The organism is Algibacter sp., from assembly GCF_039977455.1.
Classification (GTDB): domain Bacteria; phylum Bacteroidota; class Bacteroidia; order Flavobacteriales; family Flavobacteriaceae; genus Algibacter_B.
The window spans coordinates 173,015-230,685 of sequence record NZ_JBDWDG010000012.1; the positions used below are offsets into that span (position 1 = coordinate 173,015).

Here is a 57,671-nt window from a genome sequence, read left to right on the forward strand (position 1 = left end):
AGGCATTTGGTTAGACAAAGAAAAGGCGTACATAGTTACGATTGACAATACAATGGAAACATTTGAAACCATACCATCTAACGTAGAACATTATAATATCCATGGCGGTTCTGGTACACCATCTAAAGGTGGTCCTCAAGATGTCGTGCAGGATAGCAGATATTTAGAGCGTGAGAACCATCAGATTAAAAAGTATTTTAATAACATTATTGACAAAATAACCGACTCTAGTGCTATAGTCATTTTTGGTCCTGCGCAAACAAACAAGCGATTTGCAAAAACAATACATGAAAACTATGGTGCTTTAGCAAAGAAAATTGAAGCAGTAAAAAAAGCGGATAGTATGACCGACAACCAAGTTAAGGCATGGGTAAAAGATTTCTTTGCTTCTAGTTAATAACGATTTTATTATTTAAAGAAGTTAAACTCACAATTCTTTTTTGACTGTTTTTAATACAATGATATGAATGCTCTAAACATAGATATTATCAAATCTTCTGGTGAAAAAGTAAAATTTTCACTAGAAAAATTACACGCATCACTTAAGAGAACTGGGGCAGACGAACACGTTGTCAATCAGATATTGGATAAAGTTCGTGATGAACTTTACCAAGGTATATCAACCAAAGAGATTTACAATAGAGCATTTGCTTTATTAAAAAAAAACAAGAGTTATTTCGCTTCAAAATATAAACTTAAAAAAGCAATTTACGAGTTAGGACCAACCGGTTTCCCCTTTGAGCGTTTTGTTAGTGCTATTTTAATGCATTCGGGCTATAAAACCGAAGTTGGTACTATATTACAAGGTAAATGTGTAACTCATGAAATTGACGTTATAGCGCGTAAAAATTCTGAAGCAACAATCATAGAATGTAAATTTCATAGTGACGAAGGCCTTAACTGTAATGTTAAAATCCCTTTGTATATCAATTCAAGATATCAAGACTTAAAAGATAATTGGCATAAGCTAAAAAAAAAGGATGAATCACTCAACCCAGGTTGGGTAGTCACCAACACAAGATTCACAAAAGATGCCATACAATATGGCAATTGCTGTGGGTTGTATTTATTAAGTTGGGATTACCCAATAAACAATGGTTTAAAAGATAAAATTGATCGGTTAGGATTATATCCCATAACGGTATCAACATTACTTTCGCAACGTGAAAAACAGTTTCTTTTAAGTAGATCTGTGGTGCTTTGTCGAGATTTAATTAACGATAAATTTTACTTAGATCATCTCGGTGTTTCAGAAACCCGAAAAAAGAAAATCCTTGATGAAATTTCTAAATTGTGTAACTAATCAACTATTAAAATGGAAAAATTTGTAAAAATTAATTTTCTAGGTGCAGCCGGCGTTGTTACAGGTTCAAAATTTTTAATTGAAACTTCAGAAAAAAACATCCTCATAGATTGTGGAATGTTTCAAGGTTTAAAAGAACTTCGGGAACTTAATTGGAAAAACTTACCTGTAGAGGTAGCTACTATTGATGTGGTATTATTAACTCATGGCCACTTAGATCATGTTGGTTATTTGCCTCGTTTGCTAAAACAAGGTTTTACAGGAAAAATTATTAGTACAGCTCCAACCTTGGCAATAGCAGAAATAATATTAAAAGATAGTGCCAAAATCCATGAAGAAGAGGCCTATAAAGCAAATAAAGAAAAATTTAGCAAACACAATCCTGCACTACCTTTTTATACATTAAAGGATGCTGAAAAAACTATAAAACAATTTGAGGTAGAAATAGAAAATAGATGGATTGCACTTTCTGAGCACATTTCCTTTCGTTTTCAATACAATGGACACATAATAGGTGCAACCTTTATAGAAATAGATATTAATGGAAAGCGATTTGTTTTTTCAGGTGATATAGGTAGGACTAATGATTATTTATTAAACGACCCTAAAAGACCTGAATGGGCAGATTTTTTATTCATTGAAAGTACCTATGGTAACAAATTACATCCAGAAGAAAATATTGAAGATGTACTTTCGGAAATCATATCAGAAACCATACATAAAAAAGGCAATCTCATTATACCAAGCTTTGCTGTTGAGCGATTACAAACCTTGATGTTTATTCTCTGGAATTTATATAAAAAAAATAAGATTCCAAACATCCCTATATTTGTTGATAGCCCGATGGGCAATAATGTATTGGACGTCTTTAAACGTTTTCCTAAATGGCACAAACTACCTATGGAAGACTATAATGCCATGTGTAACCATGTTAATATAATTCAATCTTATAAAGAAACTTGGGAAACTATTGATGATAAACGCTCTAAAATTATCATTGCTGGAAGTGGTATGGTTACAGGCGGAAGAGTATTAACCTATTTACAACAACTTATTGATGAGCCAGCAACTACAGTTTTATTAGTTGGTTATCAAGCCGAAGGTACGCGTGGCAGACAATTACAAAATGGTGCACACGAGCTTCGTTTCTTTGGAAAATACTATCCTGTTAAAGCTACCATAAAAAGTATTGAAAGCTTATCGGCTCACGCAGACCAACAAGATTTATTAAATTGGGTTAGTAATATCAAAAACGTACCGGAAAATGTATACCTAGTCCATGGCGAACCAACTTCATTAAACGCTTTTAAAGTGAAATTAAAAGACACATACCATTGGAATGCTACCATACCAAAGCTTACTGATGTAAGCAAAGTATTGCTTTAAAACTAAATTACTTAACCTGCCGTTTATCGTTTTATTCCCCAACCATAGATTCAGTGATTGAAATAAGGTTTAATTTAAACATATAATTTATACATCTCATAAAATTCAACAATAATCACGGACTATTTTCTTCTTGGAATAACGAAAACTTAATACATTTATTTAAGTTGATGTCTCCCATCAATCAAGTACAAATGCGCTTAAACAAATTATGCTTTTTTTTAACGAAACCTCATCCGACCATAAAAACGCCAAATTAAAATCCAAGAATAATATCTGATAATTAATTAAAAGATGTACTATTTATTAAGCAAATAAAAAAAATTATGAATTCCTTTTAAAAGAAAGGGGTAATGATTAAGGTTCATTTTAATTTTTTGATTATTTTTTGATTATTTTTAGTAATATATTTTCTTTTAAAATTTTTACTTGGAACATTCTATCATATTAGTATTTATAATTATTGGCTGTACGGTTGTTCTTTTCGTAACAGAATATTTTCCTGTAGATAAAATTGGCTTTTTTATTATAATTGCTTCGGTATTATTACAACTAACCACCCCTGAAGAAGCCATTAGTGGCTTCTCTAACCCTGCCGTAATTACTATCCTTTCACTCATGGTTATAGCAGCTGGTCTGGAAGACAATGGCGTTATTGATTGGCTTACTGAGCTTATTAAAAAACTAAAAGTGCTCCCTCTAGTATTATTGACTCCCGTATTTATGCTAGTTTCGGCTGGAATCTCTTCTTTTATAAGTACAACAGCTGTTGTTATTATATTTCTTAAAATAATTAGCCAATTAGCAGAAAGGTATAATTTTTCTGCAGCAAAATTGTTAATGCCAATTTCATTTGCCGGAATATTAGGTGGTAGTTGTACACTTATGGGAACCTCTACAAACCTTATTGTAAACTCCATGGCTCAAAATGCTGGAGTAGAACCATTTTCTTTCTTTGAATTTAGCACTTACGGCTTGGTCTTTTTGTCTGTTGGTGTAATTTTTATGACCATTGCTTCAAAATTCCTTCCTAAAGACACACAAGATGATTTACAAAACACTTATGATATTGAAAGCTTTATTTTTACAGTAAAAGTGCCAAAAACCTCAGATTTAATAGGAAAAAATATTTCTGAAATAGAATTTATTTCTGAAGAACTAGTAACCCCTTTGAAACTTATTAGAGATAAAAAAGTAATAAATGCCCCTAGTAAAAACATAGATATAAAAGTTAACGATAATCTTGTGCTTATGAGCTCCTTTGATTACATTAATAAAATAGTTTTAAATCACGATTTAATTATAAATGATAAAAAAAGTGAACTTAAAAAAGCGGAATTTAGAGGCAACGATAGCTCTAAAAATAATGACATGACCTATGTAGAACTTCTTATTTTACCGGGTTCTAGTCTAATTGGAAAAACATTAAAAAACATAAGAACAATGTCTCTTAATGGAGCCTACCCAATTGCAATAAAAAAAAGAAAAAATATTAGAAACACCACAGAAAGATTAATACATAAAAGCATTAAAGAGATAAAACTAAAGCCTGGAGACCGATTATTAATAGAGTTGCAAGAGCAACAAATTGACAATCTTAGAGCATTAGATAATGTAGTAATTTTAAATCAGCACGAATACAGACAGCAAATTACTACTAAGCGTAAAGTTACAGCATTACTCATCTTACTCATGGCTGTAAGCTTAGCTGCAAGCGGTATTTTATCGATTTTAAGTGCTTCTTTAACAGGTGTAGCAGGCATGTTACTTTTTGGGCTTATTTCATTAGAGAATATTTACCACAGAATTAATTGGCAAATTATATTTTTATTGGCTGGTATGATTCCTCTTGGTATTGCTATGAATAATTCTGGAGCAGACCTTTGGTTAAGCAATCAATTACAAACTATGCTCATGAACCAGCCCTCTTATATTGTAATTGGTCTTTTACTCGCTATTACAATGATACTCTCGGGTTTTATAAGTAATAATGCCACTGCCATAATATTAACACCAGTTGCTATAGCACTAGCCTCAGGACTTAACCTCGATGTAAAACCTTTTATTCTTGCTGTACTATTTGGTGCAAACTTTAGTTTTTTTACACCCGTGGGCTATCAAACCAATACGTTAATTTACGGTACTGGACTCTATAAATTTAAACACTTTCTTATTATCGGCGGATTATTATCTGTAATACTTTGGGTAGTAGGTACCATTATACTAACTAGTACTTTACAATAAAAAAACAATTATTTTCTACTATTTTCATTTTTACAAAGAAGTGGACAGAACAAAATGACGCTCTACCCAAAAGAGTGCAAGTTAAAGTCTCACCCTAAAAATTAATTTGAGTTTTTATAATCTTAATAAGATTTAAGAGTTGTGACAATACGCTGTACAATAATAACACCCGTTAGATTTTGAATAGTGTTTTTTAGCCTCCTTAACTGCATCCGGACAATTGTTATATAAACCTAAATACATCTGGCTTTCCTCATTTGGATTAAATGAACACCCTTTTTTATGAACTTCATGATCCCCGTTTGGCTGCGCTTTTTTATTTACATAATATCTAGTCATATTTTTTGTTTTTCTTTTTAAACTTCAAACATAATAAGGCTAAACAAAAAAACCTTACGGAATTCCGCAAGGCTATTTTTTAAATTTTAAATACACAAAACTTCTAGTTTGTAAACTCAATAATTTGAGCGGAAACAATCACTTTATATTTACTAATAAACGGAAGTCCCGATTTTTTAATTTCTACAGTTTCATTGATAATAGTCCTAGAATTACCTTCCATATTTGCAGATGCTAACATATCTGATTTTGCCTGGGCAATTAATCCATTTTTAGACAATCCACCTATACCAAAAACGTATTTAGCTTCTGCTTCGCCCTTTACTATTTTGACAATTTTAAAATTGTTGTGCGATAAAACAACTTCGGTTGTGTGCTGGTTAAAATTTTTAGTTAATCCATGATGCGTTGCGCAACTTGATAAAACAATTGATGCTAAAACCACTAAGGTTAATTTCTTCATTATACTGTATTTATTTTTAACTGCCTACTTCCATATTTAAAGTCCTTTTTCGGCTTATTTAGACTATTATTTTCCAAAACTAAACTTGTAGAAATTGATATCATTATGGGATTCCGTAATTGGGGCAAAAAAAAACCCTGTATAAAATTTATACAGAGTTTCTACTTAATCCCCCTTATGCTGATAATGCATATTAATAGCAATGCAATATTATTAATGAATAGAATAACTACTTTACTGTTTCCCGTAATGAGTGAAAATATTTTTAAATTAGACCTAAATCTTTTACTATAGCTACTAAATGTATGGCGTTATTTGCTTTAAATTGAATACGAAGTTTATTTAATCGTTTTTCTATAGAGCTTAAACTACTTGGAGAGATGTTATTTTCTTTAAAATGATTACTAATTTCCTCTTGAGATAAGCCTAATGATAATTGTTTTAACAACTTAATATCAAAATCTTCAATCTCTAAGTTGCTTTTTGGCTTTAAGGCATTATTAACCTCTGGAGATAAATAAATACTATTACTTAAAATGGCTTGAATAGCATTAGTTAATTCTACCAACCCCCTTCTGCTTTTACACACATAAGCATTTACTTTAAAGTCTTGGATAAGGGCTCTAACTTTTGGAAGTCGATCTTCCACTGAATATACAATAGCTTTTAAATCTGGGTACTCTTTTTTTATAGATTTTAACAGCATGTCACCAGAAGTAAAACGCTGTTCTCTATGATCCGATTTAAAAGATAAGTCGGTAATAAACAATTCGTAAGGAGCCTCGTCTAATATTGCTTTTTTTATTTTTAAGTAAGCATCATCGCAATACTGAACCTGATCAATTTGTTTTACACCCAAATCATGCAGTGTATTATAGATGCCCTTATTAATGTCATCCATATCCTCGGAAACCAAAACTTTTTTAAACATATCCTAAATTGTGATTTTTACTTTAAATCCTCTATTAATCTCAGAATCAAAGGTAATAGTTCCATTTAGCGATACAATACGGTTTTCCACATTCTGTAAACCATTATGTTTTTTCAAGTTACTCCCTATACCATTATCGTTATAATTTATCTCTAAATCTGCATTGTTTTTCTGGAATTTAAGCACCGTTATGGAAGCCTTGCTATGTTTTTTCATATTGGTTAACAACTCCTGTAGCACTCTAAAAATAGCTGTCTTTTTTAGATCGGAAATTGTATTCCAATCAATACTATTTACCCCCTTTGTAACAATGGATAATTCATTTGTTTGAAAGGCTAAGAATAAATCTTCTAAGGTTTCTTTAAAGTCATTATTAAAATCTATAATGCTACTTTCCTTTGAAATATCTCTGGTTTTAAAATAGATATGTTCTAGATCATCTAATACAGTTTCTTCAATAGTATGGTGACCTTGAATCTTAGTCATTAGGTGATAAATATCGTTTGCAACCTCATCGTGAACCTTTTTGGAGATTCTAGTTTCAGTATTGTAAACCTGCAATAACTTCTCTTTTTTATGTTTTGATTTTAAGATGAAATATGTAGCACCAGATAATACCATGATGAAACCAACTATAGACATATATAGCAGCTTTAAACGTTCCTCTTTTTCCTTTTCTAATTGACTGGTTTTAAACTTTATCTCACTTTCTTGAGCTTTTCTTATATTTTCGGATGACTCATATTTAACCGATGCAAATTTATTTTCTCCAATTCGTCTTGACCAATTAAGACTATCTGACAACCTTTTATATTCAACAACCTTGGGGTTTTTATCTAAATCGATTATTTGTGATAAAGCATCATTAATAAAATTAGCACTGTTAATCAATTTTGCAACCTTATAGGCTTTATTGGCATATTTTAAAGCGATTATTGTATTGCTGTGTTGCTGATAATATTTAGATAAATGTTTGTAGCTAGAATATTTACCAATATTGTCGTTTATACGTTCTCGAATTCGTAATGCCTCTGTTATATTAGATAATGCATCTGGTGCATTAATCTTAGCTTTTGCCGTTCCTAAATTATTTAATGCACGTGCTATTTGCTTTTTATTATTAAACCTTAAACTGTTTTCATAAACGGTACTTAGCGTTACAATTGCTTGATTAAACTTTTTCTGATCCAAGTATATATTTGCAATGTTATTAAGTATAGTAATACTGTCTGAAGGTTTCAATGCAAATTCTAGAGATTTATTATAGAATTTAAGGGCCTCATTGTAATTATTATATTCACGCTGAATCATACCAAATTGATTGTATACACCATGTTTTGATAATTTCACTTTATCATTATTTTCCATGCTGTTTAATAGCTCTAAGGCCTCAACTGAAGTAGATTCACTATCATACAAAAAACCGAGCTTTTTTTGTATGCTTGCCATATATCTTAAATCGTTAACAACCTGTAAGGTATCATGCTTTAATTCATGCAGTTTCTTGCTTTTTTCATAAAAAGTAAATGCTAAAGCGAGGTCGGTACTTTTCCTAGGGTTTACAACAAGGTTATAATAGTATCCAGAACTATCTGCCACCTTTTGTGCAAATAATTTATAATTAAAAGCGTTTGTAAACCAAGCTAAGTACAAGCAAAAAAAAAGGAATGACTTTTTTATTTTCATTTCTCAAAAATACTAACTAAATTTTATTAGTAAGTAACTTCGCCTTGTTTATATGATATTTTCCATCATAGCTTGTAGACTTTTAAACTGAATGAACCCTTAACCTTATATCAAGAATTAGTAAAACATGAAGAATGTTTACAGATTTCATACCTAAAAAATTAAAACCATTTTACCTATCAATACATAAAACCCATCGGCGATTAATAAACAAAACCTGATAAATTATTCTTAAATTAGTATAAATCATACTATTATATCTAAACATGAAAACGCACTATAATATTATTATTGCTGGCGCTGGTGGTATTGCAGAGGCTGCTGGACTAATTTTAACAGAGTGGAGCCAAGTACCACCAACCATTTATATAGGAAACCGTACGCTAAAAAAAGCAGAAAAGGTTGCCCAATGGATTATGGAAGGCACCACCAAACCTTGTAAAGTAATTGCATTTCATTTAGATTCTGTAAACATTTCGGATGCCACAAAAACCATTTTTAAAAACGGTGATGCCCTCCTAGATTGTTTACCCGGTAGTTTAGCGCCAACTATGGCTAAACTTGCCAATGATAATAACCTCCATTATGCCAACCTTACCGAATATGTTGCCGAGACCAACCAAATTATAGATTTAGCAAAAAATGCTAAAACAGGATTTGTTTTGCAAACAGGTTTAGCGCCCGGTTATATTGATGTATTGGCGCATTATATGTTTCAAGAATTTTGCAAGCAACACCAAGTGGATCGGGTTGATAAACTAGAATTAAAAGTAGGCGCACTAACCCATCACGCCATTGCTCCACATTTTTATGGATTTACTTGGAGCCCCATTGGAGTGGCAACCGAATATTTAAAAGATTGTATTGTTATTCGAGATTATAAAAAAAAGTCACGTCCTGCCCTTTCGGAAAGGAGCCGTATAATTATTAACGGGATTACCTATGAAGACGACATTACTTCTGGTGGTGCCGCCGACCTCCCTGATGCCTTAAGTGATAAAGTGAAGCATTTAGATTATAAAACCTTACGCCACCCAGGACATTACGCTTGGATTGAAAACCAATTAAAAGGATTAAAAGCCACCAATAATCCTATTGCTAAACTTCAAGAAATTATGCTAAATAACATCCCTAATATTGAAGACGATCAAATAATAATTTACGCTGCTGTTGAAGGTAAAGATACCAAAGGTATATTACGCAGACAGGAAATTGCAAACCACATTAAACCTCAACAAATAGGTAAACACACATTAAGAGCCATACAAACAACTACCGCAGCTCCATTAGTTCAAGCCATACAATGGTTATTGGAAACAAAACCTAAAGGCGTTATTCTACAAAGCCAACTAGATACTAAACGTTTTTTAAACGGCACATTTATTACGCCTGTTTACGGAAAAATTAATTAAGTTTTGAACTTATGTATCTAGGAAGCTTTACAAACAGACTTAAAATTAACTTCGTTTTGTATTTTTTTTAATCTGTTGTGCAGTTTATTAAAGGCTAGGAAAAATAGGTGAAGTAATAATTCCTTAAACTTGTTATCTCAAGAAAAAACGAACCCTTTACGTATCTTTACCTAAACAAATACTATTTACGAATTTGTAGTTAACAAGTGAAGTTTTACTAATTACAGTTAATTTCATAAATAATCCTACCGTTTATTGATGTATAAATAATTCGCTGTTAAAACGTTTATAATTTAATTAAACAACTTCACAAACAATCTATAATAAGTTTAATAACTTACACGCTTAATAAAGCGCACAAAAATTATGTACACCATTATAGATGTTGAGACTACGGGTCAAGGCAACAAACTTACCGAAATATCTATTTTTAAATTTGATGGGGTTCAAATTATTGACGAATTCACATCCTTAATAAATCCAGAATCCCATATTCCAGATTATATAACTGCATTAACAGGTATTGATAATGCCATGGTTGCCCATGCTCCTACTTTTCCTGAACTTGCCGAAGCCATTTTAAAAATTACCGAGAGCACCATTTTTGTAGCGCATAACGTAAATTTTGATTATAACGCCATTCGAAATGAGTTTAAAGCAATTGGTATGGATTTTAATCGAAAAAAATTGTGTACGGTAAGGCTTTCTCGGAAGTTGATTCCGGGACATAAATCGTATAGTTTAGGTAAAATTTGTACTGCTTTGGGTATTAATATAAATGGTAGACACCGTGCTCGCGGTGATGCTGAAGCCACCGTTATCCTTTTTGAAAAACTATTAAATGCTGAAAATGCCAATACCGTTTTTAATAGTTTTCTAAAAAAATCGTCTAAAGAAGGTACGTTACCTCCACATTTACCAAGTGCCGTATTTAACGCTATACCTAGTGGTCCAGGAATTTATTATTTTAAAAACAAAAAAGGAAAAATTATTTATGTTGGTAAAGCTAAAGATTTAAAAAAACGCGTTTTAGGCCATTTTTATAACAAATCTGACAAAGAGCTAAATCTTTGCCGAGAAACTGCAGATATTGATTTTGAATTATCTGGTAGCGAACTTATTGCGCTTTTAATGGAAGACGCTGCTATTAAACACTATTACCCCGAATATAACCAAGCCTCGAAAAGAAAACCTAAAGCCTACGCTGTTTTTAGTTATGAAGACCGTAAAGGTATTACCCATTTAGCATACAATACTTTAAAAGCAACACCTAGCCCTTTGCTTATTTTTTATAATATTACGGAGTGTAGACAGTTTTTAGAGCGTTTATGCATGCAGTTTGAGTTATGCCCTAAATACTGCCACTTACAAGAAGGTGTGAGCCAATGCTCGCATTTTGCTATTAAAACCTGTAAAGGTATTTGTTTTGATAATGAACCTGTTAACGTATACAACCAAAGAGTTAAAAACGCGATACAACACGCTATAGAAGCATCTCAAAACAAAGTGATTAAAGAAAAAGGGCGTCATCCAGAAGAAGATGCCTTTATACTCATTAAAAACGGTGTGTATTTGGGCTACGGCTTTATTGAAAACACAGTACAAATAACTAACGAAACAGAACTTGAACCTTATTTAATTCCGCAACAGGATAATGCAGACGTTTGGCGCGTGTTAAGAAAGCGATTGATGCAATAACGGTTCTTTTTTTTAATTCTCACCTCTAGGGTCTGGTAATAACGATAGTTTTTTTGTCCATTGGATATCCAAACTACAAAAACCAAACTCTTCTGATATTTTACCACAGCAGGCGTACACACCCAAACCGTTTATAGGATATTTTTCTACTACGTTATGAAAATGTACCGTATCAAAATAATTACCTTCCTGATCGACAAACGTACAAAAACGCATTCGCTTGCCGTTAGACCCTTTATGAAACCTCGTATTTACAAGCACACCATATAGCAATACTATTTTATTAACATACAGGTTCATGGTTTTGGCTTTAATATGATCATACAAAATATCGCTTACTAAATCGAAATAATTACAAAGCGAAAAACCAAGCAGCTCCATTTGGTCATAAGCATCTTCAATCCATGTGGTTTTTAAACTTGGTAAATGAAACTGTTTATGCTTAGGTCTAAATAATTTTGATTGTGTTGTTTTAGCTTTATTTGCATTTAATTTAAAAATAGCTTGCCATAACAATTCGGTTTTAGGTTGTTTTGTAAACCTAAAGGCATTAATCCTAATAAGTATAGTTAACTGCTCTATGCTAATAGATACTCTGTCTATAAAATCGTCTAACGATTTAAAACGGCCATTAAATTGCCGTTCTGTTAATAACCGTTTTATGGTTAGTATTTCTAGGCTTTTTAAGTAGCCAAACCCCAAATAAATAGTTTTGCCGCTTATTGTATTAGGATGTTCACTATTATTAACACAAGGTGCTTCAATAATACCACCACACATTCTTGCTTCGTGTATATAATGCTCGGGACTATAAAAGCCGCCTCCATTATTTAAAACAGCCACCATAAACTCTAAAGGAAAATAACATTTAAGGTATAAACTTTGATAACTTTCTACAGCGTAAGATGCCGAATGCCCTTTAGCAAAGGCATAACCCGCAAAACTTTTTATTTGATTCCAAACCTCGAACGTAAGCGCATCTGGATACCCTCTAGCTTTACAATTATTAATAAATTTATCTTCTACCGCTGTAAATTCTGCTCTCGACCTAAATTTACCACTCATACCACGCCTTAATACATCGGCTTCTCCCAAATCTAACCCTGCAAATTTATTAGCTACTTTTAGTACATCTTCTTGATACACCATAATACCATAAGTTTCGGGCATAATTTCTAAAAGTATAGGATTTGCTTCTTTGCGTTTTTCAGGATAACGTTGCCTAATTATAAACTCCTTTTTCATTCCAGAACTAGAAACACCTGGTCGTATTATAGAACTAGCTGCCACCAAACCAATATAATCTTGGGTTTGTAATTTTTGCATTAAACCACGCATTGCCGGAGATTCTACATAATATGCGCCAATAGCTTTTCCTTGTTTTAAAAGCGCATTAATATTGGGGTCGTTTTTAAATTTTTCTACTTGAGTAATATCAATAGGTGGTAATTCTGGTCTATTATATCTTACAATATCGATAGTGTCTTTAATTTTTGCTAAACCACGTTGCCCTAAAATATCAAACTTAAAAACGCCAACATCTTCGGCTATAATCATATCAAACTGTACCGTTGGAAAACCTTTTGGAGGTAAATTGGTAGCCGAATAATAATGTATGGGTTTATCTAAAATTAACACACCACAAGAATGCACACTCAAATGATTAGGAAAACCTTTTATTAAGTCGCCATATTTTAAAACAAGTTGAGAAATTTCATCTAATTTTTTATGTCCGTGTTTATCTGCACTTAGCTTATCAATTTCTTCTTTTGGTAACCCAAATACTTTTCCTAACTCTCTAACTACCGCCCTATATTTAAACGTGTTATAGGTTGCTAATAGCGATACATTTTTAAACCGCTTAAAAATATAATTAGTAACATCTTCACGCTCTTTCCAGGAAAAATCAATATCAAAATCTGGCGGCGACGCTCTAAACGGGTTAATAAACCGCTCAAAATATAAGTCTAATTCTATAGGATCGACATCGGTTATTCCAATAATATAAGCTACAATACTATTGGCGCCACTACCCCTCCCTACATGCACATACCCTTTATTTTTTGAGTAGCTAACAATATCGTAATTGATTAAAAAGTAAGACACAAAATCCATTTGTCTTATCGTTTTTAATTCTGTTTCTAACCTAGATTTTACCTTAGCATCTGGTTTGCTATAGCGTTTATACAAATTATCGTTACAGAGCTTTACTAAAAACTGATAATCTTCCTCTTTCGAATTAAGGTATATACTTTGGTTTTGAGATACTCGGTTTTTCCCAAAGACAAAATTAATATGACACCTATCTAATAGTTTTTCTGTATTTGAAATGATATGTGGATATTCGGCATACAGGTTTTGTAAATCGCCTAAACTGAGCATAATATCGTGTTCGTCACATTCTTCGGTTTTTTGTAACTTACTTAAAAGTGTATTATTATCTATGGCACGCAATAAGCGATGTGCATTAAAATCGCGTTTATTTCTTATAGTAACTTGCTGCTGAATGACTAATTTATTGGTGTACGATTTATAATTTGAAAAAGGCAATTTTTTAAGTTCGGCTATAGAAACACCTATAAACTCATTATCATGAAACACCTTTTTTTCGAGTTGCATAACGCGCTCTAAAGGATAAATAAAACAGGTCTCCTTTAAAACAGGTGCTATTTCTGGGAGTTCTGTTTTACTGTGGGCGTGCTGCGACAAAAAGTCATTTAACTCCTGAAACCCTAAATTATTACTAGCTAAACCTACATACAATTGTTTAGCGCCATTTCTAAAATCGATACCAATTACAGGTTTTATATTAAACACTTGAGACTTTCTAACAAAATTTAAACATGCCGATGTGTTATTAATATCTGTTAATGCCAATGTGGTTACACCGTTTTCTTTAGCGAGTTTTAATAAATCCACTTCAGAGAATGTACCATATCGCAACGAATAATATGAATGACAATTAGTATACATTATTGTTTTCGGTGTGCTAATATTATAGGAGGATCGCCATTAAACGGGTTTTGAGAACTTGCAACCGATTTGGCGCCAATAGACGCCGCTTTTTGAATACTTAAAGCGCCATAACGACTACGAATAGCATCTAGAGCATTATAAAGGTTAAGCATCTCTTCAGTGTCATCAAATAAATTAATTTGATAATTACCACTAACTAAATTGCTGATTTTTACGCCAACAAGACGAATTAACAAACGCCGCTGGTATAGTTTATTAAACAACTCTAACACTCTAGGAATAATAACATGGTCGGCACTAGTGTAAGGAATATTAACTTGCTTAGAATAGGTATTAAAATCTGAATATCTAATTTTAACACTAATACATGCAGCCAACTTATTGCCTTGTCGTAATTGATATGCTAGGTTTTCGGCCATGGCAAAAATGGTGGTGCGTAGCTTAACCATATCAATAGTATCTTTAGTAAAGGTGCGTTCTATAGATATCGATTTTCGCTCATGGTAAGGTATTAATGGCGGGTTATCAATGCCATGAGCACGTTTCCAGATGGTAACACCATTTACACCTAATACACTGCGTAACATCTCTACAGGCATTTGCTGTATAACACGCACTTTATCAATACCCAAGTTTCGTAGAATTTGATACGTTTTATCGCCTACCGATGGTATTTTTTTTATGGATAATGGTGCTAAAAACGATTTTTCAAACCCATGATCTATTCGTAATTGGTTATTTGGTTTAGCTTCTCCTGTGGCCACTTTCGATACTATTTTATTAGCAGATAAACCAAATGAAATAGGCAAACCTGTTTCTTTAATAATGGTATGTCTTAATTCTGAAGCATATTTATAACTACCAAAAAACTTATCCATACCACTTAAATCGGCATAAAACTCATCAATACTCGCTTTTTCAAAAACAGGTGCTTTTTCCTTGATTATTTCTGTAACCAAATGCGAATGCTTTGTATAAATTGATGAGTTACCTCGTATTACAACCGCCTCAGGACACAAGCGTTTTGCCATACGCATAGGCATACCAGAATGCACACCAAAACGCCTAGTTTCGTAACTGCATGCTGCCACCACACCTCTATCGCCTGTGCCACCAACTAATAATGGGCGCTTTTGTAACCGGCTATCAATTAGGCGTTCGCATGACACAAAAAACGTATCTAAATCCAGATGTAAAATATTTTTTTTCACATCACAAAATTAACTACAAATACAAGTAATTATTGCTTATATTTGTAGTATTATGAATTTTATATCAAAAAACATTAAACATTTAAGAGGGCTTAAAAAGCTATCTCAAGAAGGCCTTTCGGAAGAACTAAAGGTTAGTCGTTCGCGCATAGGATCTTACGAAGAAAGTCGTTCTGCTCCAACTATAGAATTTCTAATTAAACTATCCGATTATTTTAAAATACCTATTGATATTTTATTAAGAAATGATTTAACTAAAGCTAAAGACTTTTCGTTTATAGAATTAAATAACCAGCGTGTTTTATTCCCGATAGCTGTTGATAGCGACAATGAAAACCTAATAGAAGTTGTTCCTATAAAAGCGTCGGCAGGATATTTATCAGGCTATGATGATCCTGAGTATATTGAACAACTTCAAAAAATAAAACTGCCTTTTTTACCTACAGGAAAACATCGTGCATTTCCTATTAAAGGTGACTCTATGTTACCCATGAAAGATGGCTCTTTTGTTATTGGCCGATTTGTTGAAAACAGAAGCGAAATACAAAGCGGAAAAACCTATGTGCTTATTACTTTAAATGACGGTATGGTTTACAAACGCGTTATAAATAATATTGACTTTAACGGGGAGTTATTTTTAGTATCGGACAATAAAACCTATAATGGCTATAGTGTACCCATTGATGAAGTACTAGAACTTTGGGAGTTTACTTGTAGTATTAACACGCAAGAATATACAGAAGAAGAATTAAAAATAAGCAGTATTTTAGGTATGTTTAATGAGTTGGGTGTCGAACTAAAAGCGCTTGAGAAAACTTTAAAACAATAGGATTAATTAAAGAATCCAGATTACTACGTTTTTAAAATTAAGCACCAAGACTTGGTTGTATTATAATTTTTTTTAACAAACAACATGGGTTTTAAACCTAATCTTTTGTTAACCTATACACATTGGTTTCTCTTTTTACAAAACCTATTTTTTGGTACAACCTATTAGCAGCTACGCGCTCTGGACTAGATGTTAAATTAATACTATTTATATTTTTATCGAACGTATAATCTATAGCAAATTCGGTTAAAGCTTTACCAACACCCTTTCCTCTTGCTGCATTATCTACAACAACATCTTCAATCCAAACCTTATTTCCTGTTGGGATTTTAGTAAACACTAAGGTTAATGTACCTAATATTTTAGCGTCTTCTTCGGCAACAAAAAGCACCGTATTTTCAGATTTAATAATAGCCTCTAAATCTTCTTTTTCTGGTAAAACACAACTTGAAGAAAGCTGTGGTATTAAGTTTTTAAAGGCATTAAGAATAGTATCGGTTACAGTTACAAGCTCATAAATTTCCATAGCTATAAATTTAGGTTTATTTGATTACTAAAGAACGGATTTAAAACTACAAAACTAAATTATTCTACTTTTTAAAATTAGAAATACCTGTTTCTAACCATTTATTATACACCTCTGCATCTGGAGTATATGCCACAGGATCTATTAAATTATTTTCAGAATGATCCATTAACACATAAAATGGTTGTGAATTCGTTTTATATTTAATGGTTTGTAATTCGCTCCATTTTTGACCAATATATTTTAGTTTTTTTCCTGGTTTTAGCTTAGAATCGACTACATCATCAGCATCCAACTTTCGCTTATCATCCACATATAACGAGATAAGAACCACATCATTTTTCAACTTTTTTAAAATATTAGGTTTTATCCAAACATTCTGTTCCATTTTTCGACAATTTACACAAGCATGCCCCGTAAAATCAATCATAACCGGCTTTCCTACTTTTTTAGCATAAGCCAAGCCTTTATCGTAATCGTTAAATGCTAAAATATTATGTGGTGGCATAACATGAGCACCATCAGGAATATCGCCGTGAGCATCAAGATACGAAGCTCCCGAACCTAATTGCGTATAGCCCACACCGTAAGGTGACTCGCTATAATGCTGTGGTGGCGGAAATGCACTTATTAAATTAAGTGGTGCTCCCCAAAGTCCTGGAATCATATAAATTGTAAACGCTAAAACAACTAGCCCTAAACTTAAACGCCCTACCGAAATATGTGTTAATGGCGAATCGTGAGGTAACTGTATTTTCCCAAAAAGGTAAAATGCCAAGGCACCAAATATGGCTATCCAAATGGATATAAACACTTCGCGCTCCAACCAATGTAATTGTAAAACTAAATCGGCATTCGATAAAAATTTAAACGCTAATGCCAATTCTAAAAACCCTAAAACAACTTTTACTGTATTTAACCAACCACCAGATTTTGGTAACGAATTTAACCAACCCGGAAACGCTGCAAATAACGCAAAAGGTAATGCAATAGCTAACGAAAAACCAAGCATGCCTACAATTGGTCCTATTTGACTTCCTCCAGAAGCCGCCTCTACAAGTAAGGTACCTACAATTGGCCCTGTGCACGAAAAAGATACTATAGCAAGTGCCAATGCCATAAAAAAGATGCCAATTAACCCGCCTCTATCTGCTTGAGAATCAACTTTATTAGCCCAAGAATTAGGTAACATAATTTCGAAAGCTCCTAAAAACGACACAGCGAATACGATTAATAAAACAAAGAAAATAATATTAAACCACACGTTGGTAGATAGGGCATTTAGTGCATCGGCACCAAAAATTAAACTTACCAATATACCTAGTAACACATAAATTGTTATAATTGAAATACCGTAAATAATAGCGTTTCTAATCCCGACTGCTTTATTTTTACTTTGTTTTGTAAAAAAGCTTACCGTCATAGGAATCATTGGGAAAACACATGGTGTTAATAAGGCTGCAAATCCCGAAAGAAAAGCAATAAAAAAGATTGACCAAATGCCTTTTTCTGAACTCGAATCGATTGCTTGAGACACCGTTTCTTGAACCTTTTGAGTCGTATCGGCCTCATTAGTATCTACTACAGCCGAAGATGCAGAAAGTTTAAATACTAAATCGACTTCGGTTGGTGGTAAACAACGTGCATCATCACAAACCATAAACTCAACAAATGCTTGCACTGCTGAAACATCTCCCTTTACATTAATTTTTTGTTTGAAGATTGCCATGTTTTCGAAAAACTTAATAGTCATTTCGAAAACAGGATCATTAACCGTATGCCCTTGGCCTTCTGAAGTATTACCTACTAACTGAATTTGCCCTCCGTTATCATCAAAAGTAAACGTTGTTGGTATCGGACCATCTTGTGGTACGTTTTGAGAATATAAATGCCAACCAGAATCTATAGTTGCTTTTGTTATTAACACATATTCTGTATCTGATATTTTTTCGACTGAAGTTGACCATTTTACGGGATCTAAAACTTGCGAACTACCTACAAAGACCGTTAAAAGTGTAAAAAATAAAAATAGGTTCTTCATTATTTAATTTATCATTATTTAACTTAGGAATTGAATTTTACTTCAAAGGCATAAAATTACAAATTGTAAATGTACCAATTGTAACATTGTTTACACTTCTTTTCGATTCAATTTGAAAACAATAGTCTCGACAAACGCATTATACTAACACTAAAACAGAGTTTTTTTTTATTGACTATAAAATACACCTTGAATTTTGAGCTAAAATTAGAGCCCATTTGCATTTAAAATTATTAAAAAACAAAACACCCAAGAGCAAACATCTTGGGTGCTTTCTTGAAACACAACATAAGTATTAAGTTTCAAATCAACTAAACTACAATAACTAATATTTAATATCACATATTTCCCTCCAAGCCCATATTCATATTATTGATGGATGGCTAAAACAGGGTTTTTATTTATTTTTTCTAAAACCGAAATCGCTTTAGATTGTGTTAACCCAATTTTACGTAGTAAACCAGGTTTTTTATCTGTAATGCACATAATACTATTAAGATGTGTTATGGCATAATCTTTTAAGCTTCTAGACCCTTTCATATATTCTACCTGAACTAAGCTGTTTGGAAATTTCTCTAAGTGATTAACAAACAATTTTAAATTGTTTTTCACTTCGGGGGTTACGCTTTCTTCTTCCTCTAAAACCAAAATATTGATGGCGCAATTCGTGTTGCTTAAAATATTTAAAAACGCATCTACCTCCACAGTCCTAACAGGATGTCTAAAAGTAGAAGTAATGGTTAGCTTTAATTTTTTGTGAATTGATGCAAACGATGGCACTATTAATATAGGACATGTTCTTACTTTATCAATTATTATTTTAACTTTTTTACTAACTACAATTCCACCTTTAAGTACAATTAAGTCAATACCAATTTCTTTAACTTGTTTTTCAATACCTTCGACCAAAGTAGCACACTCTGAAATGACATGATACCTATGCTTTGAGTTACTATTAGCCCCAGTAAACCGTTCTAACAATTCACCTAAATGCTGCAATGATTCTTCTTTAGGTTTCTCAAACCATTCATCGTCTGCCTGAAGCATTTCAATAGCACTTAAACCATGTGCATTGTATGAATAGGTATTTAGAAAATAAAAAGCGCATGTTTCGTTTTTAAAAAGTTTCATCGTATAATCAATGGCTTGATAACTATTTTGCGAGAAATCTGTTGGAATTAAAATCTTTTTCATGGCTTTAAATTATTTACGTTGATATCGCATCAACAATTTATAAATGTGTTTTTTAAACGCGTTATACTCTTCCATTAAAAGGACGTATTGTTCTCGCTTCTTTTCATGTAGTTTAGCCCGAGTTACATCATAGTCTATTTTTCCATATTCCCACTCGTCTTTTAATTCCTGATTATATTTACAGAACAAAGCCATACTTAAAACATTTTTACGCCGTAGTCCTTTTATTAAATTGGATACCGAAGCACTGTGTATAAGCTGCTTTTCTATTATATGACAACTATCTAGTTCATTATTAAATTCCTCTAATGTATAAATCCATTGATTTAATTCTTTCAAATCTTTTTGGATACAAAGTCGCCTTTGATTATCTATTTTATGTAATAAAGCGGAATTCAAAACTTTGCCCTAAACGGGTTTTAAAAGTGAAAACTCCTCGTGTACTTCTTTAAAAAATTCATCTTTTATCCTTCTATATTTATCTAAATGATAGAGGTAACTTCGTCGGTAACTTTCATGCTCTGTAATATACACCATATCGCATTGCATATCATCGCACTCTATTATTTTAGTACGTTTTACAGCATATCCATTAAGAGCAGCAAGTAACGTTTTATTTTCTGATTGCTTTTTTACTAATCGATTTAAAATACGATCGCCATCAAGCTTTTCGTTTAACTTTACAGCATAAATTCCTATAAGGGTATTAAGCTCCTTTTCTATGTAAGTTAAATGATTTATCCAGTTATCCAACTCCATAGTATTGATTTTGTGCGCTATATCCACATCAGAATCATGTTTAAATATTTTATCATTTTCTGTTTTCATAACACGGAATTAAATAACTGGATTTACATCTTTAAAAGTCTCTTCTTGCTGTACTTTTACTATTTTTAGTTGCTGCTTTCCGCTAGGAAAATCCCATAAAATGGTATCACCTTCGGAATAGCCAAGTAAAGCAGCACCCATGGTTGATAAAACAGATATTTTATTTTTACTTACATCTTTATCTTTTGGTGCCACAACTTGAAATGTTTTTTCCAAGCCATTATCAAAAATTACGGTAACTTTACTGTTTAGGCGAATAACATCTTGAGGCATTTCAGCATTATCAATAATATGTGCTTCCTTAAGTTCTTCACTAAGTTTTCGTAATGATTTTTTTGTTTCAAAATCGCATGAATACCTCGTGATATTAAGAATCTGTTTTACGTAAACAAACTCTTTTTTTTCTAATATTAAACTGCCGTATCTCATCTTTTTTAAATGTTATTAAACTCACACTTATTAAGTAAAAGCACCATTAAACAAGATTAACTTTTATTATAGAGCTTATTTCTAAGGGAGCATTACAATTTAATTTCGTTTGCCGCCAAGGCATCTTCGAAATTTATTGAAACCGTACTTACTGTATTAAAAAAACGTTTACCATCTTTACGTTTTACATCCACTTTGGTTACTCCATTTTTAGTAGCATCAACATTAGTTACAACAACTTCATCGCCTAAGGCCGCCTTATAGTTGGCAATCCCGCCTCTTTTAATTATAAAGTTTGCCCGTGGAAACTTTATGTGTTTATACTTAAACGTTGAAGGTTTACCAATTTCAATAACATCTCCTTTTTCTACTGCTATAGATTTACTATTAAAATCTTGGGCATTCATAGTTAAAACACCTAAACCAATAACTGTTGCTAAAACATACTTTCTCATAAATGATTTTGTTTTTATTATTACACTTTGTTTTAATTGATGATAGTTTTAAATGACCTTTAACTATTAAAAATAAAATCATTTAAACCCTATCAAACTCCATATACCATAAGCAATTGATATGCCTAAAAGCTATTAAAAAAAGAAAAAAAACAAACACCCCCTTTATTTAAAAGGGTTTATAAGGTGTAAAATGTATAACTGTAAAAACAATAGTGGTTCAAAAATTCCCAGTTGAAGAAAAACGAACCACCATTAAACCACTAATTAGATAACTTTTGGCGCAGTGTTTTTCTATCTATTTGAAGAATTTTGGCCGCCTTAGTTTTATTGTTTCCGGAGACACGAAGAACTTTTTCTATATACTTTTTTTCAATAACTTTTAAAGGCTGTAAAGTTACTTCTGAAAACTCTAAGGTATATTTTACATGTTCTGGTAAATGCTCGACACCAATAATCTTATCGCACATAATTACGGCTCGCTGTATAATATTTTCCAATTCTCTTATATTTCCTGGCCAATTATAACGTTTTAAAACCGCTAAAGCCTCCGGTGTTATTTTAACAAATCGGTCTTTATACTCTACGCCGTATTTAAACAAGAACTTATCTACTAGTAAAGGGATATCTTCCTTACGCTCATGTAAAGGCGCAATATCAATTTCTATTACTGTTAATCTGTAAAATAAATCTTCTCTGAAGGTTTGATTATCAATCATATCCCGCAAATTACTGTTGGTTGCTGCGATAATTCTAATATCAATTTTATCAGGCTTTTGAGCCCCCACTTTAACCACTTCTTTTTCCTGTAACACACGCAAAAGTCTTGCTTGTACGGCTAAGGAAGCATTTCCTATTTCATCTAAAAAAATGGTTCCGCCATTGGCAGCTTGAAAAAACCCTTTTCTATTGGCATCTGCCCCTGTAAACGCCCCTTTTAAATACCCAAACAATTCAGCTTCTAGTAAATTTTCTGGTATCGCTCCACAGTTTACAGCAATAAAAGGAGCTCTAGCAAATTTACCTTGATAATGAATAGCACGAGCCACAAGTTCTTTACCTGTTCCACTTTCACCTTTAATTAATACAGTGGCTTTATTATCTTTTATCCGCTCGATAATTTGAATAACATCATTTATTTTTTCTGAATTACCAATAATTTCTCCATATGCTTTATTTTTTTCTTCAGAAAGCACATTTGTTTTCTCTTCTTTCTTTTCATTGTAGGACATAGATTTATCTATAGCCTCCTTTAACTCATTTTTTGTAAATGGTTTTGTTAAATAATCGACAGCTCCCGATTTAATTGCCGAAAGAGAATCCTGAACCGATGGATATCCTGTAACCACCAATTTTGGCAACCTTGGATAATGTTCTGAGACAAATTTTATAAGTTCAAACCCATCAATTTCCGGCATTTTCAAGTCGGTAATAAGTAAATCTATTTTAGTATCACGTAAAATAGTAACTGCTTCTTTTACCGAAACCGCTTTATAAGAATGATAATTCCATGATTGTAAATGACGTTGTAATAATTCTAATATATCGATATCATCATCTACAATAAGTATGTTTTCTTTACGTAACTGCATGTTTTAATTTTTTGGTAAAGTCACCGTAAATACAGCGCCTTTGTCAGGGTTATTTTCTGCTATAATTGAGCCTTTATGCGATGCTACAATACCATGAACAACACTTAAACCTAATCCCGAACCATCCTCCATAGGTTTTGTAGTAAAAAAAGGTTGAAATATTTTTTCTAAATCATTAGGCGTAAGTCCTTTGCCTTCATCACTGATTTTTAAAATAATACTATCTTTTTTTTGTAAAGCTTGAATAGTTACTAGTCCTTCCTTTGGTGAAAAATAAATAGCGTTAATTAACAAATTAAAAATTATTTGGGTTAACTGAATAGGATCTGCCTTTAACCATAACTCTTCCTCGTTAATTTTAGTACTATACTTAACCTTTTCCTTTCTGAAGGTGGCATCAAGTAAATTAATGGCACTTTTTATAATTGGAACAAGGTTAACCTGCTTTTTTTCTTGAGGCATTTTACAAGAAAAGAATAATAATTTTTTTAAAACTTCCCTTGAAAAAATAGCATTATCAATAATTTTATTTAAATCTGAAGCTATTTTTTTATCTCCTTCTAAATCAGATTTTAACAACTCTGCAAAGCCCAATATATTAGCTAAAGGCGTATTAAGTTCATGAGCAATTCCGGCCGTAATTTCACCTAAAATACTTAAGCGGTCTGCATGTTCCATTTGCCTTTTTAAAGAGGTCTCACTTTTTTGAATTTCAATACGCTCTAATAAATTGCCCACCTTTAAGGCAACATTATCCAGCAATTGCTGCTCTTCTTTTAAAAAATCGTCCTGTGTTAATTTAGGACCATTCAAACTGGCTATAATTTTACCTTTTGGCTCATTAAATATTCGAATACTAGATTCGATTTTAGGGTTATCTACAGATAACCGATTGGTACTAATTTCTAATTCTTCACTACTAAACTTAATATCTGTAAAATCGGGAAATAAAAAGGCTTTTTTTAAGCTAAAAACACAGGCCTTTAAAACATTTTCTATGGATTCTATATCTACGCTTTCAATGATAGAAGATATTTCGTAAAGGCAAGTTAGCTCCTTTATACGTTCTTTTAATGCATCTTCAGTTTCTTTACTCATTTCTTTTATTGGTTCTAAAAACCCGTGTCAATCTGCTATTTGTTGGGTAGCTTCTATATTTTGTTAAATTATTAAAAATAAGCGCTACTACAAATAATATTATTGTTCCGCTTAAAACAGGAGCCAAAACATACATATACCCTAAAGATGTAATTTTTTCTGTACCTATAACAGCAATAAGTGCTGTGGCACCACCTGGAGGATGTAAGGTACGGGTAATTTGCATGGCTATTATAGATAAAGCTACAGCCAATGGAGCAGATAGCCAAACTACATTAGGTAAATATTGAAAAACTGTTACTCCTATTATGGCTGATATTACTTGGCCACCAATAAGATTTCTAGGTTGTGCTAACGGGCTTTGAATGGCGCCAAATACAAGAACACTTGTAGCCCCAAAGGAGCCAATTAACAGTATATTTTCTAATCGTGTAAATTGCTGAGATTGAATATAAGCAATAAAGCCTATACCAATAAAAGCACCTAAAAATGACCAAAATTGCTCGCGTGCATCAAGAGCTGTTTCCTTATAGACTATATATCTAGTGAGTCTAAAATTTCGATTTGCCTTTTCTACAATTGCCTTTCTTTTACCCATCGTCTTTCTGAAAGAATTATTTCTAAATTGTTATTATATTTAAAAACCTAAATTTGGTTACCTGTAATTTCAAAGGTTATGCCTATTTATATCCTATTCCTAAATAAAATTAGAACTCATAGTTTTAAATACTTGACAGATAAAATTAAATTTAGCCTAAAACCACTACTGGGTAATATTTACCCTGCCGAGTATTTATAACTCAATTCAACAAAGGAAATTGGTTAGTTATATGTCATTTAAAAGCGAAACCCAAGATTTTAGTCTTGGGTTTCGCTTTTAATTAGTAGGTACAGCCTCATTTTTAAAATCGCTTATACCTTTTATACAACTTGTGTTTAAATTAAATGATTTGGTAGGTCCTCCACCTTTTCACAACATACTTGCTCCATAACTTGTTGAAATTCTCTTTTCATTAGAGAAATAGTATGATCGCCACCTTGTTTTCCTAAGGCACCCACACCATACATAAAAGTACGTCCCATAAAAGTAAATTCAGCACCACTAGCCATGGCTCTAGCGATATCTGGACCACCACGTAAACCAGAATCTACCATGATTTTTATTTGACCTTTATATTTTTTTGCTAAGTGCGTCATAGGTACAATGGTAGATTGTCCTGCATCTAATTGACGCCCACCATGATTGGATACTATTAAACCGTCAACACCTAATTGAATAGCTTTTTGAGTATCTTCTTCACTAACAACACCCTTAATAACCAATTTACCTTTCCATTGGTCTCTAATAGACGCTATACGATCCTGACTAAGTCGACCAGAAAATGTAACATCCATAAACTCCCCTAATCTCTTTAAATTTAACCCTTTAGGCATATAAGGTTCCAAAGTTTTAAAAGCAGGCTGCCCATGAATTAAGGTTTGAAGAGCCCAATCTGGTTTTTTAAAAACTTCAAGAATATTTTTAACGCTCATTGTAGGAGGCATTGCCAATCCATTTCTAACATCACGAGGTCGGTATCCAAAAGTTGGTACATCGGCCAAGATAACCAACACATCTGTTCCTGCTGCGGCAGATCGATCTAACAAATCTCTTTTTACTTTTTCTTCTGCAGGATGATATAATTGAAACCAAGATTTACCTTCAGTAATTTCTGCAATACGCTCTATACTAGATGTCGTTACCGTACTTAAAATAAAAGGCACATTATGCTCTTTGGCAGCTTTGGCTAAAATTTCTGGTGCATTAGGCCACATTAAACCTTGTAAGCCTACTGGTGCAATTCCAAAGGGTGCATCATAAGTATGACCAAATAATTCGGTTTTTAAATTCGATTTATCAAACTTTGATAAATATTGTGGCATCAATTCAATTTTCTGAATATCAGACCGGTTTTTATCTAAATTAATGTCCTCATTACAACCTCCATCCAAATACTCAAAAGCAAACTTTGGCATTTTAACCATGGCTCTTTTTCTTAAATCCGTTACAGAAGGATATTTAGGGTTTATTGTTAATTTCATGAGATAATAGTTAATTGATTATAGTTAATTTTAGTTATGTTTTAACTTTTATAAAGCAAAGTCTTTTTTAAGGTACTTATACCATTGTATTTTCTAAAAAATATTATGATTCTAATTGATATATTTTATCCATTAGCAACCATTTTTCGCCTTTTTTAGCCATAGGCAGTGCTTGCTGGTAGTTCCACATTAAGGTTTCCCATTCTTGCACTTTTGGATTGTTTTCGTCCATAGTATTTTTCTTTTCAAATGAAAATTCACTATTAACTTCCATTATCATAAACAAACGATTACCGATACAATAAATTTCAAGATTTTCGATACCAGAATCTATAATGCTTTTTGTTATTTCCGGCCAAATACTTTCATGATAAGCTTTATACTCCTCAATTAATTTCGGATCATCCACTAAATCTAAAGCAAAACAATACTTTTTCATAATCTTGTTTTATAAATTTTTAAACTGCTTTGCCTTCATGTTTGCTAAATACATGAAATCCGTACCACGCGATATAAGCAAAACACATTAATGGTAATACAAATGAGAAATTAACTTCGGCTACACCCATTATTTTAGTATCTGCAACACCGCTACCGCCCGCATCAATAATCATTCCTTGTAACATAGGTAAAAGCGCACCACCAACAATGGCCATTACTAAACCTGCAGAACCTACTTTAGATTGCTCTTCGGTTAAATCACCTAAAGCAATACCATAAATAGTTGGGAACATTAAAGACATACAAAATGAAATCCCTACAACGCTATATAGACCAACTATACCTTCAATAAACATGGCGCTAGCAACACAAGCCCCTGCTAAAACTGCGAAAAACATTAATAGCTTACCAGAGCTCATAAAACGCAACATGGCAGTTCCTACAATACGTCCAAATGTAAATAAAATGAATGCTATAAATTGGTAAGCAAAAACATCAATCTTCTCATACCCTACAACATCGGCATTAGCTAAATCAATAGCTTCCGCATATTGATAAATATAAGTCCAAGTCATAATTTGAGCCCCAACGTATAATATTTGAGCTACAACACCTAAAACATATTTACTGTTTCCTAATAATTTACCAAAGGTGTCACCTAAGCTAGGCATAACCCCTTCTTCTTTAGATTGCGGCATTTTATTAACCAAAAACAATACAAAAACTGCAAGTATAACTAACCCAAGAACCACATAAGGATCTCTAATAACAGCTAAATCTGCTACTTTAATCATAGTTCTTTTAGCGTCATCTAAAGCGCTAAAATCTGCAATATCATCAGATTGTAACTTATCGTATACAAAATATTTAGCAACTAGCAACCCTGCAATTAACCCAACAGGGTTAACAGACTGTGCTAAATTTAAACGTTGTGTTGCCGTTTCTTTTGCTCCCATTGCCAAAATATATGGGTTAGCCGCCGTTTCAAGAAATGCCAAACCAAAAGTTAAAACATAAAGCCCTAAACAGAAAAACCAAAATTTCTCAGTAATAGCTGCCGGATAGAACAACAAAGCTCCACTAGCATATAAACCTAACCCAATTAAAACACCAACTTTATAAGAGTACTTTCGCATAAACATGGCTGCTGGCAAGGCCATACAGAAGTACCCCCCGTAAAAAGCCATTTGAACCCAAGATGCTTGAGTGTTTGATAATTCTAGTACTTTTTTAAAGGCATTTACCATAGGATCTGTAACCGCGTTAGCAAATCCCCACAGTGCAAATAAAGAGGTTACCAAAATAAAGGGTACCAATACTTTTTTAGAAACAACTGGTGTTTTTGTGATATTACTCATTATAATTAGTTGGTTTAGTGTTAGTTTAAATTATTTTTTGACTATTAAATTGAACGATCTAAATGTGTGTATCCACCATCTACATACAATAATTGCCCTGTAGTATGACTTGATTTACTAGATAGTAAAAAAGCAACAGTATCTCCGATTTCCTCTGGAGAAGTCATTCTATTTTCTAATGGAATATTCTTTGTTATAGCGGCCAACTTTTCTTCTTTATCTGGAAAAGTACTAATCCATTTTTCATATAATGGGGTATAACATTCTGCAACAATTAATGCATTTACACGAATACTATAAGGTAATAACTCTACAGCCCATTCTCTTGTTAACGCGTTTCTTCCACCATTAGAAGCTGCATATCCAGAAGTCCCACCTTGACCAGTATCGGCCGTTTTAGATCCTATATTCACGATAGCACCTTTACTCTTTTTAAGTTCTGGCAATGCATAATGTGCCATTAGGTAGTAATGCACCACATTACGTTTTAACGAAGACATAAACCCTTCATAATCGCCATTTTCTAACCCTATTCCGTCGTTTACACCAGCATTATTTACTAGTCCATCAATACGACCGTGTTTTTCAACCACGGATTGTACTGCATTTTTACATTGTTCTGGATCTGTAAGTTCAGCCAATGCATAAGAAATATCTAAACCTTGGGCCTTAAAAACTTCGGTTACCTCATCTACACTTGCTTTATTTCTAGTAATTATTACTGGAATAGCTTCTTCACGAATTAAAGATTCCACTATACCCAAACCTATACCTTTAGATCCGCCAGTAACTATTATTACTTTACCTTTTAATTTTAAGTCCATTCTTATGGTTATTTCGTTTATAAATTATAACATCTTATTGCATTTCCTCCCATGATCATCTTTCTGTCTTCATTGGAAAAATCAATAAAATAATTTTCAATTAGTTGTAATACACTTTTATACTCTCCAGCCAATAAACATACCGGCCAATCGGATCCAAACATAATACGTTTTGTTCCAAAAGCATTAACAATACTATCTAAAAATGGTGTGAACTGCTCTGGTGTCCAATTAAAATTTTCGGTTTCAGTAATCATTCCCGAAATTTTACATGATACATTTTTAAATGTTGCTAACTGCTTAATATTTTTAACCCATTTTTCGTTTAATCCTTCTGAAATTTGCGGTTTTGCGATATGATCAAGAACAAATTTTTGGTCAGGAAATTTTTCGACTAGTTTAATTGCGTTTTCCAATTGATTTGGAAACACCAAGATATCATAAACTAAATTAAACGCCCTTAATTCATTAATACCTCGCTGAAAGTCTTTACCTAAAACAAAATCTTCTTTTTCGGCTTGCACAATATGACGAATACCTTTAAGGTTTTTGTTTTTTGAAAAATGACTTAATCGTTCTGCTACCTTTTCATCACATAAATCTACCCAACCTACAACACCTTTAATAAAAGGATTTTGGTCTGCACATTCCAGCAAAAACTCAGTTTCTTTCTCAGATTGATCCGCCTGAACGGCAATACAGCCATCTACATTATTAGCATCCAAAATAGGTTTTAAATCTGTAGGAAGAAAATCCTTTCTGATAACGCTCATAGTTTCATCAATCCAGCTATCTCTAACTGCATCATAAATCCAAAAATGCTGATGTGAATCAATAATCATTTATGTACTCTTTTTTCTTAAATTAATTCCAAGTTTTAAAGTTCTCGTTTTTCGCCTTGCAAAGTAATTAAATCTTTAAACAATGTTTTTATTATTGTTAAATTTTAAGAAACTAATTAGCTTTTACCGCCCGAAAATATGAAAATAATAATGAGTTTTCAACAAACAGAAACATGAGACACCTTTAGATGTCTCATGTTTTTGCAATTTTAAAAAACAAGATTTATAACATATATCATATAGAAAATAAATCTATTTTGAATATGCTTTACAAACTTGTCTTGATACTCCTAAACCTTCAATACCTAACTCCATAACATCGCCAGGTTTTAAATATACAGGAGGTGTTAATCCTAAGCCAACACCAAATGGCGTACCTGTTGAGATGATATCTCCTGGTAATAAAGTCATGAATTGACTAATATGGCTTACTACTTTCTCTACATTAAAAATAAAATCTGACGTAGAGCTATTTTGCATAACTTCGCCATTTAATTTTAACCAAAGATTTAAATTATTAGGATCTTTTATTTCATCTTTAGTAGCAATAAAAGGACCTACAGGAGCAAATGTATCGCATCCTTTACCTTTACACCACTGTCCTGAACGCTCTAATTGAAAAGCACGCTCACTAACATCATTATGTAAAACATAACCGGCAATATGATTATAAGCATCAGCCTCCTCTACATAAGACGCTTTTTTTCCAATAACTATGGATAACTCAACTTCCCAATCTGTTTTATCACCTCCTTTAGGAATAATAACATCGTCATTAGGCCCCACTAAAGAAGAAGTCGCTTTAAAAAATAAAACAGGTTCCTTTGGAATTTCCATTCCAGCTTCAGCGGCATGTTGAGCATAATTTAATCCAACACAAACAATTTTAGAAGGTCTTGTTAATGGCACACCTAAACGTACTTCATCACCAACTATTGGGCAACTTTGTTGATTAGCTTCCAACCAAACTTTAAGTTTTTCAATACCATCATTTCCAAAAAAATCTTCATTATAATCTGTTCCAAAAGCAGAAACATCAATGATAGTCCCATCTTCTAACTGTACACCTGGTTGCTCGCTTCCAACTGCTCCAAATCTTATTAACTTCATCTTATTTTGTTTTAATTTATATTGTGTTATTAATTTCCGTTTAATGTTACAAATCCACCATCAATAGCGTAATTTGAACCTGTAATAAATCCAGCTTCATCAGAACATAAAAACAGTACTAAATCTGCCATTTCTTGAGGTTTCCCCATACGCCCTATTGGTTGGGTTTTCGAAAGTTTTTCAAACATTTCCTCTTCTTTACCTGGATAATTGTTTTTTATAAACCCATCAACAAAAGGTGTATGAACACGACCTGGCGCGATACAATTACAACGAATACCGTCTTTTATAAAATCTTTAGCAATAGAATACGTAATTGTTAAAACGGCACCTTTAGTCATTGAATACGCAAAACGATCGTTAATTCCTACCGTTGATGCAATTGAAGCTAAGTTTAAAATCACACCATTTCCTGTTTTCTTTAAGGCAGGCAAACAGGCTTTAATACAATTGTATACACCTTTTATATTAACATTGTAAAGGCGATCTAAATCGGCTTCTTCACAGGCTTCTATATTACCAACATGAGCAATACCTGCGTTATTAATTAAAATATCAATGGCACCATTTTCTGAAATTGACTTTACAATACTTTCAACATTCGATTGGTTAGCTACATCACATTTATGAGCCGCTGCTTTTTCACCTAAGGCCTTAATTTCATTTACAGTTTCCTCGGCTGCTTCTAGATTAAAATCTAATATGTGTACTTCTGCTCCTTGCGTTGCAAACGTTAGGGATATCGCTTTACCAATACCGCTTCCGCCACCAGTTATAATGGCTACTTTGTTTTTTAAACTAAATTTTGTCATGTTTCTTTAATTAGTTTTGTAGTTTATATTTTATAAAGACATTCCGCGTTTCCAAGGAATAAAATCGTCTTGTTTTAGCTGTCTAGCTTTAGTTTGTTTTCCGCTAGCAACCTCGATTACAAAATCCAATAATTCTTCGCCAGCTTGTTCAATAGTTTTTTCACCCTCAATTATAGTTCCCGTATTGAAATCTATAATATCATTCATTTTATTGAATAATTTGCTATTTGTAGATACTTTAACAACTGGTGTAATTGGATTTCCTGTTGGTGTTCCTAAACCTGTTGTAAATAAGATAACATTACAACCTGAACCTGCCAATCCTGTAGTAGATTCCACATCGTTTCCAGGAGTACATAATAAATTTAAGCCAGGTTTTACAACTTGCTCTGTATAATCTAGAACATCTTCCACTGGCGATGTTCCTCCTTTTTTAGCAGCTCCAGCAGATTTTATAGCATCAGTTATTAAGCCGTCCTTTATATTTCCTGGTGAAGGATTCATAGAGAATGCAGCACCTAATGCTTCTGCCTTAGAGTTATATGTTGACATGATATGAGAAAACTTTTTAGCTTTTTCTGAATCTGTACAACGGTTAATTAATTCCTGCTCCACACCATTTAATTCTGGAAATTCTGAAAGTACGGTAGCACCACCAAGACCTACAATTAAATCGGATACATAACCTAAAGTTGGATTAGCCGAAATACCTGAAAACCCATCAGACCCACCACACTCTAATCCTATAACTAATTTAGATAGACTTGCAGGTTTTCTCTCAATTTTATTAGCTTCCATTAAACCTACAAAGGTTTTCTTAACAGCATCTGCTAACAATACTTTTTCGGAAACACTTTGTTGTTGCTCTAAAACATAAACCGGTTTAGTATTTGCGGCTGCCATTTTCGATAAGGCATCTTGAAGAATACTAGCCTGTGCGTGTTGGCAACCTAAACTTAAAACAGTTGCTCCTGCTACATTTGGATTATTAATATACCCAGCTAATAAATTACATAATGTAACAGCATCTGAAGTTGCACCACCACAACCACCATCGTGAGTTAAAAATTTCACACCATCTACGTTGGGAAATAAAAGGTTTCTTGAAGTATCATTAGCTTCCTTTAAAATATCCTTTTCTAAAATAGCATCTGTAGATACCCCAGATTTATAATCGTTAATTAAAGCATCAACATCTAAACCTAAATGTTGCTTTTTTCCATAGCCTAACTTTTCAACTAAAGCTTGTTTTAAAACCTCAACATTTCTATTCTGACAAAAAACTAAAGGTATAATTAACCAATTGTTTTCCGTACCTACTTTACCATCGGCTCTATGATATCCATTAAACGTTTTATTTACAAATTTCGAAATATCTGGGGCCTGCCAAACATCCTTTTCTTTAGTATCGTTAACGCCATAACTTTCGGTATCATGAACAAGGTTAGTAGTGCTAATCATATCGCCTTTGGCAATATCTTTTTTAGCTTTCCCTACAAGAACCCCATACATATAAACCAAATCTCCTTTTGCTAAAGTTTCGGTTACAAATTTGTGCTTAGCAGGAATATCGTTTTGTAAAACATAAGTTTTTGAGTCATAAACAACTTCTGTTCCTTTTTTTAAATCTGCCAATGCAACGAGAACGTTATCTTTCTCGTGAATTTTTAATATTTTTTGATCTGATTTCATAATACAGTTATAGTCATTACAATATAGTACAATAGTAATACAAAAAAAGGTTTTGGTCTTCCTAAAATTTGACTTTAAATGATATTTTTTTTGCTCTAATATAATATTTAACAATAATTGAGCAATTATTAAATCAATTTATGCTATCCACAATTGTTATTTACATCCTAACTAACACAACTTAAATCTTACTAAGCGGTAACTATTATTAAAATTAATTAATTTCAAAACACAAACATATTACACATTTGTTAGGTAAAATTCATTCAAACAAAAACCCTAAAAAAACACACCAAAGACAAACAACGCAATACCCTGAAAACCAACTAGATAACAAATACGTATTGCATTTCGTCGATTAAATTTGCATTTCATGGAATTAGAACATACCTTTGATGTCTAATAAGTTAGTCCCAAGCTACAACTAAACCTCAAATGAATAAAATTACTTTTTTAATAAGGTATTTTATACTATTAATTAGTATACAACTGCCCTCATATTCATTTTCGCAAGTTACAATCGCAAGTCAAAGTTTTGATTTTGGACCTTCTGAAAATGTCGATAATTCAAGATATTCCGCTTCTAATTATAGCTACTCTCAAACTTATACCACAACCTCCGAATCTTTTCAATATGGTGTAACATTTAAAGAATTTGAAACTTCAGAAGGAGCTATAACTCACCAAGGAGATACAGACTACTTAGACTCCCAAGGAATGGTTATTTGGGATGCTAGCGAAAATACAGGATACAATTTTAATGTTACAGGAATAGGAAGAGATGATACTTTGGAATTAAACCAAAAACAATCTAAAAGTCAACATACAGAAGCAGATGGAACAGATACATTCGGCCCAACATTAACAAATGGATTTTTAACCATAGGACTTTCTGACATCTATGATACAAATGACGAAAACATAGCCTCAAACCCAACAACGTTAAACGATAAAGAATATTTACTTTGGGGCAACAACGGTACAGATATTAACCTTGCTTCACCTCCAGTGGTGGTTGACTTGAGTTCTAGTGTTACAGGGTTATCAACCCCAGTATCATTTACTGCCATGCAACGTGTATGGAAGGTAGTTGAAAATGGTGGAAATATCCCTTCTTGTAAAATAAGAATTCCTCAAAACACCATAAGAAACATAACGCCTCCTGGTCATTTCTATATGTTTATATCGGATACAGATATTTTCGACACTACTGCACATTATAAAGTAATGACCAATGATGGTAATGGAAACTTAGAAACAGATTACGATTTTAATGGTACTAAATACATAACTTTTGGATATGCCCCACAAATCATTGCTAAACGTTCTGTATATTTTGATGGCACCTCAGATTATATAGATGTAAATAACAAAATTAATTTAAACGCTAATGCCTTTACTATTTCGGCTTGGATAAAAAGAGACACAGGCACACTTAATGCTTCTATTGTTTCAAAAAGAAATGCTGCCTTTTCTGAAGGTTACGATTTAAGGATTAATGAATCTGGAAACTTAGAAATGACTTGGAATGGCGGAGAAGTTTCAATAACTTCATCAGTGGTTATTCCAGAAAATAAATGGCATCAAGTAGCCATAACATATTCGAAAGGAACAGGTATTTTATTTATAGATGGCGTTGAAGACACCGCTACAATAGCAACATATTTACCTGCACCCATAGCTACATCTCAAAAATTCCTTATTGCTGCTGCAGATGGCTATCCTCCTAACACAACTAGTTATTTTGCTGGAAATATTGATGAAGTAAGAGTTTGGAACACTGCCCTTACACCTATTCAGTTGAGATATATTATGAATCAGGAAATTATCGATGATGCTACGCTGGCCTTAGAATATGGCAATGTAATCCCTTCGTCTATTTCAAAAAACGAAATTAGCACTATTCCTTGGACAGAATTGGCTGCTTACTACCCAATGTCTGTATACACCTATTCGAATACAGACGATATGTCGGGTAACAACAACCAAGGCGCTTTAAGAAATATAAGCACTGTAGATTATCAAACAGCACCACTTCCTTATAAAACACAAGCTGCTGGTTCTTGGGACACAGATACTACATGGTTAAACCATATGGTGCAAACACTACCAAATTCCTTATCTATTATTGATGGAACTACACCTATAGATTGGAATATAGTTGAAATAAATCATGACACGTACCTTGGCGCATCACCTTCAGCTGTTAGAAGTAGAAATTGCTCTGTTAAAGGATTAATAATAAACGATGGCAAATTACAAGTTAATGGCAAAACAAGATCTAATACCGGTATTGGTTTAACAGTGACCCACTACCTAAAACTTGACGGAACTATCGATTTAGAAGGCGAATCACAATTAATTCAAACAGACCAAAGTGATTTTGATTCCTCTAGCATAGGATCATTAGAGTGTGATCAACAAGGGTATTCTAGTACCTATATTTATAACTATTGGTGTTCGCCTGTATCTCCTAAATGTAATGGAAATTACACTGTAGATGATATTATAGAAAATGTAGGTTTCTTAACCTCTGGGTATAATGGTACGAATTCTCCTGTTCAAAATGCAGATTATTGGATATGGAAATACACAAACAGGCCAAGTAAAGCCTATTCTGAATGGCAACACGTAAGAAGCACAGGTACTTTAGCAATAGGTGAAGGTTTTACCATGAAAGGTCCCGGAACAGATACGCCTAATCAAAACTATGTTATGGTTGGACAGCCAAATAATGGAGATTTTAACCTATCTATTAATGCAGCTAGCACTTATTTAATAGGCAACCCATACCCATCAGCTTTAGATGCAAATCAATTTATACGAGACAACATTCATACCAAAGATGGGGGTAACAATGATAAAAATATTATTAATGGTGCATTATATTTCTGGGATCATTTTTCTATAAACAGCCACCAATTGTCAAGTTACCAAGGCGGTTATGCGGTTTACACTTTAATGGGTGGAACCGTTGCTATAACTACAGATTCAAGGATTAATGCATCCTACGCCTCCAAAACTAAACTTCCAGAAAGATATATAGCTGTAGGTCAAGGTTTCTTTGTTTCATCCAATGTTGATGGTCTATCCGGATTAACACAACCAATTGTAGATGGCGATGTAAACTTTAAAAATAGCCAACGAATTTTCCACAAAGAAAACCTGTCGGGAGGTAATACACACTCAAAACTCTTTAAAGGCTCAAAAAAATCTAAAAGCAACATAAACGTTACGGAAGACAATAGAGAAAAAATAAGGTTAATGTTCGATTCTCCTAATGGATATCATCGCCAATTATTAACAGGCGCAGACCAAAACACATCTAACGGATTTGATTTAGGATACGACGCCATACTTATTGAAGACAACCAAGAAGATATGTATTGGACACTAAACCAATCGAAATTACTAATTCAAGCGGTAAATAATTTTGATACAACTCAAAAATTACCATTTAGTCTAAAAATAGCAAAAAAAGGCCTAGCGACTATAAGTATTGACAACCTAGAAAACATTGAGTCTAACAAAACCATATATGTTCATGATATTGAATTAAATACCTACCACAACTTACAAGAGAGCAAATACACCGTATTATTAAGCCCTGGCGAATATAAGGATCGTTTTGAACTTACCTTTTCTAATAATGATTCAAAAGCTTCATTAAGTGTTGAAAATGTTGAAGAAACAGACTTACAAGTATATTTTTCAAATGATAAAGAACGTTTAATAATAAACAACCCAAATTCAGTAAACATTAAAACGGTAGAAATTTATAATGTTTTAAGTCAATCCGTTTTCAAATTAAATGAAGAAAACGATAGTCTTAATGACAATTATCTTGAATTTAAAGTTGAGCAAATTCAATCTGGAGTATACCTTATCAATTTAATTACAGATAACCTTAAAATCTCAAAAAAAATACTGGTAGATTAAACTTCTAAAATATAAAACGCATTTAAAACTATAAAAAAACAAATTTAAAATATTCCTTATTTTTAATAACAAAAGGATATGTAATACTAATTTAGCCAAAGAATGGAATTTGTAATTACTAAACCAAATCCACCACTTAAACCTAAAATATTATACTGTAATTGTTTATTTAGCCCCTTTTTTAATAAAAAAACATACACAAGCTAGCCCACTATCAACATGCGCGCAATATTTGAATTTGCGATAATTTCTAAAAAAGTATTTATGATAAACAAGTTGAATTTATTTTTAAAATTTTAAGTTAGTTTTAAAAAAAACTTTAAATTCAACTTATTTAAATTCCCGAATACTTATATGTGTTTTATTTTTTAGTTTGAGCTATTAATGTTTCTAACGACACCTTATCTTGCTCGCCAGAAATCATGTTTTTTAATGTGTAGGTGTTCGATTCTATTTCTTGATCGCCCACTAAAACAACAAAAGGAATAGCACGCTTATTAGCATGATTCATTTGTTTTTTCATTTTGGCTGCATCCGGATAGAGTTCTGCATTTACACCTTGCGAACGTAATTGCTTTATTGCTTTTAAACTAAATAACGCTTCGTTATCCCCAAAGTTAATAAACAAAACATCTATGTTTTTATTAACCGTTTCCGGAAATAACCCTAATTCCTCTAGCACTAAATAAATACGATCTAAACCAAAGCTAATACCTACACCACTAACATCTTTCATACCAAAAATACCGGTTAAATCGTCATAACGACCACCGCCACCAATCGATCCCATTTTTACCTTAGCAGGAGCAGAAACTTCAAATATAGCGCCTGTGTAATAGTTTAAACCACGCGCAAGCGTAACATCAAGTTGTAAAGTTGCGGTTTTTAAACCTAACTCAGTAATTGCTGAATTTATAAATGCTAATTCTTCAATTCCTTTTTGACCTTCTTCTGATGTATTAAGAATACCCTTTAAACTTTCTATTTGCGACTCAAAAGTACCTGACAAGCTAAATAAAGGCTGCAGTTTTGATATACCTGCATCTGAAATACCTTTAGAACGCATTTCTTCTTTTACTTTCTCCTCACCTATCTTATCCAACTTATCTAAAGCTACGGTAAAATCGATAAGTTTATCGCTAGCACCAATAACTTCAGCAATACCAGATAATATTTTTCTATTATTAATTTTTATGGTAACACCATCTAACTTTAAAGCAGAAAAAACAGTGTCATATAATTGAATAAACTCTACTTCTTGCCAAAGTGATTTACTACCAACAACATCGGCATCACATTGAAAAAATTCTCTAAACCGACCTTTTTGCGGTCTATCGGCTCTCCAAACAGGCTGAATTTGATAACGCTTAAAAGGGAATTCTATTTCATTTTGATGTTGCACTACGTAACGCGCAAAAGGCACTGTAAGATCGTAACGCAAAGCTTTTTCTGAAATGGAAGACGTTAATTTTAATGAATCTTTCTCAGTATAAGCTTGCTCATTTGCTTTTGCTAAATAATCCCCAGAATTCAAAATCTTAAAAATCAATCGATCACCTTCATCTCCATATTTGCCCATCAACGTATCTGAGTTTTCAAAACTTGGTGTTTCAATAGGCTGAAACCCGAAGGTTTCAAAAGCACTACGAATGGTATTAAAAATATAGTTTCGTTTTGCTACTTGTTCTGGGTTAAAATCTCTGGTTCCTTTAGGGATGCTTGGTTTTTGAGCCATATTCAACGACCTGCCAGGGCAGGTATCTCATTTTAGTAATTATTAAAATTTATTTTCAAAGTGGATTCATGCTTGCGCAGGAATGACAAAAATAATTAATCAATCGGCAATACGAGCTTTTTCATTGGAAAAAAAAGCGTGACAATCACTTAAAAAAGAACTGAATTAAAAAATAGTTTATAGGTAAACGGATTACCACATCATGCTTCCTCGTAATGACAATTAATTAATAAGTTTATAAAAATACTGATACAATTCACCTTTTGTAATTGAGGCCCCTTGTTCAATCATTTTAAACTTATCTAAATTCTTATCCTCAGAATAGGCCTTATCTGCCTGTAAAAACTCGACATTGTCGTCCATTAAATTTTCACGAAGCCAATCATAACCTTCTTGCGTGGTAATATCTACATCATTTTTTAAATTTACTACAATAGCATGCATTTTGTCCTCTTTTAAATGAAACAAATACATGTGTTGCGGTGCAAAATGTTCTAGGTATTCTGCTTTATTTAAAGCACCTTCCCAAATTAAATCGCTAAACACATCTAATTCCATTTCTGCTAAATCGGGCTTATTGCTTTTTAAATTTGCCCACTCCTCTCCAGTTATAGATTGTGTTGCCAAAAAATTGATGAATTCTTGATGCAATTCCTCAAACTGTTCTTTTGTAAGTCTACTATACTTCATTAATAAATTATTTTTATTTCCTTGATTGTGTGGAAATCCTATAAAATTTACAAAAAAAGCCTCAACTAGAAGTTGAGGCTTTTTAACTATGTATTTTAAAGTTTATGCTTGTGCAATAACTTCAAATTCTAAATCAACTGATACTTCTCTGTGTAAACGTACAACAGCTGTGTATTTACCTAAACGCTTAACAGTAGTAACTGTTATGAATTTTTTATCTATTGATTGTCCTTCTTTTTCTAAAGCGGCAGCAACATCAATGTTGTTTATAGATCCAAATAACTTGTCTCCAGTACCAACTTTAGCAGGTATTTTAATTTCTAATGCTTTAATTGCTTCTGCAGTTACATTAGCATCGTCAACTATTTTCTTTTCTTTAAAAGCACGTTGCTTTAAATTTTCAGCTAAAACTTTCTTTGCAGAAACTGTAGCTAATATCGCTTGTCCTTGAGGAATTAAAAAATTTCTACCATAACCGTTCTTAACTGTTACAACATCGTCTTTAAATCCTAAATTATCAACGTCTTGTTTTAATATAAGTTCCATTGTTATCGGTATTTTATTTTAATAAATCTCCTACGTAAGGCATTAATGCTAAATGACGTGCTCTTTTTACAGCTACAGCCACTTTTCTTTGATACTTTAATGACGTTCCTGTTAAACGACGTGGTAAAATTTTACCTTGCTCGTTAATAAAACGCATTAAAAAATCTGGATCCTTGTAATCTACATACTTAATTCCAGACTTTTGAAACATACAATATTTCTTAGTCTTGTTTGTATCAATATTAAGCGGTGTTAAATATCTAATTTCACCGTCTTTTTTTCCTTTTGATTGTTGTTCTATTGATGACATAATTAAGCTTTTTGTTTAAGTTTAACTCTTCTTCTTTCTGCCCAAGAAATAGCATGTTTATCTAACGCTACAGTTAAATAACGCATAAAACGCTCGTCACGTCTAAACTCAACTTCTAAAGGTGTAATTACTTCTCCAGGTACAGTGTACTCAAATAAATGGTAGAAGCCACTTTTCTTGTTTTGAATTGGGTAAGCTAATTTTTTAAGCCCCCAATCTTCTTTTGATACCATCTTAGCGCCGTTAGAAACAAGAAAATCTTCGTATTTCTTTACTGTTTCCTTTATCTGATCTTCAGATAAAACGGGATTTAAGATGAAAACAGTTTCATAATGATTCATAAAAATCTATTTTTATTGTTAAAAATTGGCTGCAAAAATAATTAAATTCTATATATTACACAATATTATTACTCCCTATTTTTTAAACAATTAAAAGCATTATTTGATTTGTTAAAAAAATGTTAAAAAACGCATTTGAACGATGTTTTTTGGTTTTTAACCGAAAAAATCGTACTATTGTCGATATCTTAACCGAAATAATATAAAATGTTATGACTTTAAACTGTGTAGTAGTAGATGATTCAGCAATACAACGCCTGTCTATTGTAAAGTTAGTCGAGAACCACCCCTCTCTTAACTTAATAGCAGAATACAGTAGTGCTTTAGAAACTAAAAATGGTTTAAATACGCATCAAGTAGACTTAATTTTTTTAGACATTGAAATGCCAGTGTTAAATGGATTCGAACTTTTAGACGTATTAAACAACAAACCCCAAATTATTTTTGTAACCGGTAAAACAGAATATGCTTTTAAAGCATTTAACTATGATGCTACCGATTATTTACATAAACCAATTACAAGAGAACGTTTTAATACCTCTGTTGATAAAGCTTTAGAGCAACACCGATTGACTTTAGACTTTAACGAAGAAGAAGGCGAGCATATTTTTGTAAAAAGTAACCTTAAAAAACGTAAAGTATATATTAAGGACATTAAGTGGATTGAAGCCCTTGGTGATTATGTAAAACTTGTTACTGAAGAAAACAGCTTAGTAGTGCTTTCTACAATGAAATCTTTTGAAGCTGAATTACCCGAAGGGAAATTTTTAAGAATTCATAAATCTTACATCGTGAATCTTGATAAGATTGACCGATTTAACAGTAAAAATGTTGAAGTTGGCGCTTACGAAATTCCATTAAGTAGAAATAAAAAGACCCAATTAGTTGATGCTTTAAACAATATTTAAAGACCACACTAAAAATATGAAATTAAAAGTTATCGACATTTAGAATAACCCTAACCGACCGAAAATCTTTTACACTCAAGAAGCTGTTATTAATTTTAATAATAGCTTCTTTTGTTTTTGCTAAAGATTGTTGCTTTGGTATTTTAACTAAAATATTTTTATGAAATTGATTTCTAATTCTAGAAACCGGTGGCGACTCTGGCCCTAAAATATGATCCTTAAATACTTGTCTTAACGATTTAGCATACCAAATAGAAGCAGTCTCTACCCTATTATAATCCTTGTGTTTTAATGTGATTTTTATTTGTTTGTAAACCGGTGGATATTTAAAATTATAACGATCGTTCATTTGCTCCTTAAACATATCAACATAATTATTGGTAGACACTTGTTGTAAAATATTATGATAGGGATTGTACGTTTGAATTAACACCTTCCCGCGTTCCTCGGTACGACCGGCCCTACCAGCAACTTGCTGCATAAGTTGAAAACTACGCTCGTGCGCTCTAAAATCAGGGAAATTAAGCATATTATCTGCATTCATAATACCAACCAACTTTACATTTCTAAAATCTAATCCTTTGGTTAACATCTGTGTACCAACCAATACATCAATCTCTTGTTGTTCTAGCGCCGTAATAATTTTTTCGTAACCATACTTTCCTCGCGTTGTGTCCAAATCCATACGCGCTACTTTATGCTCAGGAAAAAGCAATTTTACTTCTTCTTCAATTTGCTCTGTTCCAAAACCTTTATTATCTAAATCCTGGCCACCACAAGCCTCACAATTTTGCTTCATTGCAGAATTATAACCACAATAATGACAACGCAATTGATTTCTATATTGGTGATAGGTTAAACTCACATCACAATTAGGACATTGTGGGGAGTGCCCACAGGTATTACACTCTACAATTGGCGAAAACCCACGTCGATTTTGAAATAATATAATTTGATAACCTTCCTTTAGCGTTTCCTGCATTTCCTCAATCAACCGATCGCTAAAATGTCCCTTCATGCGCTTTTTTTTCAGTTTATCCTTAATATCAACCAATTCAATATCGGGCATTAATACATCGTTATAACGTTTTGTTATTTCTACAAGCCCATATTTATTTTGTTGCGCATTAAAGTAACTTTCTAAACTTGGAGTTGCAGACCCTAATAGTGTTTTAGCTTTATGCATGTGAGCTAGAACCACCGCAGTATCTCTAGCGTGATAACGTGGTGCAGGATCAAATTGTTTAAATGATTGCTCATGCTCCTCGTCTACAATAATTAATCCTAAATTATCAAACGGTAAAAATATAGATGAACGTGCCCCTAATATTATTTTCGCTTTCAAGGAATTATGCAGTACATTATTCCATACCTCAACACGCTCATGGGTTGAATATTTAGAGTGAAAAACAGCAACCTGCTCACCAAAGTAATTTTGAAGTCTTGCAACCAATTGAGTGGTTAAAGCAATTTCTGGAAGCAAATATAAAACCTGCTTTCCTTCCTGAATTATATCTTCAATTAGTTTTACATAAACTTCGGTTTTACCGGAAGACGTTACACCATGTAATAAGGTAACATGATGTTTTTCAAAAGATGCTTTTATTTCAATTAAAGCCGATTTTTGATACGCGTTAAGTCGTTTTGAAGCTTCGGTTGCTTCCCCAGAATACTCTACTCTATCCGTTTGAATATAATATTCTTTAAGAACACCTTTATCAATTAACGATTTTATAATCGCATTAGAAACTCCACTTTCGTTTGCTAAATCAGTAACTTTTACAGGTTTTTTAGTTTTAGCCGAAATGGAAAACAAAGTCATTACCACATCGCGCTGTTTTGGGGCCCGACTTAAATCATTTAACAACTTATGAAGTTCAATTTCTGCAGTAAAATGAGGATCTAACTTAACATAACGCACCAATTTAGGCTTATACTTTTCATAAACCTCTTCCTCTACAGTTACAGCCTCCTTCTCAATAAGCCTTTTAATTACGGGAAGCACATTCTTTTTATCTAGAATATTGGAAATATTATGAATTTTTAACGAAGATTGGTGGTTCAAGGCTTCATAAACCAAAAACTCATCGTCTTTTAATATAGACTCGTCAATTGTTGTTACTTTATTTTTAGCAATTACAGTTTCACTTTCTAAAATAAAAGCGCTAGGCAATGAAGCACGCATAACATCGCCCAAAGTACACATATAATACTCCGATATCCAATTCCAAAGTTTCAATTGAAACCCATTTACCACAGGCGAATCATCTAATATTTGCTGAATATCTTTAGCCTCATAAGCCGATGGCGCATTTTCATGAATTCGATATACAATGCCTGTGTAAATTTTAGATTTCCCAAAAGGAACCGCTACACGCATACCAATTTTTAAAAAATCAGCCTCGGCAGCAGTTATACTATATGTAAATAGCTTTTGAAGCGGTATAGGAATTATAACGTCTATAAAATGCAAACGGCGTATTGTTTAGTTATTATATAAAATAATTTATTGATAGCGTATCCAATATTGTGTAAGGTATAAAAACGAAATATAACCACGAACTTGAAGCTTACCTGTTTCCTTCACTAGCTTTAATCTGCATTTATATTCCTTTCCATTTTCAGCATCGAAAATGGTTCCGTTTTTATAATATTCCCCTTGCCTTTCTAGATCTTTAATAATTTCAAAACCTAAAATTGGCTTATCTTTATTTTCACCTTCACAATTTTGACACAGGGTTTTCTCATCAAACGGCTCTAGTATCTCTATAACCTTACCATATACTTTACCTTCTTTTTTATAGATTTCTACAATCGATTTATTTGCTCCAGTTTCATCATCCACTGTTTTCCATTTCCCATAAATACCTTGAGATTGTGCCGCCAACGACGTTAAATAAAATAATATTAAACACATACAATTTTTCATAACTAAAATCTCTTTCTAAGTTTATTTAATGAGGCATTTAACTCGTAACCTAACAACAAAATATTAGAATTAAGCCATAAGTAAAATAATAAAATTAATAACGCTCCAATGGAACCATATAGTTTATTGTACTGACCGAAATTCTCAATATAAACACCAAAAAAGTAAGACGTTAGTATAATAAGTAATGTGGTAAATAGAGCGCCTATTGAAAAGAATTTAGACTCTCGCCCTTCCCGAGTACCAAAATAATATAAAGTAGCAGTTGCCATATATACCATTACCACAAAGAAAAGATATTGCACCACATTAGTCCAAAAAACACCTTCGGAATCTACATGATAACCCCGATCCTCAAAAACGGTTATCAACTCTTGCACAATATATATTTGAATATACCCAAGTACAATAATGGTAAAAATAAGTAAAAAAGCCAATATTAAAGCAATACCTAAAGCATACAAATATTGCTTAAATACGTTGCGCGTTAATTGCTCATGATAAGAATTTTCGAATCCAGAAAAAACCGCGTTAACACCATTTGCCATTAATATTATTGACAACACAAAAACGGAAGATAATAAGCCTCCACGTTGTGACTGATCAATGTTTTCAAAAATATTTTCAAAGAAAAAATCTGAAGTACTAGGTGGTAGAAATGATTCTAAAAATTGCAAAAACTCAATTTTAAAATCATCAATAGGTACATAAGGGATAATAATTAAAACAAACAATAAAAAAGGAAAAATAGCAGTAAAAAAACTAAATGCTATAGCACTAGCTCTTGTTGTTAAAGCTCCTTTTACAATACCTGTAATATATAAAACAAGTAAATCGTAAAATGACAACCCTTCAAGCCCAGGAAGCTTTACCTGTTTAAAAAACCGCACCAAGATATTAATACCTGGGATTTTATCGAGTTTCTCATCAAGAGGTTTGGACATTAATAATTTGCGTTTAAATTATATTAAAGCAAAGTTATTAAAATTAAAAAGTATAAACGACGTTATAAAAAGTTAATTATTTAACAGCCTTTAAACTTAAATCCATATTATGAACAGAATGTGTTAAAGCACCACATGAAATATAATTTACACCACACTCTGCATAGTGCCTAATTGTAGTTTCGTTTATATTACCTGAAGACTCTGTTAAGCATTTATCTCCAATTAACTTCACAGCTTTTCTAGTATCCTCATAATCAAAATTATCCAACAAAATCCTATAAACACCTTCGTTATCTAAAATTTCTTGAACTTCAGATAAATCTCTAGCCTCAACCATAATTTGAAGCTCCCTTTGTGTTTCGTTCAAATAGTCTTTAGTCATTTCAATGGCTTTTGTAATACCACCAGCAAAATCTATATGATTATCTTTAAGCATAATCATATCATATAATGCAAATCTATGGTTTTCCCCACCACCAATTTTAACAGCCCATTTTTCTAAAACACGTATACCTGGAGTTGTTTTTCTTGTATCTAAAATTCTAGTTTTAGTTCCTTCTACTAAATCAACAAACATTCTCGTTTTTGTAGCTATCGCACTCATTCGCTGCATGGCGTTTAACACAGTACGTTCCGCTTTTAAAATTGATTGAGACGGGCCTTCAACATACATAACAACATCGCCGTAAGTTACCTCGGTTCCATCTTCAATACGCACATCAAGTTTTAGGTTTTTATCAACATAAGCAAATACCTTTTTTGCAAAATTAACACCTCCAATAATGCCTTTATCTTTAACTAAAAGTTTAGCCTTCCCTCTAGCGTTTGCTGGAATACAAGCTAAGGAACTATGATCGCCATCTCCCACATCTTCACGGATGGCATTTTCAATAATCATCTTAACTTCTGTGTCAAACTGCTCTTGTGTTATCATAATGTTTTGTTAATTAATCCGAGCAAAAATAAGAAATAGATTCACTAAATTAAATTTTACAATTACGAATTTTTTATTTTTTCCTTATTTAAATGTATTATTCATAAAGAATATATGTTATTTTTTACATTTTGAATCACCTATGTTTTTAAAAATCATTGATTTTAGAAATTCAAGTTACCAATTATGAGGCTATTATGATTCTAACTTAAATTATATTTAATTTGTCACCTGAATGAATTTAGCTAAAATCTAATGGACAATAATTTATATAAAACTTAATAATTCCTTATTGTTTTTTATTTTACCTTCTAGATTTAAACAAAAACTAGTACTAAATCACCGCTTCTAAATGACTATTACTCTAATTACTATTGGTAAGACCGACAACAAACAACTAAATGCCTTAATAGCAGATTACACAAAACGATTAGGCCACTATATTAAGTTTAATTTAGAAGTTATTCCCGACATAAAGAACTCTAAAAATTTAAGCGAAACCCAACAAAAAGAAAAAGAAGGCGAGTTAATTTTAAACAAAATTAAACCCACAGACACCTTAATATTACTTGATGAAAACGGAAAACAATTTGATTCTGTTGCCTTTTCAACTTACTTGCAAAAACACATGAATTCTGGTATAAAACGCCTAGCATTTGTTATTGGAGGTCCATATGGTTTTTCTGAAGAAATTTATAAAAAAGCAAATGGGAAACTATCATTATCAAAAATGACATTTTCCCATCAAATGATTCGCTTATTTTTTATTGAACAACTATATCGAGGTTTCACTATTTTGAAGAATGAACCTTACCATCATCGTTAAAAAGTATTCAGTCGCATACTCACTCTGTTTGCAGTGATTACGCTTGTTTATAAAATAGTTTCCATCACAGTATGCAGTTTACTTTATACATTGATTAAGCTTTACCACCAATTTTTGTTTGTTTCCACGACAATTATAATTTAACAATTTACTACAACCAAAAAAAGATGACTCAAAAGTAATTTTCGGCCACCTTTTTCTTGGGTTATTATGTCTACCGTCAAACCATTAATGTGTTTTGTAAACTTCTTTGCGTTTTTTAAGCTGACGCTCTAAATCGCTTATGGTTTCTCTTACCGACACCTCATAATTACGTTCGTTTGAAGTTGCAAAAATCCGAGGCCCAGGTAAACTTAATTCGATATTACAAATTTTACCATTATTATGATCCTTATCATCTTGTTTAAAATGCACCGATGCATTTATTAAAAACTCATATCTGTTAAACAATTTTTCTAACTTCTCCTTTGTGAATGCTGAAAGTGTTTCACTTACATCCACCCCTACATACTGAAAATTTACTGTCATAATGGTTCGCTTTTAATGTTTAATATTACCCCAATATACAGGTTTTTCAAATAATAAAAAGAAACAAAAATCATAAAATGGTGCTAAATTTTTATTTAAAAAATAAAGACACACTTATACCGTATAAAATCAATAAATAGTACTTTTGAAAGTATAAACCATTTATATATGAAACTCCTTTTCGCAACCAACAATTCAAATAAGGTTAAAGAAGTACAAGCTTTAATGCCTCCGGAAATAAAAATACTTAGTTTAAAGGATATAGATTGTTTCGAGGATATTCCTGAAACACAAAACACTATAGAAGGTAATGCTATTCAAAAAGCAGAATATATAAAAACCCATTTTGGTTATGATTGTTTTGCTGATGATACTGGTTTGGAAGTTGAAGCCTTAAACGGCGCTCCTGGAGTTTACTCGGCTCGGTATGCTGGTGAGCAAAAAGATGCAAACGACAACATGAACAAACTACTAAAAGCGTTACAACATAAAACTAATAAAAATGCGCAATTTAAAACCGTGATTGCTCTTAATATAAATAATAAAACACAAACCTTTACTGGAATTTGCCAAGGAAGTATAACAACATCGAAACAAGGCGATAAAGGTTTTGGCTACGACCCCATTTTTAAACCTAATAACTTTAATTTTACGTTTGCTGAAATGGATTTATCTACAAAAAACAGTATTGGTCATCGTGGGAAGGCCATTACTAAACTAGTCGAATTTTTAAAATTTTATGAGCTAAAAAATTAGAAAAAAAGTATATTCCATGTTGGCTATTAATTTTCTTTATCTTACTTTTAATTTATGACACAAGAAGCTATAGAAAAAGAGAATGCTACTATTGCCAAAGCTTACAAGGAATTATTAAAAGTTAGCTATACAACACTTTCCGACGAGGATAAAAAACTCATTCGTAAGGCTTTTGAGGTAGCATTGGATGGTCATAAAGACCAAAGAAGAAAATCTGGAGAAGCTTATATTTTCCACCCTATTGCTGTGGCCAAAATTGTAGCACAGGAAATTGGGTTAGATGCCACCTCCATCGCCGCTGCATTACTTCATGATGTTGTTGAAGATAGTCCTGATTATGAAATTAAGGACATTGAAAAAAAATTCGGTAAAACCATTGCAACTATAGTTGATGGCTTAACAAAAATATCCTCCTTAAGTAAAGAAAAGGATATGGACGTATCCCTACAAGCAGAGAATTTTCGTAAAATGCTATTAACCTTAAATGATGATGTAAGGGTTATTATTATAAAAATTGCAGATAGACTTCATAACATGCAAACTATGGACTCTATGCGTCCAGATAAACAAATTAAAATTGCATCTGAAACCTTATATATTTATGCGCCACTAGCACATAGAATTGGTTTATACAACATAAAAACCGAGCTTGAAGATTTAGGGTTAAAATATACCGAACCAGAAGTTTACAACGACATTCTTCATAAAATAAAAGAAAGCAAAGAGGAACAAGATGAATACATAAATCAGTTTAGCGATGTTATAAAAAATTCACTTGATAAAGAAAATTTAAGATATAACATAAAAGGAAGACCTAAATCTATATTTTCTATCAGAAAGAAAATGATAAATCAAGGCGTTTCTTTTGATGAAGTCTATGATAAGTTTGCCATCCGAATTATTTACAAGTGTAATGCAGACCCTCAGAATGAAAAATTTCTTGCTTGGAAAATATACTCGATAGTAACAGACCATTTTAGACCCAACCCAATTCGGTTACGAGATTGGATTTCATCTCCAAAATCGACAGGTTACGAGGCACTTCATATTACTGTAATGGGACCTAGAGGACGCTGGGTAGAAGTACAAATTCGTAGTGAGCGTATGCATGAAATAGCCGAAAAAGGCTATGCTGCTCATTATAAATACAAACAAGGTAGCGAGAAAGAAGACAATTTAGAAAGTTGGATTAACAGATTACAAGAAGCCCTTGAAAATCCAGAAATGAATGCTGTAGATTTTGTGGAGCAGTTTAAACTTAATCTATATTCCAAAGAAATATTTGTTTTTACGCCTGCTGGAGATTTAAAATCACTTCCCAAAGGTGCTACTGCACTAGATTTTGCATTTAGTATTCATACCGAGGTTGGTATGAAAACTCGTGGCGCCAAAGTAAATGGAAAGCTAGAACCTTTAAGTCATGTTTTAAGTAGTGGTGATCAAGTTGATATTTTAACATCTGATAATGTAAAACCAAACCCGAACTGGTTAGATTATGCAACTACGGCACGAGCAAGAAGTAAAATTAAATCGGCCTTAAAAGAAGATAAAAAGTTAATCGCCGAAGACGGCAAGGAAATTCTAAGACGAAAATTAAAACAGTTAAAAATTACGCTTGACGAAAATACCGTTAACGAAATGGTTAATTATTTTAAACTTAAAACTAGTCTTGATTTATTTTACAGAATTGGCCTAGGCTCTATTGATAATACCATGTTAAAAAGCTATGCATCGTCTAGAAGCAATGCTTTAATGAGTTATATAAAAAATAAAATTTCTAAAAAACCAACCATCTCAAAAGAGGAGTTAGAAAAACAAGAAATTACTTTAAAATATGATTCTATTGTTTTTGGCAAGGATGAAGAAAAACTAGATTACAAATTATCAAACTGTTGTAACCCTATCCCGGGCGATCGCGTTTTTGGTTTTTTAACCGTTAAGGAAGGTATAAAAGTTCATAAAAAAAATTGTCCTAATGCCGTAAGTTTACAATCTAATTACTCTTACCGAATTATGGAAGCTAAGTGGATTGACTCCTCTCAGCAAGAGTTTTTGGTTAAAATTGAATTGACAGGAATTGACCATATTGGCCTTGTAAACGATATAACTAAAATTGTTTCTGCAAACATGCATGTAAATATGAAAAGTATTAGTTTTGAAACTAACGCTGGCCTTTTTTCAGGAAAAATTAATGTTGTTGTTAAGAATAATACCATTATTAGAAAACTTTTAGAAAAACTCAAAAAAATTAATGGTATCGATAAAGTTAGAAGAGTTTAATTACAATCATCTATTTATGTTTAATTCCTTTTTTGATATATATTATTAATATTGTAAAACACAGCATTGCTATACTTGTATTTTCAACCTTTTAAGCATTCAAAATAAGTTATTAAAATTCCATCAACATATTCTAAACAGTCTGTAAAAAAAGTGTAAATTTGCAATGAATTATGGATGAAAATATAGATTCGAAAAATCAAGAGATTGTTAAAAGCGTATTTACTAGCTTTTTAGAAACAAACGGGCATCGCAAAACACCTGAACGCTATGCTATACTTCAAGAAATCTACAATAACAAAGAGCATTTTGATATAGAATCCCTATATCTTAACATGAAAAACAAAAAGTATCGCGTATCTCGTGCTACATTGTACAATACTATCGAATTACTCTTAGAGTGTAAATTGGTCAGAAAGCATCAATTTGGAAAAAATCAAGCGCACTACGAGAAATCTTATTTTGACAGACAACACGATCATGTTATTCTAACAGATACAGGCGAAGTTATCGAGTTTTGTGATCCTAGAATTCAATCCATTAAAAAAACTATCGAAGAAGTTTTCGATATCGAAATTAATAACCATTCACTCTATTTTTACGGAAATAGAAAATCAACAACTAATAACTAATTTTTTAAGATGGCAGTAGATTTACTACTTGGACTACAATGGGGAGACGAAGGCAAAGGAAAAATTGTTGACGTACTAACCTCTAACTACAATATTATTGCACGTTTTCAAGGTGGACCAAATGCAGGACACACCTTAGTATTCAACGGAAAAAAGCATGTATTACACACCATTCCTTCAGGAATTTTTCATGATGACGCTACCAATCTTGTTGGTAATGGGGTTGTTATTGATCCTGTTATTTTTAAAGGTGAACTTGATAAATTAGAAGAACAAAATGTTGACTATAGAAAATCGTTAATGATTTCTAGAAAAGCACATATTATATTACCTACACACAGATTACTTGATGCTGCAAGTGAAACTTCTAAAGGAAAAGCTAAAATTGGCTCAACTTTAAAAGGTATTGGTCCAACGTATATGGATAAAACAGGCAGAAACGGTATTCGTGTTGGAGATTTAGAATTAAGCGACTGGAAAGAACGCTACAGAGCATTAGCAGATAAGCATGAGTCTATGATTGCTTTTTACAATGTTGAAATTGAATACGATTTAAAAGAACTAGAAAACGAATTTTTTAAAGCTGTTGAAGTTTTAAAATCTTTAAAATTTATAGATTCTGAAGAATACATCTATCAAGCACAAAAATCAGGACAAACTATTTTAGCCGAAGGTGCTCAAGGATCTTTACTAGACATCGATTTTGGAACCTATCCATTTGTAACTTCAAGTAACACCACTGCGGCAGGTGCTTGTACTGGTTTAGGTGTTGCTCCAAATCAAATTGGCGAAGTGTTTGGTATTTTTAAAGCATACACAACACGTGTAGGTTCTGGCCCATTCCCTACCGAGTTATTTGATGAGGATGGCGCAACAATGGCAAAAGTTGGTAACGAATTTGGAGCTACAACAGGTCGCCCAAGACGTTGCGGATGGTTAGATTTAGTAGCCCTAAAATATGCATGTCAAGTAAATGGTGTAACACAACTTATGATGATGAAGGGCGATGTACTTTCTGGATTTAAAACATTAAAAGTGTGTACGGCCTATAAATATAAAGGCGAAATTATTGAACATTTACCATATAACATTGAGCCTGAAAATGTAGAACCTATATACAGTGATTTTAGTGGATGGAATGAAGACTTAACAGAAATGTCTGAAGCGTCTCAAATGCCAAAAGCACTTAACGAATATATTGAGTTTTTAGAAAAAGAATTAGAAATCCCTATTACTATTGTTTCTGTTGGACCAGATAGAAAACAAACAATCTTTAGAAAATAATTTTTCTTCCAAATATTAATTACAAAAAAACGCTTCAAAAATTATTGAAGCGTTTTTTGTTTCAATATACTTAAACATCATATTTATCGTTATTTTTGCTTTAAATTCTTTAAACTTTGAACAAACTACACCTTTTACTTTTAACACTTTTTATTGGTTTTGTTTCAATAATAGGTGCTCAAGAAAAAAAGAAAATTAAAATAGAATACGCCGGTAAATTAACCATTGATGATGCAAATTACCCTGGCGCTAAAATTTTAACCAGAGATGATGCGCAACAGGTTCATATAGAACATGGAGGAGCGAATATGTGGTGCGACAAAGCCATTCATTACAGTAAAGATAACTTTATTGAAGCTTATGGTAATGTAAAACTAAAACAAGGCGATACTATTAATATGACCTCTAAGTATATTGAGTATAGTGGTATTACTGAGTTAGCTTTTGCAAGTGGAGATGTAGTTATGACAGATCCAAATTCCACTATTACCTCAGACACGTTATATATGGATCGAACAAGGCAACAAGCTTTTTATAGAAGCGGAGGGACTGTAGTAAAGGATTCATCGGGCACCATTACAAGTAAAATTGGAAGGTATTACATGGATCAAAAAAAATATCAATTTGTTAATGATGTTGTTTTGGTTAGTGAAGAATCGACAATACATTCCGATTATTTCGACTTCTATTCAGATACCGGTTATGCTTACCTTTTTGGACCATCGACCATTACCACTGAGGAGAGTAAAACCTATTGCGAAAAGGGGTTTTATGATACCGAAAAAAAAGTAGGCTATGCTCTTAAAAAAGCAAGAATAGATTACGATGATAGAATAATTGAAGGGGACAGTTTATTTTTTGACAACAATAAAAGTTTCGCTTCGGCATCTAATAACATAAAAGTAACGGATACCATAAATAAAAGTATTGTAAAAGGACATTATGCCGAGGTATTTAAGGAAAAAGATTCTTTATTTATTACCAAACGCGCTCTTGCTATTACCGTTCAAGAAAACGATTCCATTTATATTCATGCAGATAAAATAATGGTAACTGGAAAACCAGAAAACCGCATTATTAAAGCTTACTACAATGCTAGAATTTTTAAAACAGACCTTAGTGGGAAAGCTGACTCCATTCATTCTAATGAAAAAACCGGCATAACTAAACTACTTAATATTCCGCGACTATCAAAAGGCGATAAATTTTCAGTGATACGTAAACCCATACTTTGGAATTTAGAAAATCAAATGACGGGCGACACGATTCATTTAATTTCAAATCCAGAATCAGAAAAAATAGATTCTCTATTAGTTTTTGAAAATGCTTTTGTTATTAGCCGAGACACAATTAGCGAAAACGGATACAATCAAATAAATGGAAAACGGTTAGTAGGATTATTTAATGATGAAAATGAATTAAACAAAGTTGATGTTACCAAAAATGCACAGTCTATATTTTATGCTAGAAACGATAAGCAAGAACTTATAGGTATCGATAAATCTAAATCTGGTAGTATTTCGATTTTATTTTCGGGAGGCGACATAGACGAGTACACAAGATATAATCAAATTGATGGAAATTTATTTCCGGAATCTAAATTCCCTGAGAAAGAAAAATTCTTAAAAGGTTTTGATTGGCGTGAAGATGAAAGACCTAGAAGTGTTGAAGATTTATTTAAAGACGATCCTCCTCTAAAATTACCGGTAATTAAAGGTTTAGAAGACTATGTACCGCAAGAAGATTTTGTTAATGATGTAAATGAGCGTATAAAAAAAGCCCGTCAAAAAAGTAATACGACCAATAGCATAACCTCTAAAGCTTCAAGGAACTTACCTAAACCCATTAAATACACAAATAATACCGTTTCTTTCACCGACTTAACTTTAAAAGGTGGACCGCCATTCTCTTTAACAGAAAAAAGTAAAACTTCGTTTAATTTTGTTAAAGATGTTGGCACACCAACGACTGCTGTTATGGCGGTATATGTAGAATTCACTTATGATGATTTGAGTGAATTAGATAGAACTTTTGTTTTAGAACTACATAAAGCACCAAAAAGCGAGAGTTTAAACCAACTCAAAATAGTAAAAGGCATAACTGACTGGAACCCTATAAACTATCCAATAACATTAACTTATCAAAAAAACGAAAAATACCTGATTAATATCTATGAATTGATAATGGCGTCGTCCAAAAAAAATATAGATTATTATAGTGGAGTCAATTCATTGCAACTTTTAATCGGATACTTCAAGGGTTTCGAAAAATCTGTAAGTACTAATACTATTTTAGATTATGATATGACAATGTATTTTAAAAAAGACGATGCTCAAAACATCAAAGTTTCACAAAAAAAAGAATCTTCAAAATCAAATAATTAGTGAAATCAGATTTCCTAAAATACCAAGCCCAAACAACACCACATCCGTTAGCCATGGAAATTTCGCATGCTAATGGCTCATATATTTATGACACTAACAATAAGGCATATTTAGACTTTGTTGCAGGTGTTTCTGCTTGTCCTTTAGGGCATAATCATCCTAAAGTGATTAAGGCTATAAAAAACCAATTAGACCGTTATTTACATGTTATGGTTTACGGCGAATATATTCAAAAACCTGCCGTTGAACTCACTAAGTTATTGGCAGACCATTTACCTAAATCATTAGAAAAAACATACCTAACAAACTCAGGAACCGAGGCCATTGAAGGGGCATTAAAGCTAGCAAAACGCGCCACAGGTCGCAGTGAAATTGTTGCCGCAAAGAAAGCTTACCACGGTAATACTATGGGTGCCATGAGTGTTATGGGCTATGAAGAACGCAAACAAGCTTTTAGGCCATTACTACCTAACATAAAGTTTATTGACTTTAATAATGAAGCCGATTTAGAAAAAATAACCACAAAAACAGCTGGTGTAATTTTGGAAACTATACAAGGAGGAGCTGGTTTTATTGAACCCACTAATAAATACTTAGAAAAAGTAAGAGCACGATGCACACAAGTTGGGGCACTGTTAATTTTAGATGAAATCCAACCAGGTATAGGTCGTACCGGTAAACTCTTTGGTTTTGAAAATTATAATTGCATCCCAGATATTTTAGTTACAGGTAAAGGATTAGGTGGCGGAATGCCCATTGGTGCCTTTACAGCGTCAGGAAAACTAATGGACTTACTTAAAGACCATCCTAAGTTAGGACACATTACCACTTTTGGAGGCCATCCAGTTATTGCAGCTTCTGCCCTAGCTACCCTAAAAGAAATTACAGAAAGTAATTTAATTGAAGAAGCCCTTGAAAAGGAAAAATTATTTCGAAAACTTTTAGTACATCCTTTAATTAAAGACGTTAGAGGAAAAGGACTAATGCTAGCATTTATTACACCTTCTGCTGAAATTACAAGCACATTAATTCTAAAATGCGAAAAGTTAGGTTTAATTTTATTTTGGCTACTCTTTGAGCCCAAAGCAGCAAGAATTACGCCCTCATTAACCATTTCGAGCGATGAAATTAAGGAAGGCTGCAAAATAATAATCGAAGTCCTAAATGAAATTCAACAATCCACAACTACAAAATAACACGCTGACTGCCAACTATTAAACCCTATAATCGCTCATAAAACCTCTAAATGTTCATTACTTTGTTAAAAACATTTATACAATCTGCCCGATATCAAGAAATAGTAGCTTAAATTTATATTACTAGTAATTTTTAAATGTGCTTATGGAGTTTAGTCATGATGACAACAACAATTTGCCTCTTACCAAGTTTGAATCGATGTTAAAAACAAACCATGTTTTGTTTTTTGATTCGGAAGAATTTGAAAATATTATTCACCATTATTTAAATCAAGGTAAAATTGCTTTAGCAAAAAAAGCTATTAAACTTGGTTTAGATCAGCACCCAACTTCTATTAATTTAAGACTTTTTAAAGTAGAAATTTACGTTTTTGAAAATAAGCTTACAGAAGCAGATGAGCTTTTAAATGAATTATATAGTATAGATCCAAACAACGAAGAAATTTACATTCAAAAAGCAAATATATTCTCAAAAAAGGACGACCACGAACAAGCAATAAAAATACTTAAAGAAGCGGCTAAGTTAGCTGAAGATTTGGTTGATTTATATTCTTTAATTGGTATGGAATATTTATTTTTAGACAACTATGAAGAGGCTAAAACCTATTTCATGAAGTGTCTAAAAACGGATGCTAATGATTATTCGGCACTTTATAATGTTATTTATTGTTTTGAGTTTTTAAACCAAAACGAAGATGCCATTT

51 protein-coding genes (2 of these 51 running past the window's edge) are annotated in these 57,671 nt (G+C 32.4%); 17 read left to right on the plus strand and 34 right to left on the minus strand.

Going from position 1 to position 57,671, the window contains the following annotated elements:
* The 4 genes from ABJM36_RS03845 to ABJM36_RS03860 all read left to right on the plus strand — a co-directional run.
* Positions 1 to 397, plus strand: the 3' portion of a protein-coding gene (locus tag ABJM36_RS03845; protein ID WP_348449361.1) for a hypothetical protein. 11 nt of this gene lie to the left of the window's left edge; 397 of the gene's 408 nt are visible here — the last part of the coding sequence; its start codon lies off the left edge, out of view; it ends in the stop codon at positions 395 to 397.
* Positions 398 to 463: 66 nt separating this feature from the next.
* The gene (locus tag ABJM36_RS03850; protein WP_348449363.1) at positions 464 to 1,303 is read left to right on the plus strand and encodes an ATP cone domain-containing protein; all 840 of its coding nucleotides are present in this window, start codon (positions 464 to 466) and stop codon (positions 1,301 to 1,303) included.
* Positions 1,304 to 1,315: 12 nt separating this feature from the next.
* Positions 1,316 to 2,689, plus strand: a complete 1,374-nt coding sequence (locus tag ABJM36_RS03855; RefSeq protein ID WP_348449365.1) for an MBL fold metallo-hydrolase — start codon at positions 1,316 to 1,318, stop codon at positions 2,687 to 2,689.
* Between the two features lie 429 nt (positions 2,690 to 3,118).
* Positions 3,119 to 4,933, plus strand: a complete 1,815-nt coding sequence (locus ABJM36_RS03860) for an SLC13 family permease (RefSeq protein ID WP_348449367.1) — start codon at positions 3,119 to 3,121, stop codon at positions 4,931 to 4,933.
* A 132-nt stretch (positions 4,934 to 5,065) separates the two neighbouring features.
* On the opposite strand, the gene ABJM36_RS03865 is transcribed toward ABJM36_RS03860, so the two are convergent.
* From ABJM36_RS03865 to ABJM36_RS03880, 4 genes are all read right to left on the minus strand, one after another.
* Entirely contained in the window at positions 5,066 to 5,272 is a 207-nt protein-coding gene (locus tag ABJM36_RS03865; protein ID WP_348449369.1) for a hypothetical protein, read from the minus strand.
* Between the two features lie 103 nt (positions 5,273 to 5,375).
* A complete protein-coding gene (locus ABJM36_RS03870; protein WP_348449371.1) occupies positions 5,376 to 5,735 on the minus strand; it encodes a DUF6567 family protein in 360 nt (119 codons plus the stop codon).
* A gap of 265 nt (positions 5,736 to 6,000) precedes the next feature.
* Entirely contained in the window at positions 6,001 to 6,666 is a 666-nt protein-coding gene (locus ABJM36_RS03875) for a response regulator (protein WP_348449373.1), read from the minus strand.
* A 3-nt stretch (positions 6,667 to 6,669) separates the two neighbouring features.
* On the minus strand, positions 6,670 to 8,352 hold the full coding sequence (locus ABJM36_RS03880; protein ID WP_348449375.1) for an ATP-binding protein: 1,683 nt from the start codon (positions 8,350 to 8,352) through the stop codon (positions 6,670 to 6,672).
* Positions 8,353 to 8,618: 266 nt separating this feature from the next.
* On the opposite strand from ABJM36_RS03880, the gene ABJM36_RS03885 reads away from it, so the two are divergent.
* Positions 8,619 to 9,764 (plus strand): saccharopine dehydrogenase C-terminal domain-containing protein, encoded by a 1,146-nt coding sequence (locus tag ABJM36_RS03885; RefSeq protein WP_348449377.1) that lies wholly within the window; start codon positions 8,619 to 8,621, stop codon positions 9,762 to 9,764.
* Between the two features lie 363 nt (positions 9,765 to 10,127).
* Complete coding sequence (locus tag ABJM36_RS03890) at positions 10,128 to 11,462, plus strand: exonuclease domain-containing protein (RefSeq protein WP_348449495.1); 1,335 nt, start codon at positions 10,128 to 10,130, stop codon at positions 11,460 to 11,462.
* 12 nt (positions 11,463 to 11,474) lie between these two features.
* On the opposite strand, the gene dnaE is transcribed toward ABJM36_RS03890, so the two are convergent.
* Positions 11,475 to 14,435: a DNA polymerase III subunit alpha gene (dnaE, locus tag ABJM36_RS03895; protein ID WP_348449379.1), complete on the minus strand. Its 2,961-nt coding sequence runs from the start codon at positions 14,433 to 14,435 to the stop codon at positions 11,475 to 11,477.
* Positions 14,435 to 15,649, minus strand: coding sequence for a DNA polymerase IV (dinB, locus tag ABJM36_RS03900; RefSeq protein WP_348449381.1), 1,215 nt, complete (start codon positions 15,647 to 15,649; stop codon positions 14,435 to 14,437). Before dinB ends, dnaE begins: the two co-directional genes overlap by 1 nt.
* A 52-nt stretch (positions 15,650 to 15,701) precedes the next feature.
* Between dinB and ABJM36_RS03905 the strand changes: the two genes are divergently transcribed.
* Positions 15,702 to 16,478, plus strand: coding sequence for an XRE family transcriptional regulator (locus ABJM36_RS03905; RefSeq protein WP_348449383.1), 777 nt, complete (start codon positions 15,702 to 15,704; stop codon positions 16,476 to 16,478).
* A 97-nt stretch (positions 16,479 to 16,575) separates the two neighbouring features.
* Here the strand turns inward: ABJM36_RS03905 and ABJM36_RS03910 are convergent, their stop codons facing one another.
* The 18 genes from ABJM36_RS03910 to ABJM36_RS03995 all read right to left on the minus strand — a co-directional run bounded on the left by ABJM36_RS03910 (position 16,576) and on the right by ABJM36_RS03995 (position 33,802).
* Positions 16,576 to 17,004: a GNAT family N-acetyltransferase gene (locus ABJM36_RS03910; protein ID WP_348449385.1), complete on the minus strand. Its 429-nt coding sequence runs from the start codon at positions 17,002 to 17,004 to the stop codon at positions 16,576 to 16,578.
* A 64-nt stretch (positions 17,005 to 17,068) separates the two neighbouring features.
* A complete protein-coding gene (locus tag ABJM36_RS03915; protein ID WP_348449387.1) occupies positions 17,069 to 19,045 on the minus strand; it encodes a cytochrome c biogenesis protein CcdA in 1,977 nt (658 codons plus the stop codon).
* Positions 19,046 to 19,414: 369 nt separating this feature from the next.
* The gene (locus tag ABJM36_RS03920) at positions 19,415 to 20,239 is read right to left on the minus strand and encodes a universal stress protein (RefSeq protein ID WP_348449389.1); all 825 of its coding nucleotides are present in this window, start codon (positions 20,237 to 20,239) and stop codon (positions 19,415 to 19,417) included.
* A gap of 9 nt (positions 20,240 to 20,248) precedes the next feature.
* A complete protein-coding gene (locus ABJM36_RS03925) occupies positions 20,249 to 20,578 on the minus strand; it encodes a hypothetical protein (protein ID WP_348449391.1) in 330 nt (109 codons plus the stop codon).
* Positions 20,579 to 20,647: 69 nt separating this feature from the next.
* Complete coding sequence (locus ABJM36_RS03930; RefSeq protein WP_348449393.1) at positions 20,648 to 21,067, minus strand: hypothetical protein; 420 nt, start codon at positions 21,065 to 21,067, stop codon at positions 20,648 to 20,650.
* A gap of 9 nt (positions 21,068 to 21,076) precedes the next feature.
* Positions 21,077 to 21,496, minus strand: a complete 420-nt coding sequence (locus tag ABJM36_RS03935) for a GreA/GreB family elongation factor (protein ID WP_348449395.1) — start codon at positions 21,494 to 21,496, stop codon at positions 21,077 to 21,079.
* Between the two features lie 92 nt (positions 21,497 to 21,588).
* Positions 21,589 to 21,951, minus strand: coding sequence for a hypothetical protein (locus ABJM36_RS03940; protein ID WP_348449397.1), 363 nt, complete (start codon positions 21,949 to 21,951; stop codon positions 21,589 to 21,591).
* A gap of 263 nt (positions 21,952 to 22,214) precedes the next feature.
* Complete coding sequence (locus ABJM36_RS03945; RefSeq protein ID WP_348449399.1) at positions 22,215 to 23,543, minus strand: sigma-54 dependent transcriptional regulator; 1,329 nt, start codon at positions 23,541 to 23,543, stop codon at positions 22,215 to 22,217.
* 3 nt (positions 23,544 to 23,546) lie between these two features.
* Positions 23,547 to 24,641 carry a HAMP domain-containing sensor histidine kinase gene (locus tag ABJM36_RS03950; protein ID WP_348449401.1) on the minus strand — a complete coding sequence of 365 codons (1,095 nt, stop codon included), beginning with the start codon at positions 24,639 to 24,641 and terminating at the stop codon, positions 23,547 to 23,549.
* Entirely contained in the window at positions 24,634 to 25,239 is a 606-nt protein-coding gene (locus tag ABJM36_RS03955; RefSeq protein WP_348449403.1) for an HPP family protein, read from the minus strand. Before ABJM36_RS03955 ends, ABJM36_RS03950 begins: the two co-directional genes overlap by 8 nt.
* A gap of 338 nt (positions 25,240 to 25,577) precedes the next feature.
* Positions 25,578 to 26,723, minus strand: a complete 1,146-nt coding sequence (locus ABJM36_RS03960; protein ID WP_348449405.1) for an alpha-hydroxy acid oxidase — start codon at positions 26,721 to 26,723, stop codon at positions 25,578 to 25,580.
* Between the two features lie 103 nt (positions 26,724 to 26,826).
* Positions 26,827 to 27,162: an L-rhamnose mutarotase gene (locus tag ABJM36_RS03965; protein WP_348449407.1), complete on the minus strand. Its 336-nt coding sequence runs from the start codon at positions 27,160 to 27,162 to the stop codon at positions 26,827 to 26,829.
* Between the two features lie 19 nt (positions 27,163 to 27,181).
* Positions 27,182 to 28,522, minus strand: a complete 1,341-nt coding sequence (gene fucP, locus ABJM36_RS03970; RefSeq protein WP_348449409.1) for an L-fucose:H+ symporter permease — start codon at positions 28,520 to 28,522, stop codon at positions 27,182 to 27,184.
* A gap of 44 nt (positions 28,523 to 28,566) precedes the next feature.
* Positions 28,567 to 29,346 (minus strand): SDR family oxidoreductase, encoded by a 780-nt coding sequence (locus ABJM36_RS03975; RefSeq protein WP_348449411.1) that lies wholly within the window; start codon positions 29,344 to 29,346, stop codon positions 28,567 to 28,569.
* 17 nt (positions 29,347 to 29,363) lie between these two features.
* Entirely contained in the window at positions 29,364 to 30,188 is an 825-nt protein-coding gene (locus tag ABJM36_RS03980) for an amidohydrolase family protein (protein ID WP_348449413.1), read from the minus strand.
* A 252-nt stretch (positions 30,189 to 30,440) separates the two neighbouring features.
* Positions 30,441 to 31,298, minus strand: coding sequence for a fumarylacetoacetate hydrolase family protein (locus ABJM36_RS03985; RefSeq protein ID WP_348449415.1), 858 nt, complete (start codon positions 31,296 to 31,298; stop codon positions 30,441 to 30,443).
* A 29-nt stretch (positions 31,299 to 31,327) separates the two neighbouring features.
* Positions 31,328 to 32,110, minus strand: a complete 783-nt coding sequence (locus tag ABJM36_RS03990) for an SDR family oxidoreductase (protein ID WP_348449417.1) — start codon at positions 32,108 to 32,110, stop codon at positions 31,328 to 31,330.
* Between the two features lie 30 nt (positions 32,111 to 32,140).
* Positions 32,141 to 33,802: an altronate dehydratase family protein gene (locus ABJM36_RS03995; protein WP_348449419.1), complete on the minus strand. Its 1,662-nt coding sequence runs from the start codon at positions 33,800 to 33,802 to the stop codon at positions 32,141 to 32,143.
* A 435-nt stretch (positions 33,803 to 34,237) separates the two neighbouring features.
* Here ABJM36_RS03995 and ABJM36_RS04000 point away from each other — a divergent pair, with 435 nt between their 5' ends.
* Complete coding sequence (locus ABJM36_RS04000) at positions 34,238 to 37,741, plus strand: LamG-like jellyroll fold domain-containing protein (protein WP_348449421.1); 3,504 nt, start codon at positions 34,238 to 34,240, stop codon at positions 37,739 to 37,741.
* Between the two features lie 361 nt (positions 37,742 to 38,102).
* On the opposite strand, the gene hisS is transcribed toward ABJM36_RS04000, so the two are convergent.
* The 5 genes from hisS to rpsF all read right to left on the minus strand — a co-directional run bounded on the left by hisS (position 38,103) and on the right by rpsF (position 41,363).
* Positions 38,103 to 39,476 (minus strand): histidine--tRNA ligase, encoded by a 1,374-nt coding sequence (gene hisS, locus ABJM36_RS04005; RefSeq protein WP_348449423.1) that lies wholly within the window; start codon positions 39,474 to 39,476, stop codon positions 38,103 to 38,105.
* A 222-nt stretch (positions 39,477 to 39,698) separates the two neighbouring features.
* Positions 39,699 to 40,166, minus strand: coding sequence for a DUF6495 family protein (locus ABJM36_RS04010; RefSeq protein ID WP_348449425.1), 468 nt, complete (start codon positions 40,164 to 40,166; stop codon positions 39,699 to 39,701).
* Between the two features lie 102 nt (positions 40,167 to 40,268).
* Complete coding sequence (gene rplI, locus ABJM36_RS04015) at positions 40,269 to 40,712, minus strand: 50S ribosomal protein L9 (RefSeq protein ID WP_348449427.1); 444 nt, start codon at positions 40,710 to 40,712, stop codon at positions 40,269 to 40,271.
* Between the two features lie 13 nt (positions 40,713 to 40,725).
* Positions 40,726 to 41,025 (minus strand): 30S ribosomal protein S18, encoded by a 300-nt coding sequence (gene rpsR / locus ABJM36_RS04020; RefSeq protein ID WP_172625923.1) that lies wholly within the window; start codon positions 41,023 to 41,025, stop codon positions 40,726 to 40,728.
* On the minus strand, positions 41,025 to 41,363 hold the full coding sequence (gene rpsF / locus ABJM36_RS04025) for a 30S ribosomal protein S6 (protein ID WP_092853393.1): 339 nt from the start codon (positions 41,361 to 41,363) through the stop codon (positions 41,025 to 41,027). Before rpsF ends, rpsR begins: the two co-directional genes overlap by 1 nt.
* A 212-nt stretch (positions 41,364 to 41,575) precedes the next feature.
* Between rpsF and ABJM36_RS04030 the strand changes: the two genes are divergently transcribed.
* Positions 41,576 to 42,271, plus strand: coding sequence for a LytTR family DNA-binding domain-containing protein (locus tag ABJM36_RS04030; protein ID WP_019388305.1), 696 nt, complete (start codon positions 41,576 to 41,578; stop codon positions 42,269 to 42,271).
* Positions 42,272 to 42,293: 22 nt separating this feature from the next.
* Here ABJM36_RS04030 and priA read toward each other — a convergent pair whose 3' ends face one another.
* The 4 genes from priA to nadC all read right to left on the minus strand — a co-directional run bounded on the left by priA (position 42,294) and on the right by nadC (position 47,081).
* Positions 42,294 to 44,744 (minus strand): primosomal protein N', encoded by a 2,451-nt coding sequence (gene priA, locus ABJM36_RS04035; RefSeq protein WP_348449430.1) that lies wholly within the window; start codon positions 44,742 to 44,744, stop codon positions 42,294 to 42,296.
* A gap of 33 nt (positions 44,745 to 44,777) precedes the next feature.
* Positions 44,778 to 45,188 (minus strand): DUF2147 domain-containing protein, encoded by a 411-nt coding sequence (locus ABJM36_RS04040; RefSeq protein WP_348449432.1) that lies wholly within the window; start codon positions 45,186 to 45,188, stop codon positions 44,778 to 44,780.
* Between the two features lie 14 nt (positions 45,189 to 45,202).
* Positions 45,203 to 46,144, minus strand: a complete 942-nt coding sequence (locus ABJM36_RS04045) for a YihY/virulence factor BrkB family protein (RefSeq protein ID WP_348449434.1) — start codon at positions 46,142 to 46,144, stop codon at positions 45,203 to 45,205.
* Positions 46,145 to 46,220: 76 nt separating this feature from the next.
* The gene (nadC, locus tag ABJM36_RS04050; RefSeq protein ID WP_348449436.1) at positions 46,221 to 47,081 is read right to left on the minus strand and encodes a carboxylating nicotinate-nucleotide diphosphorylase; all 861 of its coding nucleotides are present in this window, start codon (positions 47,079 to 47,081) and stop codon (positions 46,221 to 46,223) included.
* 352 nt (positions 47,082 to 47,433) lie between these two features.
* On the opposite strand from nadC, the gene rlmH reads away from it, so the two are divergent.
* Positions 47,434 to 47,907: a 23S rRNA (pseudouridine(1915)-N(3))-methyltransferase RlmH gene (rlmH, locus tag ABJM36_RS04055; protein WP_348449438.1), complete on the plus strand. Its 474-nt coding sequence runs from the start codon at positions 47,434 to 47,436 to the stop codon at positions 47,905 to 47,907.
* Positions 47,908 to 48,135: 228 nt separating this feature from the next.
* On the opposite strand, the gene ABJM36_RS04060 is transcribed toward rlmH, so the two are convergent.
* Complete coding sequence (locus ABJM36_RS04060) at positions 48,136 to 48,435, minus strand: HPF/RaiA family ribosome-associated protein (RefSeq protein ID WP_348449440.1); 300 nt, start codon at positions 48,433 to 48,435, stop codon at positions 48,136 to 48,138.
* A gap of 168 nt (positions 48,436 to 48,603) precedes the next feature.
* On the opposite strand from ABJM36_RS04060, the gene ABJM36_RS04065 reads away from it, so the two are divergent.
* The 7 genes from ABJM36_RS04065 to ABJM36_RS04095 form a co-directional block, all read left to right on the plus strand.
* Entirely contained in the window at positions 48,604 to 49,191 is a 588-nt protein-coding gene (locus ABJM36_RS04065) for a non-canonical purine NTP diphosphatase (RefSeq protein ID WP_348449442.1), read from the plus strand.
* Between the two features lie 54 nt (positions 49,192 to 49,245).
* Positions 49,246 to 51,471 carry a RelA/SpoT family protein gene (locus ABJM36_RS04070; RefSeq protein ID WP_348449444.1) on the plus strand — a complete coding sequence of 742 codons (2,226 nt, stop codon included), beginning with the start codon at positions 49,246 to 49,248 and terminating at the stop codon, positions 51,469 to 51,471.
* 173 nt (positions 51,472 to 51,644) lie between these two features.
* Positions 51,645 to 52,103 carry a transcriptional repressor gene (locus tag ABJM36_RS04075; RefSeq protein ID WP_092853411.1) on the plus strand — a complete coding sequence of 153 codons (459 nt, stop codon included), beginning with the start codon at positions 51,645 to 51,647 and terminating at the stop codon, positions 52,101 to 52,103.
* A 9-nt stretch (positions 52,104 to 52,112) separates the two neighbouring features.
* Entirely contained in the window at positions 52,113 to 53,387 is a 1,275-nt protein-coding gene (locus tag ABJM36_RS04080; RefSeq protein WP_348449447.1) for an adenylosuccinate synthase, read from the plus strand.
* A gap of 116 nt (positions 53,388 to 53,503) precedes the next feature.
* Positions 53,504 to 55,771, plus strand: coding sequence for an OstA-like protein (locus tag ABJM36_RS04085; protein WP_348449449.1), 2,268 nt, complete (start codon positions 53,504 to 53,506; stop codon positions 55,769 to 55,771).
* Positions 55,771 to 56,967 carry an aspartate aminotransferase family protein gene (locus ABJM36_RS04090; protein WP_348449451.1) on the plus strand — a complete coding sequence of 399 codons (1,197 nt, stop codon included), beginning with the start codon at positions 55,771 to 55,773 and terminating at the stop codon, positions 56,965 to 56,967. The genes ABJM36_RS04085 and ABJM36_RS04090 overlap by 1 nt, the downstream gene beginning before the upstream one ends.
* A 145-nt stretch (positions 56,968 to 57,112) precedes the next feature.
* On the plus strand, positions 57,113 to 57,671 hold the 5' portion of the coding sequence (locus ABJM36_RS04095; RefSeq protein WP_348449453.1) for a tetratricopeptide repeat protein. The gene runs 833 nt beyond the window's last position; 559 of the gene's 1,392 nt are visible here — the first part of the coding sequence; it begins with the start codon at positions 57,113 to 57,115; its stop codon lies beyond the right edge, outside the window.

Excerpts from the sequence above, each read along its gene's own strand:
- ABJM36_RS03875 (WP_348449373.1), bottom strand. The coding sequence starts at position 6,666 with ATGTTTAAAAAAGTTTTGGTTTCCGAGGATATGGATGACATTAATAAG.
- fucP (WP_348449409.1), bottom strand. The coding sequence starts at position 28,522 with ATGAGTAATATCACAAAAACACCAGTTGTTTCTAAAAAAGTATTGGTA.
- ABJM36_RS03920 (WP_348449389.1), bottom strand. The coding sequence starts at position 20,239 with ATGAAAAAGATTTTAATTCCAACAGATTTCTCGCAAAATAGTTATCAA.
- ABJM36_RS03910 (WP_348449385.1), bottom strand. The coding sequence starts at position 17,004 with ATGGAAATTTATGAGCTTGTAACTGTAACCGATACTATTCTTAATGCC.
- ABJM36_RS04010 (WP_348449425.1), bottom strand. The coding sequence starts at position 40,166 with ATGAAGTATAGTAGACTTACAAAAGAACAGTTTGAGGAATTGCATCAA.
- hisS (WP_348449423.1), bottom strand. The coding sequence starts at position 39,476 with ATGGCTCAAAAACCAAGCATCCCTAAAGGAACCAGAGATTTTAACCCA.
- ABJM36_RS04000 (WP_348449421.1), top strand. The coding sequence starts at position 34,238 with ATGAATAAAATTACTTTTTTAATAAGGTATTTTATACTATTAATTAGT.
- ABJM36_RS03850 (WP_348449363.1), top strand. The coding sequence starts at position 464 with ATGAATGCTCTAAACATAGATATTATCAAATCTTCTGGTGAAAAAGTA.
- rplI (WP_348449427.1), bottom strand. The coding sequence starts at position 40,712 with ATGGAACTTATATTAAAACAAGACGTTGATAATTTAGGATTTAAAGAC.
- ABJM36_RS03880 (WP_348449375.1), bottom strand. The coding sequence starts at position 8,352 with ATGAAAATAAAAAAGTCATTCCTTTTTTTTTGCTTGTACTTAGCTTGG.
- ABJM36_RS03955 (WP_348449403.1), bottom strand. The coding sequence starts at position 25,239 with ATGGGTAAAAGAAAGGCAATTGTAGAAAAGGCAAATCGAAATTTTAGA.
- ABJM36_RS03915 (WP_348449387.1), bottom strand. The coding sequence starts at position 19,045 with ATGAAGAACCTATTTTTATTTTTTACACTTTTAACGGTCTTTGTAGGT.
- ABJM36_RS03990 (WP_348449417.1), bottom strand. The coding sequence starts at position 32,110 with ATGACAAAATTTAGTTTAAAAAACAAAGTAGCCATTATAACTGGTGGC.
- ABJM36_RS04070 (WP_348449444.1), top strand. The coding sequence starts at position 49,246 with ATGACACAAGAAGCTATAGAAAAAGAGAATGCTACTATTGCCAAAGCT.
- ABJM36_RS04065 (WP_348449442.1), top strand. The coding sequence starts at position 48,604 with ATGAAACTCCTTTTCGCAACCAACAATTCAAATAAGGTTAAAGAAGTA.
- ABJM36_RS03965 (WP_348449407.1), bottom strand. The coding sequence starts at position 27,162 with ATGAAAAAGTATTGTTTTGCTTTAGATTTAGTGGATGATCCGAAATTA.
- ABJM36_RS03980 (WP_348449413.1), bottom strand. The coding sequence starts at position 30,188 with ATGATTATTGATTCACATCAGCATTTTTGGATTTATGATGCAGTTAGA.
- nadC (WP_348449436.1), bottom strand. The coding sequence starts at position 47,081 with ATGATAACACAAGAGCAGTTTGACACAGAAGTTAAGATGATTATTGAA.
- ABJM36_RS03975 (WP_348449411.1), bottom strand. The coding sequence starts at position 29,346 with ATGGACTTAAAATTAAAAGGTAAAGTAATAATAGTTACTGGCGGATCT.
- ABJM36_RS03995 (WP_348449419.1), bottom strand. The coding sequence starts at position 33,802 with ATGAAATCAGATCAAAAAATATTAAAAATTCACGAGAAAGATAACGTT.
- ABJM36_RS04040 (WP_348449432.1), bottom strand. The coding sequence starts at position 45,188 with ATGTGTTTAATATTATTTTATTTAACGTCGTTGGCGGCACAATCTCAA.
- ABJM36_RS03885 (WP_348449377.1), top strand. The coding sequence starts at position 8,619 with ATGAAAACGCACTATAATATTATTATTGCTGGCGCTGGTGGTATTGCA.
- ABJM36_RS03865 (WP_348449369.1), bottom strand. The coding sequence starts at position 5,272 with ATGACTAGATATTATGTAAATAAAAAAGCGCAGCCAAACGGGGATCAT.
- ABJM36_RS04030 (WP_019388305.1), top strand. The coding sequence starts at position 41,576 with ATGACTTTAAACTGTGTAGTAGTAGATGATTCAGCAATACAACGCCTG.
- ABJM36_RS04075 (WP_092853411.1), top strand. The coding sequence starts at position 51,645 with ATGGATGAAAATATAGATTCGAAAAATCAAGAGATTGTTAAAAGCGTA.
- ABJM36_RS03905 (WP_348449383.1), top strand. The coding sequence starts at position 15,702 with ATGAATTTTATATCAAAAAACATTAAACATTTAAGAGGGCTTAAAAAG.
- ABJM36_RS04060 (WP_348449440.1), bottom strand. The coding sequence starts at position 48,435 with ATGACAGTAAATTTTCAGTATGTAGGGGTGGATGTAAGTGAAACACTT.
- ABJM36_RS03945 (WP_348449399.1), bottom strand. The coding sequence starts at position 23,543 with ATGCAGTTACGTAAAGAAAACATACTTATTGTAGATGATGATATCGAT.
- dnaE (WP_348449379.1), bottom strand. The coding sequence starts at position 14,435 with ATGTATACTAATTGTCATTCATATTATTCGTTGCGATATGGTACATTC.
- ABJM36_RS03985 (WP_348449415.1), bottom strand. The coding sequence starts at position 31,298 with ATGAAGTTAATAAGATTTGGAGCAGTTGGAAGCGAGCAACCAGGTGTA.
- ABJM36_RS03950 (WP_348449401.1), bottom strand. The coding sequence starts at position 24,641 with ATGAGTAAAGAAACTGAAGATGCATTAAAAGAACGTATAAAGGAGCTA.
- ABJM36_RS04045 (WP_348449434.1), bottom strand. The coding sequence starts at position 46,144 with ATGTCCAAACCTCTTGATGAGAAACTCGATAAAATCCCAGGTATTAAT.
- ABJM36_RS03935 (WP_348449395.1), bottom strand. The coding sequence starts at position 21,496 with ATGAGATACGGCAGTTTAATATTAGAAAAAAAAGAGTTTGTTTACGTA.
- ABJM36_RS03870 (WP_348449371.1), bottom strand. The coding sequence starts at position 5,735 with ATGAAGAAATTAACCTTAGTGGTTTTAGCATCAATTGTTTTATCAAGT.
- ABJM36_RS03855 (WP_348449365.1), top strand. The coding sequence starts at position 1,316 with ATGGAAAAATTTGTAAAAATTAATTTTCTAGGTGCAGCCGGCGTTGTT.
- ABJM36_RS03960 (WP_348449405.1), bottom strand. The coding sequence starts at position 26,723 with ATGAAATTAACAATAAACCCTAAATATCCTTCTGTAACGGATTTAAGA.
- rpsF (WP_092853393.1), bottom strand. The coding sequence starts at position 41,363 with ATGAATCATTATGAAACTGTTTTCATCTTAAATCCCGTTTTATCTGAA.
- ABJM36_RS03940 (WP_348449397.1), bottom strand. The coding sequence starts at position 21,951 with ATGAGAAAGTATGTTTTAGCAACAGTTATTGGTTTAGGTGTTTTAACT.
- ABJM36_RS04080 (WP_348449447.1), top strand. The coding sequence starts at position 52,113 with ATGGCAGTAGATTTACTACTTGGACTACAATGGGGAGACGAAGGCAAA.
- rlmH (WP_348449438.1), top strand. The coding sequence starts at position 47,434 with ATGACTATTACTCTAATTACTATTGGTAAGACCGACAACAAACAACTA.
- ABJM36_RS03930 (WP_348449393.1), bottom strand. The coding sequence starts at position 21,067 with ATGAAAACAGAAAATGATAAAATATTTAAACATGATTCTGATGTGGAT.